43 protein-coding genes, 2 tRNA genes and 3 pseudogenes are annotated in these 54,256 nt (G+C 35.4%); 27 read left to right on the forward strand and 21 right to left on the reverse strand.

Features of this window, described 5'->3' with window-relative positions; translation table 11 throughout:
- Nucleotides 1-924 precede the first annotated feature (924 nt).
- The 7 genes and pseudogenes from OZD70_RS05520 to dapA all read left to right on the forward strand — a co-directional run bounded on the left by OZD70_RS05520 (nt 925) and on the right by dapA (nt 7,789).
- The gene (locus OZD70_RS05520) at nt 925-2,670 is read left to right on the forward strand and encodes a type I secretion system permease/ATPase (RefSeq protein ID WP_275021408.1); all 1,746 of its coding nucleotides are present in this window, start codon (nt 925-927) and stop codon (nt 2,668-2,670) included.
- 307 nt (nt 2,671-2,977) lie between these two features.
- Nucleotides 2,978-4,416: pseudogene (locus tag OZD70_RS05525) on the forward strand (hypothetical protein).
- A 4-nt stretch (nt 4,417-4,420) separates the two neighbouring features.
- Complete coding sequence (locus tag OZD70_RS05530) at nt 4,421-5,029, forward strand: hypothetical protein (protein WP_182184030.1); 609 nt, start codon at nt 4,421-4,423, stop codon at nt 5,027-5,029.
- A 4-nt stretch (nt 5,030-5,033) separates the two neighbouring features.
- Nucleotides 5,034-5,849 (forward strand): hypothetical protein, encoded by an 816-nt coding sequence (locus OZD70_RS05535; RefSeq protein WP_275021412.1) that lies wholly within the window; start codon nt 5,034-5,036, stop codon nt 5,847-5,849.
- 383 nt (nt 5,850-6,232) lie between these two features.
- Nucleotides 6,233-6,306: transfer RNA gene (locus OZD70_RS05540), tRNA-Arg, on the forward strand.
- 67 nt (nt 6,307-6,373) lie between these two features.
- Nucleotides 6,374-6,847, forward strand: a complete 474-nt coding sequence (ssb, locus tag OZD70_RS05545) for a single-stranded DNA-binding protein (RefSeq protein WP_275021414.1) — start codon at nt 6,374-6,376, stop codon at nt 6,845-6,847.
- A gap of 9 nt (nt 6,848-6,856) precedes the next feature.
- Nucleotides 6,857-7,789: a 4-hydroxy-tetrahydrodipicolinate synthase gene (gene dapA / locus OZD70_RS05550; protein WP_275021416.1), complete on the forward strand. Its 933-nt coding sequence runs from the start codon at nt 6,857-6,859 to the stop codon at nt 7,787-7,789.
- Between the two features lie 38 nt (nt 7,790-7,827).
- Here dapA and ligA read toward each other — a convergent pair whose 3' ends face one another.
- Nucleotides 7,828-9,816, reverse strand: a complete 1,989-nt coding sequence (ligA, locus tag OZD70_RS05555; protein ID WP_275021419.1) for an NAD-dependent DNA ligase LigA — start codon at nt 9,814-9,816, stop codon at nt 7,828-7,830.
- Entirely contained in the window at nt 9,809-9,967 is a 159-nt protein-coding gene (locus OZD70_RS05560; RefSeq protein ID WP_182184025.1) for a hypothetical protein, read from the reverse strand. Before OZD70_RS05560 ends, ligA begins: the two co-directional genes overlap by 8 nt.
- A 78-nt stretch (nt 9,968-10,045) precedes the next feature.
- Between OZD70_RS05560 and gltX the strand changes: the two genes are divergently transcribed.
- Nucleotides 10,046-11,368 (forward strand): glutamate--tRNA ligase, encoded by a 1,323-nt coding sequence (gene gltX / locus OZD70_RS05565; protein WP_275021421.1) that lies wholly within the window; start codon nt 10,046-10,048, stop codon nt 11,366-11,368.
- A 168-nt stretch (nt 11,369-11,536) separates the two neighbouring features.
- Complete coding sequence (locus tag OZD70_RS05570) at nt 11,537-12,427, forward strand: Rpn family recombination-promoting nuclease/putative transposase (RefSeq protein WP_275021423.1); 891 nt, start codon at nt 11,537-11,539, stop codon at nt 12,425-12,427.
- On the opposite strand, the gene OZD70_RS05575 is transcribed toward OZD70_RS05570, so the two are convergent.
- From OZD70_RS05575 to OZD70_RS05585, 3 genes are read right to left on the reverse strand one after another with little or no spacing between them, the layout of a single operon-like run.
- The gene (locus tag OZD70_RS05575; protein WP_182184020.1) at nt 12,420-12,815 is read right to left on the reverse strand and encodes a cytochrome c-type biogenesis protein CcmH; all 396 of its coding nucleotides are present in this window, start codon (nt 12,813-12,815) and stop codon (nt 12,420-12,422) included. The genes OZD70_RS05570 and OZD70_RS05575 overlap by 8 nt on opposite strands.
- Nucleotides 12,799-13,839, reverse strand: a complete 1,041-nt coding sequence (locus OZD70_RS05580) for a hypothetical protein (RefSeq protein WP_275021425.1) — start codon at nt 13,837-13,839, stop codon at nt 12,799-12,801. The genes OZD70_RS05575 and OZD70_RS05580 overlap by 17 nt, the downstream gene beginning before the upstream one ends.
- 2 nt (nt 13,840-13,841) lie before the next feature.
- Entirely contained in the window at nt 13,842-14,201 is a 360-nt protein-coding gene (locus tag OZD70_RS05585) for a ferredoxin family 2Fe-2S iron-sulfur cluster binding protein (RefSeq protein ID WP_064125547.1), read from the reverse strand.
- A gap of 141 nt (nt 14,202-14,342) precedes the next feature.
- On the opposite strand from OZD70_RS05585, the gene OZD70_RS05590 reads away from it, so the two are divergent.
- The 4 genes and pseudogenes from OZD70_RS05590 to OZD70_RS06155 all read left to right on the forward strand — a co-directional run.
- Complete coding sequence (locus OZD70_RS05590) at nt 14,343-14,498, forward strand: hypothetical protein (RefSeq protein ID WP_275021427.1); 156 nt, start codon at nt 14,343-14,345, stop codon at nt 14,496-14,498.
- Nucleotides 14,499-15,108: 610 nt separating this feature from the next.
- Nucleotides 15,109-16,662, forward strand: coding sequence for a Mur ligase family protein (locus OZD70_RS05600; protein ID WP_275021429.1), 1,554 nt, complete (start codon nt 15,109-15,111; stop codon nt 16,660-16,662).
- Between the two features lie 6 nt (nt 16,663-16,668).
- Nucleotides 16,669-17,268, forward strand: coding sequence for a COQ9 family protein (locus OZD70_RS05605; protein WP_275021431.1), 600 nt, complete (start codon nt 16,669-16,671; stop codon nt 17,266-17,268).
- 22 nt (nt 17,269-17,290) lie between these two features.
- Nucleotides 17,291-17,599: pseudogene (locus OZD70_RS06155) on the forward strand (hypothetical protein); the annotation flags it as partial.
- Here the strand turns inward: OZD70_RS06155 and rsmD are convergent.
- The 8 genes from rsmD to OZD70_RS05645 form a co-directional block, all read right to left on the reverse strand.
- Nucleotides 17,557-18,105 (reverse strand): 16S rRNA (guanine(966)-N(2))-methyltransferase RsmD, encoded by a 549-nt coding sequence (gene rsmD / locus OZD70_RS05610; protein WP_275021433.1) that lies wholly within the window; start codon nt 18,103-18,105, stop codon nt 17,557-17,559. The pseudogene OZD70_RS06155 and the gene rsmD overlap by 43 nt on opposite strands.
- Nucleotides 18,106-18,221: 116 nt before the next feature.
- Complete coding sequence (locus OZD70_RS05615; RefSeq protein ID WP_275021435.1) at nt 18,222-18,857, reverse strand: WD_0853 family protein; 636 nt, start codon at nt 18,855-18,857, stop codon at nt 18,222-18,224.
- A complete protein-coding gene (locus OZD70_RS05620; protein WP_275021437.1) occupies nt 18,847-22,050 on the reverse strand; it encodes a TrbL/VirB6 family protein in 3,204 nt (1,067 codons plus the stop codon). Before OZD70_RS05620 ends, OZD70_RS05615 begins: the two co-directional genes overlap by 11 nt.
- A gap of 90 nt (nt 22,051-22,140) precedes the next feature.
- Nucleotides 22,141-25,095, reverse strand: coding sequence for a TrbL/VirB6 family protein (locus tag OZD70_RS05625; RefSeq protein WP_275021439.1), 2,955 nt, complete (start codon nt 25,093-25,095; stop codon nt 22,141-22,143).
- On the reverse strand, nt 25,092-27,503 hold the full coding sequence (locus OZD70_RS05630) for a TrbL/VirB6 family protein (protein WP_275021442.1): 2,412 nt from the start codon (nt 27,501-27,503) through the stop codon (nt 25,092-25,094). Before OZD70_RS05630 ends, OZD70_RS05625 begins: the two co-directional genes overlap by 4 nt.
- A gap of 33 nt (nt 27,504-27,536) precedes the next feature.
- Nucleotides 27,537-30,026, reverse strand: a complete 2,490-nt coding sequence (locus tag OZD70_RS05635) for a TrbL/VirB6 family protein (protein WP_275021445.1) — start codon at nt 30,024-30,026, stop codon at nt 27,537-27,539.
- Nucleotides 30,019-32,424, reverse strand: coding sequence for a VirB4 family type IV secretion/conjugal transfer ATPase (locus OZD70_RS05640; protein WP_275021447.1), 2,406 nt, complete (start codon nt 32,422-32,424; stop codon nt 30,019-30,021). The genes OZD70_RS05635 and OZD70_RS05640 overlap by 8 nt, the downstream gene beginning before the upstream one ends.
- Before the next feature lie 9 nt (nt 32,425-32,433).
- Complete coding sequence (locus OZD70_RS05645; RefSeq protein WP_007548615.1) at nt 32,434-32,730, reverse strand: type IV secretion system protein VirB3; 297 nt, start codon at nt 32,728-32,730, stop codon at nt 32,434-32,436.
- Nucleotides 32,731-32,830: 100 nt separating this feature from the next.
- Between OZD70_RS05645 and lysS the strand changes: the two genes are divergently transcribed.
- A complete protein-coding gene (lysS, locus tag OZD70_RS05650) occupies nt 32,831-34,495 on the forward strand; it encodes a lysine--tRNA ligase (protein WP_275021448.1) in 1,665 nt (554 codons plus the stop codon).
- Between the two features lie 33 nt (nt 34,496-34,528).
- Here lysS and OZD70_RS05655 read toward each other — a convergent pair whose 3' ends face one another.
- Nucleotides 34,529-35,125: an RDD family protein gene (locus tag OZD70_RS05655; RefSeq protein WP_182184000.1), complete on the reverse strand. Its 597-nt coding sequence runs from the start codon at nt 35,123-35,125 to the stop codon at nt 34,529-34,531.
- Nucleotides 35,126-35,147: 22 nt separating this feature from the next.
- Nucleotides 35,148-35,230: transfer RNA gene (locus OZD70_RS05660), tRNA-Leu, on the reverse strand.
- A 114-nt stretch (nt 35,231-35,344) separates the two neighbouring features.
- Here OZD70_RS05660 and OZD70_RS05665 point away from each other — a divergent pair.
- The 3 genes from OZD70_RS05665 (at nt 35,345) to OZD70_RS05675 (ending at nt 38,049) form a co-directional block, all read left to right on the forward strand.
- Nucleotides 35,345-36,796 (forward strand): replicative DNA helicase, encoded by a 1,452-nt coding sequence (locus OZD70_RS05665; RefSeq protein WP_275021450.1) that lies wholly within the window; start codon nt 35,345-35,347, stop codon nt 36,794-36,796.
- A 121-nt stretch (nt 36,797-36,917) separates the two neighbouring features.
- A complete protein-coding gene (locus OZD70_RS05670) occupies nt 36,918-37,826 on the forward strand; it encodes a hypothetical protein (RefSeq protein ID WP_275021455.1) in 909 nt (302 codons plus the stop codon).
- Nucleotides 37,804-38,049, forward strand: a complete 246-nt coding sequence (locus OZD70_RS05675; protein WP_275021469.1) for a hypothetical protein — start codon at nt 37,804-37,806, stop codon at nt 38,047-38,049. The genes OZD70_RS05670 and OZD70_RS05675 overlap by 23 nt, the downstream gene beginning before the upstream one ends.
- On the opposite strand, the gene metG is transcribed toward OZD70_RS05675, so the two are convergent.
- The 3 genes from metG to ubiG form a co-directional block, all read right to left on the reverse strand.
- Complete coding sequence (gene metG / locus OZD70_RS05680) at nt 38,023-39,618, reverse strand: methionine--tRNA ligase (RefSeq protein WP_275021471.1); 1,596 nt, start codon at nt 39,616-39,618, stop codon at nt 38,023-38,025. The two genes, OZD70_RS05675 and metG, sit on opposite strands and share 27 nt — an antisense overlap.
- 490 nt (nt 39,619-40,108) lie before the next feature.
- Nucleotides 40,109-40,318, reverse strand: a complete 210-nt coding sequence (locus OZD70_RS05685) for a hypothetical protein (protein WP_275021472.1) — start codon at nt 40,316-40,318, stop codon at nt 40,109-40,111.
- A gap of 74 nt (nt 40,319-40,392) precedes the next feature.
- The gene (ubiG, locus tag OZD70_RS05690) at nt 40,393-41,562 is read right to left on the reverse strand and encodes a bifunctional 2-polyprenyl-6-hydroxyphenol methylase/3-demethylubiquinol 3-O-methyltransferase UbiG (RefSeq protein WP_275021474.1); all 1,170 of its coding nucleotides are present in this window, start codon (nt 41,560-41,562) and stop codon (nt 40,393-40,395) included.
- A gap of 175 nt (nt 41,563-41,737) precedes the next feature.
- On the opposite strand from ubiG, the gene dnaG reads away from it, so the two are divergent.
- From dnaG to OZD70_RS05705, 3 genes are all read left to right on the forward strand, one after another.
- Nucleotides 41,738-43,480, forward strand: a complete 1,743-nt coding sequence (gene dnaG, locus OZD70_RS05695; protein WP_275021476.1) for a DNA primase — start codon at nt 41,738-41,740, stop codon at nt 43,478-43,480.
- A 237-nt stretch (nt 43,481-43,717) separates the two neighbouring features.
- Nucleotides 43,718-44,800: a Fic family protein gene (locus tag OZD70_RS05700; protein WP_275021479.1), complete on the forward strand. Its 1,083-nt coding sequence runs from the start codon at nt 43,718-43,720 to the stop codon at nt 44,798-44,800.
- A gap of 209 nt (nt 44,801-45,009) precedes the next feature.
- Nucleotides 45,010-46,092: an efflux RND transporter periplasmic adaptor subunit gene (locus OZD70_RS05705; protein WP_275021481.1), complete on the forward strand. Its 1,083-nt coding sequence runs from the start codon at nt 45,010-45,012 to the stop codon at nt 46,090-46,092.
- 23 nt (nt 46,093-46,115) lie between these two features.
- Here OZD70_RS05705 and grxD read toward each other — a convergent pair whose 3' ends face one another.
- The 3 genes from grxD to OZD70_RS05720 form a co-directional block, all read right to left on the reverse strand.
- Nucleotides 46,116-46,481, reverse strand: a complete 366-nt coding sequence (gene grxD, locus OZD70_RS05710; RefSeq protein ID WP_275021482.1) for a Grx4 family monothiol glutaredoxin — start codon at nt 46,479-46,481, stop codon at nt 46,116-46,118.
- A 15-nt stretch (nt 46,482-46,496) separates the two neighbouring features.
- Complete coding sequence (locus OZD70_RS05715) at nt 46,497-46,715, reverse strand: BolA/IbaG family iron-sulfur metabolism protein (RefSeq protein ID WP_275021484.1); 219 nt, start codon at nt 46,713-46,715, stop codon at nt 46,497-46,499.
- Nucleotides 46,716-46,793: 78 nt separating this feature from the next.
- On the reverse strand, nt 46,794-48,116 hold the full coding sequence (locus tag OZD70_RS05720; RefSeq protein WP_275021487.1) for a malic enzyme-like NAD(P)-binding protein: 1,323 nt from the start codon (nt 48,114-48,116) through the stop codon (nt 46,794-46,796).
- A 126-nt stretch (nt 48,117-48,242) separates the two neighbouring features.
- Between OZD70_RS05720 and pgsA the strand changes: the two genes are divergently transcribed.
- The 7 genes and pseudogenes from pgsA (at nt 48,243) to OZD70_RS05765 (ending at nt 54,077) form a co-directional block, all read left to right on the forward strand.
- Nucleotides 48,243-48,785 (forward strand): CDP-diacylglycerol--glycerol-3-phosphate 3-phosphatidyltransferase, encoded by a 543-nt coding sequence (pgsA, locus tag OZD70_RS05725; protein ID WP_182183979.1) that lies wholly within the window; start codon nt 48,243-48,245, stop codon nt 48,783-48,785.
- A gap of 100 nt (nt 48,786-48,885) precedes the next feature.
- A pseudogene (locus tag OZD70_RS05730) lies at nt 48,886-49,858 on the forward strand (hypothetical protein).
- 62 nt (nt 49,859-49,920) lie between these two features.
- Nucleotides 49,921-50,628 (forward strand): outer membrane protein assembly factor BamD, encoded by a 708-nt coding sequence (locus OZD70_RS05740; protein ID WP_275021494.1) that lies wholly within the window; start codon nt 49,921-49,923, stop codon nt 50,626-50,628.
- Between the two features lie 59 nt (nt 50,629-50,687).
- The gene (locus OZD70_RS05745; RefSeq protein WP_275021497.1) at nt 50,688-51,428 is read left to right on the forward strand and encodes a YebC/PmpR family DNA-binding transcriptional regulator; all 741 of its coding nucleotides are present in this window, start codon (nt 50,688-50,690) and stop codon (nt 51,426-51,428) included.
- Nucleotides 51,425-52,483, forward strand: coding sequence for a M23 family metallopeptidase (locus OZD70_RS05755; RefSeq protein ID WP_410543797.1), 1,059 nt, complete (start codon nt 51,425-51,427; stop codon nt 52,481-52,483). Before OZD70_RS05745 ends, OZD70_RS05755 begins: the two co-directional genes overlap by 4 nt.
- A 7-nt stretch (nt 52,484-52,490) precedes the next feature.
- Nucleotides 52,491-53,336 (forward strand): SPFH domain-containing protein, encoded by an 846-nt coding sequence (locus OZD70_RS05760; protein WP_275021511.1) that lies wholly within the window; start codon nt 52,491-52,493, stop codon nt 53,334-53,336.
- 39 nt (nt 53,337-53,375) lie between these two features.
- Nucleotides 53,376-54,077: a thiamine diphosphokinase gene (locus OZD70_RS05765; RefSeq protein WP_182183973.1), complete on the forward strand. Its 702-nt coding sequence runs from the start codon at nt 53,376-53,378 to the stop codon at nt 54,075-54,077.
- The last annotated feature ends 179 nt before the right edge of the window (nt 54,078-54,256 follow it).

Raw genomic sequence — 54,256 nt, forward strand, 5'->3', positions numbered from 1 at the left:
CATACCGCGATTCATTCGCGGTATCTCATCCGCTAACAAGAGATCCCGCTGCGGGATGACGGTTGTCGTTTAGCTATAAATATTTAAGAAATTTACCAAATGAAAAAAAAGGCAAGAGAAACCCCGTGTTAGCTAGTTGTCACTCTCCAATCCTGCAAATTGGCGTACTATACTGTCTTAAACGACTTATAAGCGTGTTTCAGCTTATATAGGTAAAAACCCAGAAATGTTGTGAAGACATAAGGTGCACATAGTGCAAAAAATTAAAAATAAGACGCCAACTACGTTGTTTTCTTGCTGTTTAATCTGCACAGATGAAGATAACTGAATACCTTCACTATCATGATAAGGGGGCTGGCGGGGTTTGTCAAGTAAGTTTTTTCGTTTCTGCATGCATCCTCTAAAAAGGACACATTTTAAACTTTTTTGTTGAAATAAAATAGAAACAAAAGTGCTGTTTCTTGTAGTATTTTACTCCTTAACATCCCTTAAGTTGTCGCCATTGTCGGTTCAGGATAGCTGCAAGACCATAGAGTAAAAGTGAGTTTACAACAAATGGTGTCATCCCGCTACGTGTTAGCGGGATCTCTTGTTAGCGCCATGGCGGTATGACGTAGGATTGCTGTCATTCCGCTGCTTGTTAGCGGATGAGATACCGCGGTGGTATGACGGTTTGCGGCTGCATGACGATGGTTTATACCTCGTCATCCCGCCGCTTGTTAGCGGGATCTCTTGTTAGCACCGCGGCGGTATGACGTAGCTCAGCTATAGGCAATGAAGGAAATATTAACTATACTTCTTTGTTTATATTTCCTATTCACATATATTAATATTTTACTTACTTAAAGCAGGCTAACTACCGTTATTAATATTTTTGTAATAAAAATTGTATATGGTGCATATAATCAAATTAAGAGGAAGATTGTGGAAATTACGCCATCAATAAAAAAAGAATTGAAGCAAAGTACTCTATATATTTGTCTAGAAAAATGCAAAAGTGCATTTTGGTTCATCTTTTGGTTTAGTGCGGGAATCAATTTATTAATGTTATTCCTACCACTTTATACCTCTCAAGTGCTTGATCGGGTGATATCAAGCGAAAGTGTGCCAACACTAACTATGCTGACAATTATCACTTTATCTGCATTTGCATGTTCTGCAATGCTTGAAACTTGTCGATATTTAGCCATGGCAAAAATAGGTGATTGGATCGATAAAACTGCAACACCAGATCTGATAGTAAGGTCAATCAGGCTAACGTCAGTGCAGAGCTCAACTTCAAGTGGTGAAGCAATACGAGATCTCGGGGTAATAAAAAATTTCATTACAGGAAATGGTATATTCTCACTGTTTGATACTCCATGGTCGTTAATTTACCTTGTTGTGATTTTCATGATACACACCTCCACGGGGTTTATAGCTATTGCTGGAATTATTATATTAGTCTCTATGGCAATATGGAATGAACTTGCCACTAAACGAATATTACAAGAAACCAACGAAGAAACTATACGGAATATCAATGCTATAGATGTTGCAACAAGAAATGCAGAAGTAGTTGAAGCTATGGGCATGTCAGAATTCATAGTCTCTGATTGGTGTAAACGAAATGATCAGAATCGAGCAATGCAAATTAAAGCACAAAATCGCTCTAATGTAATTACTGGAATCACTAAGTTTTTGCGCTCAACTCTGCAAATATCAGTAATTGGAACAGGTGCATTACTTGCAATTACAGCTCATAAAACTGCTGGTAGCATCATCGCTGCTTCAATTTTAATGGGTAGAGTATTAGCACCATTTGACGCTGCGGTTCATACTTGGAAGTTTTTAAATCAGGCTAGAATGTCATATGGAAGGCTACAAAGACTTATATTAACATCGCCAAAAAGAGAGCAAACGATGGCTCTACCAGAACCTGAAGGAAAATTGGAATTTGATAGAGTATTTTTTACTCCTTATGGAAGCAATAAGCCAACAGTAAAAGGAATATCATTTATTATAGAACCAGGGGACGTAGTAGGTGTGATTGGTGTAAGTGCTTCTGGTAAATCCACTATCGCAAAATTAACTGTTGGTGTATGGAAGCCAATATCTGGTGTAGTCAGACTAGATGGCGCTGATGTATATACTTGGAATCGAGAAAATTTTGGTAATTATGTTGGCTACTTACCTCAAGATATTGAGTTATTTAACACTAGTATCAAAGCTAATATTGCTCGCATGAGACCAGATCCAAATCCTGAAGAAATAATCAAAGCAGCAAAAATTGCAGGAATACATGAACTAATACTAAGCTTACCAAATGGATATGATACAACAATAGGAGGGCCTGGGGGAGTAACGCTCTCTGGCGGCCAAAAACAGCTTCTTGGACTTGCCAGAGCTTTTTATGGGCACACAAAACTTTTAGTACTTGATGAACCAAACGCTAACTTAGATAGCAATGGAGAGGCATGCTTAATTAATGCAATTGGCATTGCAAGAAAGCAAAATACTACTACTGTTATCATCACTCACAAGCTACCGTTATTGTCCGTAGTTGATAAGGTAATCCTCATGTCAGATGGTGTTATTTACGCTATGGGCCCAAAAGATGAGATTTTGAGCAAATTAGTTGCTCCATCATCAAGTACCACAGAAGATGAGCGTTCTTCAGCAAATGGTTAGTTCTAAATTCTGTATCTGAAATAACAACTGTTCCAGTATTACTAGAAATGTTTACCATTAGAAATGATATTACAAGAATAGTAAATATACTAATAACTCCTATTAATTAAAGTTAATCGGCAGATAGTGTATATTTCTAATTAATTTAATCTATTACCTAAATAGCTTAATATTAGTAGTAATTTTGTGAAAAAATTATAATATAAATAATGTTGCTGCGAAAACTTATAACAATATTTCCCTCTAACGTTTAATGAATTTCAATAAATTGCCTTTTTAATTCTAGATAAGTATACGTTTTGTTAATATGTTTAGCTCAAAATCCAAAAGTAAGTTTATGCTTTCTATTGGAGAAGAAGGCATAATGTTACTATATTTTAAAAATAACACTTTAAATAAAAGGTATTTTGTTAAGGGCAAAAACGATAAAGCAGTTTCCGATTTAATTTCATGTCTTTCGTCAGATAAAAAAGCACCTTTATACCTAGTACTTAATCATGCAGATCAAAATTACTTGCTACAGTTTATTACAAGGGCAAACAAGATTAGTGCCTATCTATCAGCAAAAACAAAGATGGAGCATTTTTCTCGTAATAATGACATAAGTTCAGTTTTTTTGGTTGAGAAGCCAAACAAATTCAATCAAAATTGGTGCTATCTTCTTGTTTCATCAAAAGCAAAGCATTTAGTAGAATATTGGTTGAATGTGTTTGTTGAGATAGGCTCCAACTTTAAGGGAATATTAATGTTTCCTATAGAAATAAGTAATATAACAAAAAAGATTCTACATAAAGATCCTAATAATTGGAAAATTATAGTTGCTGCAACTAAAACGGGAGGCTATAGACAAGTGGTTCTTAAAGAGAATAAAATGATATTTACGCGTTTAGTACCATTTACTAATGATAATTTACCAGGAATTATTGCTGGTGGAATATATCAGGAAGTGCAAGATACTATTCGATCCTTAACTAAGTTTGGGTTTGAAAAAAATAACCCTATCGACCTTTGCATCATAGTGTCAGAAGATATTAAAGCTAGTTTATCAGTCATAAATTTTTCAGAGAATAGTGTGAACATATTAACTCCATATGAGTTAGGCAAACTATTAGGAGCAGAACTAGCTATAAGTGAAAAAGATAACTTTTGCGATACCATAATTTTGTTTCATAGCTTTAAGAATAAATTAGCAGCTATTTTTAATACAAAGGAAACTAAAGAATTTTATCTATTCAATTATCTTTATTTAAATTCTCCTCAAATTTTTCTATACTTCGCTTTGGTTTTAGTTGTAATTAACGCCCTTTGTTTGCTAAATTTGTATTCAAACTTCAGTGTCGCTAATAATTTATCCGCAAAGCAGAGCACCTTAAATAACCAATTAACAAAACTTAGCCAAAGCTATAATGTAAAAAAATAGATGAAGTTTATGATTTTATTAATATCAATAATATTTTATCAAAAATAGAATACTCTCCTCTTACACAAGTTAAGTATGTAGAAAAGTTAAAAGTACCAGGTATAGAGCTTCGATCATTTGAATGAAATTATAATGAGGCAAAAGGTTATATTACCACAACTTTAAGGTTTAATTTTCAATCCGGTAAAAATATTTCCTATCAATACGAGAAACTACGAAAAAATTTAAACGATAATTTTCGTACCTATGACATTAATATTTCTAACTTACCTGCTGCTAAAGGGCAAAATCTATCTATTGATGTTGAAATAGGAGAGGCAATGTAGATTAATGACTATCTCTCAATTAAAAAGAAAAGCTACAATTCAGTTTATATCGTATTTGTTATTATCTGTTGGATTAATAGGGTTATTAACATATGTTGTTATCTATAACGAAAAGGTTTATAATAAAAACCAAATTGCGATTGATAAAATACGTTCTATTAATTTACAGATTACTGGAATTCAAAAAAAGGAAGTTGTTCTAAATAAAAACCTAGATTTATGGAAAAAAATTTCCTCTTCAAATTTACACAGTAGCAGATATATTGCAAATTTAAATTTCGAGCTTAGCAGGTTATATAAAAAGTACTATATATTAGAACCTGAAATATCAATTTCTATACCCGAAGAAGTTGAGCTCCACAACAAAAGTGAACGCACAAAAGTAATAAAAAGTGAAGTGGTCCTAAATTTAAGTTCAATCAGCGATAAGCATATTTTTTTATTTCTACAGTCTATTCCAAATCTGCCCGGTTATGTTATGATCAAATCTCTTATTTTAAACAAGCAGAGAAATATTGATGCTGCAACTATGAATCAAATTTTGAATGGTAATATGATAGAGATAGTGAGAGTTAATATAGTCTTTGATTGGTATACTATATTAAGTAGATAAGGTGATGAACATAAAGCTGTTTTTTATTTTTACGCTACTCATTTCCAATGTTAATGCATATTGCAGTTGTGAAGATATCATAGAAAGCATAGAAATTTGTAAGGAGTATTCTTGCCGACAATATATTGGAAATGAAGATTTTATTGAGCATAAAATATTAGGATTAAATAGTGGAAATTTATGCGTATATATAGAAAAACAAGGTGATGATGAAATGGTTTGTCATCATTCTCAGTATGGAATGATGATAGAAAAAAGATATTTTGAAAGTATTCTTAAAGTTGGCAATCAAGAAATCGATGATTTTATTGATATAGCAAATTTGCGTGCAAAAGAGTGTTTCTTTATTAACAATCAAAAACTAAGCTATACAGATCGGGACGATATAATAAGAGAAGCAGTGGAAAGTGACTTTGACGCTTTATCACAATATAGTAACGTAAAAAGCATTTTTTTTGATGAAGAGCCAGTTAATAGAATAGTCAATGAAATGGAAAAGTTCAATTTACGGTCTTCAAGAGCTGCAAAAGAGGAGGTGTCAGATAATTTCAACTGTAAGGTAGTGAGTTTAGAGTCAATTTTATATCTTTCTCCCGATACATGGAAAATATGGGTAAATGGAAAACTGTTTAGAAATACTAAGGACTTAAAGGTGCACTCAGTCACTGAAAATTGTGTGACTTTTGTATGGGCCGTAGATCAAAAAGCAATAAAAAAGCATGCGAATGATTCTCAAAATGTATATCTTGGACAGGGGAGTGTTATGTTTACGCTTTATCCAAAACAAAAATTTGACTTGGATAGCTTATCTATTAAATAATTTAGTACATAGCCAAAGTGACTTAGGTTTACCGACAATTTGAAAAACCGTCATTCCGCTGCTCGTTAGCTGATGAGATACCGTGCACAACTGTACGAACGTTGCAATGTGACACGATGTTGAATAATAAATGATGTCATTCCAGTGCTTGGCACTGGAATCTAGTTCTTATTGTACATTTACTTGGTGTAGAGTTAAGTTTCCTGGATCCAAGTAGTCAAGGCACTGGGATGACATCTTTGTATTTGAGGCAAAACCTGCTATAACATTTAACACACTGCTTTCACAAACGAATGTTCGTACAGTTGTGGAATGAATCGCAGTATGACGGTCCGCTACGTGTTAGCGGGATCTAGAGATACCGCGGGTGGGTAGCTATATATGCGCTTGTAGCTCAGTTGGATAGAGCGTTGCCCTCCGGAGGCAAAGGCCGTGGGTTCGAATCCCTCCAAGCGCACTTCTAATTAAATTTGACAATAGTATTTTCACATAAGATAATAAAGGGATTTATTTAGAGCATAATTATGTCTGGTGGTACCATAAACAAAGTCATACTAGTTGGTAATTTAGGAAAAGATCCTGAAATTAGGACTACACAAAATGGAAAAGAGATGGCAAGTTTTTCAATAGCCACGTCTGAAAGTTGGACTGACAAACTTTCCGGTATGCGCTCTGAAAAGACAGAATGGCATAATATTGTAATTTTTAGTGAAGGATTAGTAAAAATCGTCAAAAATTTTGCACGCAAAGGCAGTAAAGTTTATGTTGAAGGTTCTTTGAGAACTAGAAAATGGACTGACCAAAACGGTAGTGAAAGATACACAACAGAGGTGGTTCTATATAATTTTAATAGCGCTCTTACTCTCTTGGATTCGCGACCAACTTCCGATTACAAGCCAAGTGAATACAAGCAAAATGAAACAGAACAAAAAAATAAGCACGAAAGTTTTGACAACGATATAAAAGATGAACTAATCGACGATGAAATACCATTTTAACAATTTAAATTGAAATCTACATTTTTATGGACTGCTTGTGTTACTCCCTTTAATTACAATGGGGATAGCATAGATTATAGCAGTTTGCAGCGTTTACTTACAATGCAAGCTGAAGCTGAAAATGGTGTAGTGTTGCTAGGTAGCACAGGTGAAAGCCTATCGCTTACTGATTCTGAAAAGCGTACATTAGTTGAATTTGTATGTAAGCTAAAATTAAGTACGAAAATTATAATTGGTGTACCAGGGGTGAGTCTATATCAGACTCTTGAATGGCTTGATTTTTGCAGGGGTATGCCTATTCACGGCTATCTAATGACAACTCCAATTTATGCAAAGCCTGGAATCATGGGGCAGACTTTATGGTTTGAAAAGCTACTTGAAAAAGCACATGTGCCGGCTATGTTTTACAATATTCCATCGAGAGCAGGAGTGAGTCTTCACGCCGAAACTGTACGCAACTTATCCAGCCACGAAAAATTTTGGGCTATCAAAGATTCAAGTGGCACCGTTGATACTTTAGCTCAGTATAAGAAAATTGCTCCAAATATTGAGGTCTTTTGCGGAGATGATAATATGATATCCGATATGGCCCCTTATGGCGTAGCTGGTCTGGTTTCCGTTGCTTCCAATGTTTGGCCACATGCAGCACATGAATATGTTAAGCAATGCCTACTGTCATTCCAGCACGTAACTAGAAAAAAAACAACTCCTCAAATAACAGGAAATGACATAAAAAGTTCAACAGATATCTGGCAACAAGCTTGCAAAGCTCTATTTATTGCCAGCAACCCAATACCCACTAAAGCACTTTTGCATGATATTGGTCTTATAGGACATCAAACTGTCCGCCTACCACTCAGCACAGAAGACTTGCCATCTATTGAAAAATTGAGGCAAGCCAATAAAATGATTCTTGGATGGAAAGAATTGGCTACTCTCTAAATAGTCTTGCAACTTTGATTTAATATACAATCCAAGTGTCATTTGAACACTCCCAAACTTATCACTTTATGCCACTGGTTTTCATCTAAAATTTCTACACCTAATTCCACTGCCTTTTTATATTTGGATCCTGGTTTTTCTCCTGCAATTAGGTAGTCAGTTTTAGCAGAAAGATGTGAGCTGACCTTTGCTCCTAGAGTTTTGGCTCTTACTTTTGCCTCTCCTCTACTCATAGCAAGTAGCTTACCAGTAAACACTATAATTTTATTATTTAAAACAGAGTCACTAGAGTTGGAGCTCACAGGAAGAATTTGAAGACAAACAGTAAGATCATTTAACATTTTGATGTTATGTTCCTTAGAAAAAAATGATTCCAAAGATTCAGCCCCTTTTTTTCCTATGCCGTCTATACCGACTAGCTCAGTATTATCTGATGACAGTTCAATCATCGAATTATACCAATAATCATAAGAAACATAATAATCTGCAAGCAATTCTGCTGCAACTTGGCCAATAAATCTAATACCTAAAGAAAATATAAACCTATCTAGAGTTATTACCCTTCTGCTTTGTATAGAATTTAACAAATTAGCTATAGATTTCTCGCCCCAACCAGACTGTTCTTCCAGATTAAATTCATCCAATTTTTCTTCTAAAGTAAAAATATCATGGATTTGTTTTATCAGACCAAGGTCGTAAAAAAACTCTATCTGCTTGTCACCAAGGCCAACAATGTCAAATGCATCTTTCGATACAAAATGCTTTAGTTTTTCTATTATTTGAGCTTTACAGGCAAATTCCTCAGGACATCTTACTGCCGCCTCTCCCTCAACCTGACGTACTTTACTACCACATTCAGGGCATACTCCAAGAAACACAAATTCAGGTGTATTTGGAAGACGAGAATCTCTGCTTACTTCAATGATCTGGGGAATTACATCTCCTGCCCTCTTGATTGTTACAATATCTCCCTCTCTTATGTCTTTACGTTTTATCTCATCTTGGTTATGCAGACTTGCTCTACTAACTAGCACCCCACCAACATTGACTGGCACTAAATCTGCAACTGGAGTTAAAACCCCTGTTCTGCCCACTTGTATAAATATCTTATTTAACTTTGTTTTTGCATAAACCGCAGAAAACTTGTATGCAAGCGCTGAGCGCGGTGCTTTGTGAGTATTCCCTAGACGATTTTGTAGTACCAAATCATTTACTTTATAGACTATTCCATCAATATCATAATCCAAGTTATAGCGACAATTATAGACCTCGTTATAGAACTTCAGCATTCCATCCAAACTACTCGTTAAGGACTGATGCTCATTTACGCAAAAACCAAGTGCCTCAAGCTTATTTAGTATTTCACTTTGACTTTTCTCTGCTCCACCAATTAAAGAATAAGCAAAATATCTAAGAGGTCTACTTGCTGTAATGTTTGCATCCAATTGCTTTAGAGAACCAGCAGCTGCATTTCGAGGATTGGCAAATTCATCGTTTTCATTTAACTTTAAAAAGTCGCTGTTACTGATGTATATTTCACCTCTTACTTCTAGTCTTCCTTGCACACCTTGCAAAAACTTAGGAAAGCCTTTTATTGTTGCAACATTGTGAGTGACATCTTCCCCTAAAAAACCGTCACCTCGAGTTGCAGCTTTAACAAATCTCCCATCCTCATAAATTGCAGAAAACGACAACCCATCAATTTTTGGCTCACATAATATCTCTATTTTGTCCTCAATTAAAAACCTCTTTATTTTAGACAAAAATTTTTCTACACCCTGTTCATCATAAGCATTCTCAAGAGAAAGCATAGGTTCTTGATGTTCCACCTTAGAAAACCTCTCATCAGGTGGAGCACCAACACTATCTTGTGTTGCATAAATTTCTGGCTCTATTTCAGCTAACTTTTTCTTCAGTTCATCATATTCAGCATCACTTATTTCTGGCTTATTTTTTTGGTGATACAAAACATTATGATAATTTATTTGATCTTGCAGTTTTTCTCTCATCTTTTCTAAGTTAGTCATGATACCAATATAATGCTACATTAGCCTTTGTCGTCAAGCTGTGAATTTTCTTGAATTTATCATATGGTCTTAATCCATTAAATATCAAAGGTGCCACAATGCTATAGCCATACTTATTCTTCTCTTGCTCAATTGTATTAGCAGATCTCACTTGCTTTAGCCGTACATTTATATAAAATTAAAATAAATTAGAGTAAATAAGTTATTATTTTACAATATTGCTATTTAAATGCTAACAAGATTCGCTCCAAGCCCAACTGGCTACCTCCACGTAGGAAACGTACGAACTGCTCTGGTTTGTTGGATGTACACACGCAATCAAAACGGAAAATTTTTACTCCGTTTTGATAATACTGACCTTCAGCGTTCAGATATCAAATATATAAATAATATCATAGAAGACCTAAAATGGATTGGTATCGATTGGGATGCAAGTTTTAAGCAATCAGAGCGCTTTGAGCGCTATAACGAGGTGTTCTTGCAGTTAATAAAAGAAGGGTATATTTATGCATGCTATGAAACAAGAGAAGAGTTAGAAATTAAACGAAAGTTGCAATTAAAACAAGGACTTCCTCCTGTTTATGACAGAAGTGCATTGCTTCTAACTGAGCAAGAGAAAATCCATTATGGGCAAGAAGGACGAAAGCCGCATTTCAGGTTTAAATTGGATAGAAATGAAGTTGTTAAATGGAATGATGAAGTTAAAGGTGAAATAAATATTGCAACCAGTAGCGTCAGTGACCCTATAGTAAAAAGAGAAGATGGAATTTACACATACATGCTACCTTCTGTTATTGATGACGTTGACCTTAATGTAACCCATGTTGTACGTGGGGAAGATCATGTAACTAATACAGCAGTTCAGATCCAAATGATTAAAGCATTAAAAGCGAAAATTCCTATATTTGCTCACCTTTCTCTACTACATTTTGATGATAGCAAGATATCGAAACGGAAAGGCGGGTTGGATATCAAGTCCATAAGAGAAGATGAGACTGAACCAATGGCGCTAGTTAGTTATTTAGTGAAGCTCGGAACATCCAATCCAATTGAAGCTTGCACCTGTATGCAATCTTTGATTGACTCATTTGACATTAAAAAATTTAGCTCAGCATCTGTACAATTCAGCTTGAGTGAAGTATACAAGCTAAATAGCAAAGTGCTGCAACAAATGCCATTTGAAATGGTGCAAGACCGTTTAAATCAAATTGGAGTGGACTCCTCAGAGTTTTGGTATTTTATAAGGAACAATATAGAAAAGTTTTCTGAGGTGGCCAAGTGGTGGAAAATATGCAAATCTGATATAGAGCCTGTGATTCTTGATAAGGAGCTTATAAAAATTGCGTTCAATGCATTGCCTCAAGGCGATTGTAACGAAAACACATCATCAGAGTGGGTAAAAGCTATTCGACAGACAGTGGATATAAAGGCAAAGGACTTATTTATGCAGTTGCGTTCAGCTTTAACAGGAACAGAAACAGGCCCAGAACTTGCTAAATTATTAATTTTTATCGGCAAAGAAAATATCATTGCAAGGTTAAAAGAAAAGTGAAAATCAAAAAATTATATAGTAACCAGACTGCATTCTGTAAAAAATGCGATCTTTCATTTGAGCTTTTTTCAATTTAAAGTAAATACAGAAACTAGCTATCTTCAAAAATATGGTTGAATAATTGTTAATAATAGTGTATAATTATTAATATTTTTAAGCATTTTTGCCATGGCTCTTTCAAAATTTCTCGATCCTCGCAATGATTTGTGTTTCAAAAAAATCTTTGGAACGGAAAAAAATAAGAATATCCTTATTCACTTTTTGAACGATATTTTAGGATTTGCTGAGGCAAGTGCAATACAAGAAGTAGAATTCTTAAGTACTATCATGGATCCCGAAATTGCCTCTGATAAACAAAGTATTGTTGATGTTCTCTGCAAGGATTCTATTGGTAATAGGTTTGTGATTGAGATGCAACTGGCTCGTGATAAAGGTTTTGAGAAACGCGCTCAACTATATGCTGCTAAGGCTTACTCAAGACAATTAGATAAATCTGGCAACTACATTGATTTAAAGAAAGTCTTCTTTATTGCTATTTCCAATTGTAACTTGCTTCCTGAAGAAGTTGGTTATATCTCTACTCATAATATACGTGATATAAAAACCAACGGCCATTACTTAAAAGATTTTCAATTTATCTTTATTGAGTTACCTAAATTTACAAAAAGCAAAGTAGAACAGCTAGAAAGCATAGTAGATCGTTGGCTATTTTTCTTTAAATATGCTGAAGAAACGACAGATGAAGATCTAAAGAAAATTGCAGAAAAGGCACCAATAATAAAGCTAGCATATGATGAGCTAGATAAGTTTCGTTGGAACGAAAAAGATTTAGTAGCTTACGAAGAAAGAATAATGGATCTACGGAAAGAAGAAGCCATTCTTGAATACAGACTTGATCTTGCTAAAGAGAAAGGTATAGAAAAAGGTATAGAGAAAGGAAAAATTGAAGTCGCAAAAGCAATGCTGGCTAATAATGTTGATGTCAACACTATTGTCAAGTGTACTGGCCTTTCTATGAGTGAGATTGAAGAATTAAGTGTGAACGGTTACATTACATAAAAGGTTTAAATATACTGGACATACTGGTATACTTTCGCATTAAAAAACACCCAATAAGCAGAGTTGTAAGTGGAATAAACCACAAAATGTAAGTGCTAGGTGGAGTAGTTATAATTGAATTGCCGTAAGAATTTTTTAACTCTGAGATTATCTCTTCATCTGTGTATCCATCATTGATTTTTTTACGAATTGCTTTTCGCATATCATACGCGATCTGAGATCCAGATTCAGACAATGATTCGCCAGAACATATTGGACACCTTATTATTTCAAATAAACTTGTTGCTCGTTTTTCCATGCTTTTATCTCTGAGTTTATTATCCAGAGTAAAAGCGTTTACGCCTGAGTGAAATATCAATATGAAAAGTAAACTAACTACTGCTCTCATCCTTGGTTAATTGGGTTATTTTACTGAGTTGGTTCATAAAATCAGTGATGGATAACTTTCCAATAAAGCTTGACCCCACATCATCATCGTACTTTATTGAAAATTGAACGCTGTCATCAGTTGTTTTTTCTGATAAGAAAGACATTAATTTTTCAAACGCATCTGAAGTTTTTGAGTTACCAATCATAAACGAGATTAATTCTTTATAGTTTGATATAGCCACGTTGATTTTGTCTTTAAATGAAGACGTAACCAAATTATAATTTTGCACTCCACCATCTGCAGCAAGAGAAAAATTATTACTTTGAATTAAAAATTTCTCTATGTTGAAATTAACTCTGGAAGCTGAGATGTGGTTTACAAATTCGTAATCAAATTTAGTGTCGATACTAAGGTAACTTTCAGGACTTGCAGTATTTTTATACCGATAAGTATAAAAATCAAATCCTAGTTTAGTATTTCCACTTGGTTCTTTATCGAGGTGAAATTGAATGTAATTGCTTTTATCATTCACTTCAGTTATAACACTTTGCTGATTTTCTGAAACATCACATTTTAATCCATGATCTTCGTAACGAAGTGTATCTATATAGTCTATTACGGTACTATTTCTGTTGAATCGCAATGAAGATGGTAAATCATTTAGTCTAACAACAAAGTGGCTGCTATCGTTTGTGTGGCATTTTATATTCTTTTTCTCATCACCATGAACAACAATGTTGACTTCATTGCTTGGTATGTAGATATATACTGATTTATCAAACAATCTATTTTTTATCAATAAAGCATCGGATGAGATGGTTAATTGCTCATTGGAAAATTTTGGGTTTGTCACACGGAAAATTAGGTTAGAAGGAAGTCCACTGAAATCATGTGAAATATCGAACTTTTCGTCGTTAATGTATAGTATTGTTTCAGCTAAAAGATTTTTTACCTTACATGCAGAAAAATACCAAAAACCACTATACGCTACAGGAATAAACAAAAGTAAAGAGATGATAATATAGATAAAAATCTTACGCATAGCTAATTATTCCCCTGTTTATCCAATGATATATTTCTTGTACCCCTTGGTATGGTTACACACAAGCCGTCGATATCTTTTGTGATTTTTATTTGGCACCCAAGTCTTGATGTCTCTGTTAAGCCGAAGGCTAGATCTAACATATCGTTTTCCTCATCAGATATGGGATTATGCGTTTCTACAGCATCATAAAATTCTGGATCAACAATCACGTGGCATGTAGAACAAGCAAGAGAGCCTTCACATGCACCTTCAAGCAGATCTGGATCACTTCTGTGGGCTAAATTAAGCAGAGTTTCTCCCTCTGCAGCTTCATAGCTTTTCTTACTCCCATCAGGTAAAACAAAAGTAACAGATGGCATATTATTCCTATTAAAATCCTTACTAATTTCTCTATATCCTACAGGTAATAACTAATATTTGCAAACTCTTTGCAATTCCAGTGCATATTTCTTGTTATCCAAGTACTTCCTTTAGCATAGATCCCGCTAACAAGCAGCGGGATGACGATTGTTAGGGTCAGCGCCCCTATGATGTCATCCCAGTGCCCAAACACTGGGATCCAAGTTGCTCACAAGCAAACTAGCATAGAAAGTGGTTACAACATTTTTGATGAGATTATATGGAAAACTGGATTCCAGTGTCAAGCACTGGAATGACAAGTTCGCGGCGGCATCCTCGTCGTCCCGCCGCGGTATCTCTTAGCCGCTAACACGTAGCGGTATGATGATTCTTCAAATCGTCAAGGTGTCATCCAAGTAGCCTTCTCTTCCTGTCATCCCAGTGCTTGACACTGGGATCCAGAAGACGTAATTTCAACCAAGTGGCTGCATAATAAAGGCTGGATTCCAGTGCCAAGCACTGGAATGACACCTCTCTTGGGCTCTTTTAGCTATAAATATTTAAGAAATTTACCAAACGAAAAAAAGGCAAAAGAAATCCCGTGTTAGCTAATTGTCACTCCCTAATCCTGCAAATTGGCGTACTATACTGTCTTAAACGACTTATAAGCGCGTTTCAGCTTATGTAGGTAAAAACCCAGAAATGTTGTGAAGACATAAGGTGCACATAGTATAAAAAATTAAAAATAAGACACCAACTACGTTGTTTTCTTGCTGTTTAATCTGCACAGATGAAGATAACTGAATACCTTCATTTTCATGATAAGGGACCTGGCGAGGCTTGTCAAGTAAGGTTTTTCGTTTCTACTGAATGACAGTTGTGATCTATGCAAGAAGTCTGTTGTAGTTTGTACGATATCTTTATAAAATGGTTCGCATAAGTTATCTAGCAGTGCAACTAAACAAATACAAAAATCAAAACGTTGCGGTTTTTGGTCTTGGTAAAACTGGTTTATCCGCCATTAACGCTCTGATAAAGAGTGGTGCAAGAGTATATGCATGGGATGATCATGAAGAGCAAATAGCAAATGCAAAAATGATGTATAAAAAATGTAATTTTATTCATCCCAAGGAATACAATTGGCATGAGATCAGTGCATTGGTTTTAAGCCCTGGGGTGCCAACAGAGCTACATTGGATAGTAAAACTTGCAAGGAGATTTGATTGCAAAATAAAATCAGACATTGAGCTATTTCTTGAAGCTAAAGCTACGAACCAGAAGGTAATAGGCATCACAGGAACAAATGGTAAATCAACCACTACATCACTAATAGGGCACATATTAAAATCTGCAGGGAAAAAAGTAGCTATTGGTGGAAATTTAGGCGTTCCTGTTTTGGATCTAGAAAGAGATGCAGAAATTTATGTAATTGAATTTTCCTCTTTTCAATTGGAGTTGATGAATGAAATTAACGTAGACATTTCAGCACTGCTCAATATTACACCAGATCACATAGATAGGCATGGAAGTATGGAGAACTACATAGCAACTAAATTAAAACTGATAAACGGTAGTGAGGTTGCCGTAATAGGACGTGACAATGAGATTACTGCTGACATATTCAACAAATTTACTGGAAACAAAATTCCAATTTCAGTAACATATTCCCCGATGTCATTCCAGCGCGTGACGCTGGAATCCAGAAAAGAAAAACCATTGCCAACTACTCAGATGACAGAGGGTGGTGCAAGAGATCTAATATCATTGGCAGGTAACAATTTGCTTGATTATAGTGAACAGATTACTGGTATAGATCGAAATTATCTGGATCCCAGTGTCAGCTACTTGGATGACAAAAGGGGCACTGAGATCCAGAAGATCTCGTTAAAACTAGAGAATCATAGCTTATCAGTAAGCGACGTGAAAATAAACCTAATATCTAATGCAGAGAACATAGCAGCCGCATATGCCGTATGTAAGCTACTTGGAGTAGATAGCAACACTATTATCAATGGAATCAAGTCCTTTTCAGGACTGAGGCATAGGAATGAACTGCTTGGCAAAACAAGAAATGTGTTTTTCGTGAACGATAGCAAAGCAACTAATGCAAAGTCGAGCGAAAAGGCGATCTTATCTTATGAAAACATAAATTGGATCGTTGGTGGAAGAAGCAAAAAAGGTGGAATAGAATCATTAAGCAAGCATTTCACGAGAATTAGAAAAGCTTTTCTTATTGGGGAATCAACCGAAGCCTTTGCAAACACTATGGAGAATAAAGTAGATTTTGTAAAATGTTGCAATTTGAAAAACGCACTTAAACTAGCTTTTGAAGAGGCCTTAAATAGCAAAGAAGAAGTAACTATATTACTTTCTCCCGCGTGTGCTTCTTTTGATCAATGGAAAAATTTCGAGGAACGTGGTGAAGCATTTTGTAGAATGTTTGAAAATCTCAGGTACAATCACACATGCTGTTTAGTATAATGTTGCGTGGAACAAGATGAAATAAAGTTAATAATAGATAAGCTAATTAGGCTTATTCCATTTGAAGGGATAAGCGATGAAACCCTATTAAAGGTGTGTACAGACCTTAATCTAGCTAGTAGCTTTTGCAAATTTCAGAATGGAATATATAGCGCTTTGGAGCACATAGCAGAGGACTTAAATAGCTCAATGGAAGCTGAACTAAGAAACTCCAATTTAGAAGACATGAAAGTGCGAGAGCGAGTAAAGTTAGCTATTCAAATACGCCTTTCAAACTACGCTAAGCTACCGAATTATAGAGAACTTTTAAAAAATGTTTTATCATTCTCGGTATCACCAAAAAATACATATTTTTCTAGTAAACTTTCATACAGAACTATTAGCGCGATTTGGTATGGCATTCATGACCAATCAACAGATTTTAACTACTATACAAAAAGAGCAATATTAGCTGGAGTGTACTTAAGTACGATACTTTTTTTTATCAATGATTATTCAGAGGATTTTGCGGATACTTTATCGTTTCTTGATAAACGTATCAACAATGTCATGACATTTCAAAAATTCAAAACTCGCTTAAAAGGAATCATAGGAAATTTCTTATAAGCTATTGATTGTTGGTAGAAAAGTACTTGAACACGATCCTTGAAACACGGAGTGTAAGAACAAAAATATTCATGCTGATCACAAAGAACATTTAGTTTATCATGAAGATAACGGTAGTATAAAAAAGTATGAAGAAAAAGAAAATAAATTTATTGAAGAAGCACGTGAATATTTAATAGACTATGAATTTAATAAAAATTTTGATCTAGAGAAGTACAGAAAAAGTGGTTTCTTTGGAAAATTGACGGAAATAGAACTGGAACTCATCAATGAAAAGTATATGCAAGTTCAAGTTAATAGAGAAAGAAAAATTATTCTTGCTATACCGTAGGTACGTTCCAAGATTATACTGAAGTTTTTATTGCACTCAAAACCTTCATTTTTTCTAATCTCTAGAATTATCAATGCATCATTACTTAACCAGCCTGAGTGAGCTAATCCATCTAAAGTTGATTCAACCAGATTGCTATTGTAAGGCGGGTCTATAAAAACTATGTCGCATTTTGAAATAGGTTGTGGCAATTTGTTAGCACTGCAACAAATTAGCGTGACATTGTCCGTAATTCCAAAATCTTCTGCTGTTTTTTTAGGCAATTGCAAATTGTAATAATCTGAATCCACCATGAATGCATGATTAGCACCGCGAGAAAGCGCTTCAAATGAAAAAGAGCCACTTCCGCAGAATAAATCAAGTACATTCAAGTTATAAATAGGTTTTCTTGAGGAAAGTATACTAAACATTGCTTCTCGGACAAAACTCATAGTTGGCCGTGCAGCTAAATGCTTACCTGTGGCTATTTTCCTTCCGCGATATTTTCCCGCAATAATACGCAGCATACTAAATAACCTCCAAAATAATTAATTATTTATACTATATGATTAATGTCAATATGGCTTTAGCAGTTTAATAGAGAGAAGCTATCGAGTTGCTTGTAAGAAAAACACAAGACTCATCAGTTATTTTTTTTTGATTTGCCTGTTGCATTTATTGCTTGACCAATCTCATCTTGTAAATCACCATAATCATTTCTTTCATCGTGATTCATCCTTTCAATTCTGCTTTCTAACTCTAACTTAATTATAGTATTGATTCTATCTATATCATCGAGGAAATCTTTACATTCTTCATCACTATATTCTTCACCAGATGATTTTTTTTCAATAAATAGACTTTTAAACTTTGTGAGATCAGAATTCTGATCGGTATTCAGTACAACATTTCTCTCTATAAAGCTAAGATCTGATAGTAATAAGCTAACCTCTAATAAATCTTCACTTTTCACGTTTTCAAGGTTTTCAAGGCTTTCTAAAATACTAAACACCTTAAGTTCTTCTTGCACAATTTCTTTATCTTCCTTATCAAATTCGGATAATAACTCATGATTATCTATGAATTTCTCACTCAAAGCTTTATTCAATTTAACGAAGTCGATGTCGTTATCTGGCAATGTATTATCTAATAATAGATCCACTCTTGCTCTGCGCGCATTCAAGATGTCATCATAGTCATTTAACTTTATATTGCCATCATCGTCTTGCTGCAATTTATAATAATCAAGACCTTTGAAATTTTTTTTACTAGTCTTCATTGTTACCCTCATCTCCACTTCTTTCTCTTGGCTCATCTGGTACACCTCTTTTTATTGATTCATTTGGCTGGCTCTCGCCTTGTTTTGGATCTGGCACACTTGATTGATTGTTACTACCCTCATCCTTATCTCTCTCTGGTTCTCTCTTACGTCCAATGGTGTAATCATGAAGCCTTTCAAGGAATTCCCGCCTATATTCTTTCGCCCTATAGAGTAGGTTATGATCATAGCCATGCTTCCAAGTAAACTTCATAGCATCTTCTATCGTATAGCCCAAGTGTGATCCCACGTATCCTTTATAATATTCCAAATATCTGTTAATCCTTCTATGTGCAATATCTTCTTTATCAACTCCAAATGCCCTGTAAATTTTTTCTTCAAGCTTATCAACATCATGTTTAGGCGAAGTTAGAAATTTTGTTGCTTCAATAGTGGCACTTACAAATTTACGTGGCACATTAATAGCATGTTTCAGCACACCTCCAACTCCTGGTATCCTGCCCACTAGATTAGCTGCACCTCCAGCTAATCTGTCTGGTAAATGAGTAGCCCAACTGCCTACAGACTCTAGTTTTCCACCAACAAAATCTTGCCACCAATGTTTTAATTCTCCTGCTAAGCCAGTCAAAGGTGATGCTTGATACATACTAGATATGCTGTAAACGCTGTATCCACCACCGGCAATACTTGAGCCCATTTGTTGTACGAACTCGCGCAGGGAGAACATTAAAAATGAAAGCAAGAATAATACAAAGATTTCCCCTGCATTGATTAAATAACCTCTCTGTATGTCTTGCACCCTTTGGTAATCGCTATTATTTTGATAATCTTGATTTAAGTCAGAGAAATTTTCCAATTTACAGCTTTTATCACTTTCCATCACCTTTTCCACTAAAGACCTTATTTTACTTTTTAGATCTAGTCTTATGATACCATTTCTATAATCATTTATCATCTTTCGATAATTGTTGCATTCGGTTCCATCTTGTATAGATTGACAGTAGTGCTTTGTTATTTCACTATCCATACTACCTATCTTTTTTTCTATATTGTTGATTAACAATAGGATATCAGCCTTTTCTGACGCATGGGATAAACTATTTGTTAAACGCACTAAATCTTTCGCACTACAGCTATTATCTACTACCATATCACTCTCTGCTATATAATGGTCTGCTGGATTATTTTTAGTGCCAGGAATTGGATTAAAGAAAGGGTAATCTATATAACGAAAGCCTTTTTCAATATAATCCGGTGGAAGAGGGATATATCCAGCGCCTCCAGTAAACTTTATTGTACCACCTTCTCTGCTTATCTTTTCTATACCTTCTATGTTCTTATCTACGTTCAGCGGAGAAGCTTCTCCAAGAGTGTAAGGTACGAAAATTTGCCCTGGGGTCCAACTAAAGTACTGCTTATCAACGATACAAAAACCGCCAAACACCCATTTTGGAGCACATAGTCTCACCTCGAACCATTTATTGTAACATACAGTAAAACCTAATTGCCTATAAAAGGTGTTCATTATAATTGCAGCCAGCAATGACAGCAGAGTAAATATCATGATCGATTGCAAGCAAAAACTAATACAGAATTTTATCCATCCATCAAACAGACTTTTCAGCGGTGAAAATAAAATAGAGATCAGGAACAATGGCATGATAGCTATAAGAAAAGCTATACCCATAAAGCCAGAGAGAAATATTATGTAAGCATATAAACATAGCAGAAAATATAAAACGATTCCTATGAGAATTGCCGGTATCATAAGGAGGCTTGCCCACATTTGGTAATGTAAAAACGCTGCAAACTTTTTCCAAACAGAATAAGCAAAAAACTTATTGAACATGTCCTCCATGAAGCTAAACAACTTAGCTTCATCTCCTTGAGCAATACTTCCGTTGTTCATGTTGGGAGCAAAATTAGTAATTATGCTTATCAATTGTTCAAGGCCTTTGATGAATAAAACGAGAAAATGATCATAGAAAAATCTAAAACTTCCAGGAGATATAAGCACTATTACTAGAGTGATTTTCATCATTCTGATGAGCATATCAGGCTTAGTTTCTCGTATCATGCCAAAAAGATAAAGAAGCGATAAAATCATTACAAATAGAACAAGCAAGGAAAGAACAAAATTGTGAAAGCTCGTACTTTTTTCAGCTATATTTTCGAACATAGCTTGTGCAGCTGCAGGGTCGTTACTGTCAAAATGTTTTTCACAATTCTTGTTGATTAATAACACACATTTTAGGTAGTGATAAATATAATCAAAAAATCCAGAGTCACTTGGTTTTCGCACTCCGCTCAAAAATTCAAAAGAGTAGCCACCTATATTATCTAAGTAATGTCTATCTAATATTTTTACATATATTTTCCATCCTTTTTCTAACTTTACCTGATCACAATTCCTTTCCTTTAATCCCGTGTTATTTCTTTTTAAAGTAAAAAGCCCGCTTCCATTTTCTGCTAAGGAATTGTAACCTAGATGCACAGTGGGAGATTCAGGGTTGCGCATAGATTTCAGATTTTCGTTAGGATCTGGTTCCATGGTCTTTTTACCATCTGTATCTGTAAAAGTTCTTCTAAATAAAAGATAAGCACCATGACCGTTGGTAAACCAACATGGAGCACCACGTGATACTGTGTTTGCGCTATCATCTTCATTAATGCACTTGCAATTTACAGTGCAACTTGCATTAGGCTTACTTGAAAATTTTTGTATGCTAGGTTTATAATCATTACAAACTAAGTGAAAGTCAGGTAAGCTGTTGTCACTTTGTTTATCTTCAAATTTGGTTGCATATTTTAGCTGTTCCAAGCCTTGCAAGCTATAACCGCTTTTAGATTCTTTCTTATTGTCATTACTCCAAGACGTCCATGCACCATTAACTCGTACCACTAAGTCATCTCCATTGGTTTCTAATCCAGTATCTTCCCACTTCACCACTTGGTTATGGTGGAAACCATAATTAATTTCTCCAGTTTCAGGATCAATAACTTCTCCATCTTCTGGAATAAACGCATCGTGGTCGCTTGAAAAATGAGCGCTTACTGCAATAGGTTTAGGACCGAAATAGTCAGCAGATATGCACCTTGGAAAAGGCATATCGTTCTTACTACAACCTATGATCAGCACATAAGCTGCAAGAAGTAATACCCTAAACCAACATTTGCCTAAGCGTGATTGCATATCTAAACTTTTTCCAAATATAGAAATAAACTTCTAAAACTTTACTTAAAATATCTTTTTAATTAGTTACTCCATAACATCATTCATATCTTACCCCTCTTCATTTCCTTCCTTGTTTTTAGCTTTATCACTAGGATCACTTCTTATTGTTTCATCAGGATTTTTTTGCTGACCTGATTGTTTTGGTGCTTCAGGTTTAGAGCTCCCCCTCTCCTTTTTATCAGGACCTTTTTGCTTACCTGATTGTTCTGGTATTTCAGATTTAGGGCTCACGGAATTATCCTTCACGTTAACTTCCGTCCGATCTTTACCCACTTGTTGCCTAATGTTCTGTATCATACCTTGCGTCTTATTATCAAGGCCAACAGACGACAGTATAGATTGTGATGCGCTTGTGGCAACTTGACCAACACTGCCAGCAACTCCCCAACCAGAACCGAATATTGCTTGTGCCATAGCTTCTGATGCATCAACGAAAGCTTCCATTGCTTTGGCAATAATGAAGTATATTAGTGCCTGGACTAGATCTATAGGTAATGCTGCAAAGTGCCCGCCAGTTCTTTCTCCGGTACTGAGTGCAACATCAACGCTAGTGCTAGGGCCATATCCAAGAGGTAGTATTGATTTTATGAGACAGAAATCATATGATAAGAAATTGATACTAATTAAACATTGATAGCATGCAGAAAAATTCGTGAGATTGTATAAAACTGAATACATCAATTGGTTTAAGAGGGACAGGGATGAAAATAGAATGACTGGTTGTACTGCAACATGAGCCAGTGTTTTTATCCAGTTATCAAACAAGGACTTAGTCTGTTGAAATAAAATAAACACGATAAACAAAGGTGTTAACGACAATAAAAACGCTACTAAAACAGTAGATATTACATATTTCAATGTAGCGCTAATAATGCATTTTAAGAACATAAAAGTAGCGTAGAGTATTACCAAAAAAGCAATAAAACCAAAAGGACCAGAGAGCATTAATGATAAAAACTTCAGCCATGTTTCTCCTGTGAATAATACTCCCGCTGTTAAGTCTAAGAATGCAAATTTTCTTCCCCCTTCCCCTATATAGCCAGAAAAGCTATCAACTAAATAAGTACTACCATCTACAAAAAGTCTGGATAAAGTTGTACCAAAGAGTTCCCAACTTCTATCGCTAAAGGCAAAAGCTATAAATGCTATCTTGAACATTCTTACAATGAAATCAAATTTACTTAGCTGTATTGTTCCAAGCATATAGCCAACGACAGTAAATATAACGTATAGAGTAAGCAAAGCTCTTACTCCCTGAAGGAGACCTTTTATATATCCTTTATATGAATCTTTAACATTGTCTTTAAATCCTCCTGTTGCAAAATCAAATATCTCGTTTATAGTTGATGAGATAGAATCGTTAATTTTCTTTTTGACAAACAAGTTTATACTGTACTTATTGTTTTGATAATATTTGCCATCTTTGTCTGTGATGTCCTCTCTCTCTACGTTTCTTACATCGATACCAAAATATATCTTCTTAGATTCTTTATCTGTTAAATGACTTCCATTTATTATATAATAGTCCACATTATCCTCTGTTTTTTTATCCAAGTTCTCTACTTTTTTGAAATCATTAGTCTCTGGTGCAGATGGATCCTCTTGCGAGTTATCACCCAAGTACATATACAACTTTTTACCACTATCAAAGTTACATGACCTAGTTACTTTAACGTGGTACCCGCCCCTATTACGGTAATAATAGCCATGGTCTGCAATAGCAAGCATCACACTGCTATCGGGAGTTACCTTGTCATTTACTGGATAATCCTCATTCAACTTCAAAGAAAAATCCTCAAAATTATCGCTAATTTGTGAACACACATTACCCTGTCTTGCACCTATTTCATTATCTGGAAAACATTGAATACCTTTAGCAGTATCTTGGTCATCAAGATCACCAATTTTTGCAACAAGAGCCTCAGCCCAAGAGTTATCATCTTCAGTAAAACTACCTGCTTTGACATTTTCTTCCACTTTCTTTAAATAAGAATACATATCACATTTGTCGTTTTTATTATCATATTTTTCGTATCTTATAGAAGAGACACAGTTCTGTTTTCTTGCTTGACCTAAATTATAGTTCCATATACCCTCTTTGCTGTAACATATATTTTGATAGTAACAGTTAAGCTCATAAGAGCTGTACTTTTTTCTCTCATCAGGACTACAGTTTTTTCCATCACATAACTCGTTCAATCCTATTTTAGCGCGGCGTAAATCGAGTAGCGAACCATTGATCCATGGACTTTCGTTTTTAACATAATCTTTATTAAAATGCACCTTATTATCGTATGGAGTGTAGCCGTTGCCAACTAACACTCTCCTTTTTTCCATGTTTTCTTTGCTAAGCTGCGGAAATTCTACTGTAGTCCTTTTACTATTATCTCCACAATAAAACGTTCCTCCATTGAGCATGTCTTCTATCGTAGCTTTTTTATCTCCTGTTTCAGTGCTATAACAATTGTTATCAAAGCTGGTACCTTTTCCTCCTGGATTGTTATAATCAATTTTCATATCTCTGGAAACTAAGCTAAAGCTTAACTTGTCGCCAGGATTTACTTTAATTCCAGTGTCTACATAACGTCTCTTACTATAATAGGATTGATCATTTCCGAACCTTTTGCCTTTACACACTTCTTGTTCGTCAAGACCGAAATTGTCAGCTAACTTGTCATTATTAATGTCTCTAGCTCCCTCGTAATCTGGTTCTGAGTTATCCACACAAAACACAGCTGGCACAAGTACTTTCCTTGGATTTTTGTCTTCTTTAAAAGGGCAGAAATTTACTGATCCATCGAGGGTGAATTTGATTTCTTCATCCTTGCTAATTATCTGACCAGAATCAACCCAATGAATTTTAACTTTTTCATCTGCTTTATGAACTGGAACATCCACATTAACGCTGATATTTCTGCTCTGCAACCCAGGTTCGACACAATCCATGTTACAAGCAGTGATTGCGAAACATAGTATCAATAATAGTGATCTTTTACTTATCATTGTGGGCCTCCTGTAGGTATCTTAGGTCCTTGAGGTCCTTGAGCCCTTTGCGGTATTTGAGGTCTTGATGCATCTGACTGTTGAGAAGAACCCCCTCCTCCATGTCTTCTTTGAACGCTTTGTTCATCTAACCCTACTATTCCCAGCAAGCTTTGTTGATATTGTTTTCCAGGTTCGCTTGCCACATAAACACCAAACAATGAGTCAGATACTGCAGAAGAGGCTTTAACTAAAGCCTTCATAGCGTGCCCCAAAATAACAAAAGCCATCATAGCGGTAATATTAGGTGTATATTTGGAAGCATAACCATAGAAGATACAAGGGTTAAAAATCTTTAGGTTAATACTAAGTATACACGTAGAGCAGACTTCAAAATCAAATACTGAATATATGATATAATCCATAACTTGACTTATCAGTGATATAAAAATTAAAAGCACTACTGGATGAATCGCAAATCTTGCTAAATTTTTAACCCAATTGTGAAACATATGCCTAGTACGTGTAAATAGGAGGCAAATAATAAAGATAGGCGCTAAAGATAGCAATAACGCAACTATCACTATAGATGTAATAAAAGAAAATAAGGCATTAAAAATGGATAAGCTCACTGTGATTAAACCCCAAATCACCAAGCAAAAAGATACAATGCCCAAAGGGCCAGAAAATATAAGAGATACTATTAACAATACTGAATGCGATGACAAGAACCTATTGAGCGGCAAATCAAGAAACTCAAAAACATTTGAAGTAGTGCCTCTGAAATTTGCTATTTCTATTAACTGTTTTGGGGTGTTAATAAAAATAGAAAATGCATTGTTATAAAAAAAATTCCAACTGTTGTCCTGCAGCAGCTGGGTAATAACTCCTATCTTTACGCATATAATTAGAAACTCATATATAGAAATATGAGTTAAACCAAAAAAGTAGTAAAGGGTATATAAGGTTATGTATAATACTAACAGCGATATTATCGTAGATCTAATGGTGTTTGTTCTGCTTGATTTTATAAAACTTTCATAAAGAGACTTTACAGGACTAATATCAGAGTGAATCGCGTTGGGGTCTTTATAGCTGGAACCAAAAAATGCAGTTTTTACTTTTTCGTCAAAAAAATTATAGATTGCACTAAAAGTTCTTGTAGGTAGCTCTTTAGTTGTGAGGTTAATGCTAAACTGACCTTCATTTTTATAATCGCAGCCATGGTCTCTTATTCCGTAATATATGGTGCCTGTTTTGTCTTTTAACTTTTCTTTTATGCTTTCCATATATTGGATGTCATGAACTTTGCTGATATCCACAGATATATCTCCCTGGGTTTCATCAGGGTTATGCTCAGGGAATTTATCAGAAACGTGTATATATAAGTTGTTTTCTAGACTATGGTTCTTTGTTACTCTTATGTTGAACCCGCCTTTGTCATTTGTATTGTAGCAGCTTTTGTCATTTCTGCTACATAGACTAAAAGTTAAACTTGGTATTTGATGGTCATTCTCCATCTTATGATCACAACTAGTACATAAACCACCACTTGAAATGTGTTCAAGAGTTTCATTATCCATACCAACTTTTAGAAATGTAATGTCAGTTTTTACCTGCTTTTTTTTCAGTATGTTACTAATAGCGTTAACATCATCAGACCGGGATATCTCACCCTCTATACTATTGTATTCAATATACACGCAATCTTTGTTTCCACTGCCAGAAGAAAATTTACATATACGTTTACAGAGTAAATTTAAAATGCGCGTATCTATCTTACTTGCACTGCTCTCTGAAAGCTTGCTGCAATCTATATTTTCTCCTTGTTTCATAGAGTGAATAATATTTTCAATTTCCTTTTTTCTTTCATCTTGATCTAACTTCGAAAACCAGTACTCTCTTCCACTCAACCATTGCGCATCGCCTATTATATATTTATTAGGACATATCCCATCCTTGCCACCTTGGCATTTCTCTTGATTTAAAACATGTGCAAAATGTTCCGTTTCTTGCTCGCTACACTTTTCGTCGATTTTCACATACCTGATTTTTGTCTCACTCTCTTTATCTTTACACACTTTACTTCCAACAACACTAAAGCTTATCGTATCGCCAGCTTCAAGTGCAAATGGTAATGTAACGTCATTTCTCCCAGGCCCAATTGCAAAATCTGTATACTGCTTAGGACAAAAATTAACCTTACTAGGCACTATATTAATCTCTGTTACGCTTCTTATCCCATCTGAGATGTAAACACCGGAATCAATCCACTTCTGCTCTGTTGACACTATATCTAGTTTTTCACGCAAACCTGATAAATTTTCTGGCTTAATACAGTTATCCTCCCCGCATCCAGACAATAAAAAAAGCACCACAAAACTTATGCACAATTTACCCAAGTTTTGGTTACTTAAACGTTTAAGCATCTGTTACTTACCTTAACTAGCATCACCACCACCTTAGTTAATCTTTTCGCTGGAACCTTTACCACTATTTCCACCTCCTCCACCAGTACCTCTTGCCTTCTTGACAGCCGCAGCAGCAGCTTGACCAACACCTCCAGCAGCAGCTTTGGCAGCAGATAAAGCTTTGCCCACCATTTGTCCAGGTGTATGACCTGATCCAAGTGCTGATCTATAGTTACCAGCAAGTTCGGCAGCCATACCAGGAAGAATAGTTAAAAAGTGGTAAAATAAAAACAGTACTAAACATAACTTCAGTAATTCTCCAAGTATAGAATTACTAAATTCAACATACTTAAAATCAACCAGACCAAGTAGCGCAGCCTTCTCCCATTTCCACTCTTGCAGCATGCATGCTAAAGTATTTGGATTGCTAGCACATTCTCCTTTTTTCAGCTTAAACCATTGTTTCTTGCTACTACCTGAGGCCCTTAATTTGTCCTCATATTCCTTGTCTTGCTCAAAACTCAGACCCCTGTAAAAGATTTTGTCACATGCTATAAACATAAAAGATAGAAACGCAAAAAGGATAACCGGGTATAAGCTATAGGTGATTAATTCTTTTACCCAGCCATCAAAATATCCTTTGGTGTGTTGAAATAAAACCATAGGAATGAACAAAGGTGATAAGATGACGATTACACTTAAAGCAACTAGAGATAAAATAAATACATAGCACAGCCACAAAATAACCATCATCATCAAAACGGCCATAAATATACAGACAATGGCTACTAAAATTTGTCCACCAGCGAAAATAATACCGATTATCGAACCTGCAACTAACAAGACAGGAGCAGCACCAAGCAAGATTGCTAACGTTACAACACTTCCAGTACCAATTTTGCCACCAATCCCTTCTAAAGGTGCTCCTAAATAGAATAGAATCCTACAATCAAGCCTGTCCCAAGGAGCGAGATAACTGTAAGATACCTTCTTTCTTGCACGATCGTATTCATAATCCTCTGCTTTGTAGTTACATATACCTTTACTTTCAGATGAAGCTTTCAGCACTATTTCTGACAAACCATTTGAGAGACGAGTTAATTCTCCATAGTAATGAGACATGGTACTGCCTGTTGTAAAATAAATCACTAAAGCGAATTTAATAATCAACATGTACATCTCTTGTGGACTGCGAACTCCACCAGACATAGCTTTTATAGAAAACAGTATTAAAGCCAAAACTAGGACAGCAGTTACGGTGTTTTTTAGCTTTTTCTGTGCTACAGATAAGAAACTGCCCTTGTTATGTCCATTTTGATCGTTAAGTGGGCTGCCACTTGAATCAATACCTGCAACTAAATTATCTAACGATTCCTTAATGCATTGCACTATCATAGAAGTGATGGGAAGAGGAGCTAATGATTTACTCCCTGCCTGATTGTAGCAAGCTTCAGAGACATACGAGCTAAAACAGCCTTTATTGTTGTAACCTACAAAAATTTTTCCTTCTTTTTCTTTGTTTCTGATAGTAGTTTTATAGTTATCATCATTGCCAATAGGAATGTCTTCCTTCCCTGTATCATCCTTGTTTTTGAATATCATCACAGATTCTTCACACATAGGAGCAAGCGGGTCAGGTAGTAATTCCGTGCATCCCATATCAACCCCTTGCGGCCAAGGAGTCATTTCGATACCAAGCATTCTCACACTTGCCAGCTCCACACACAACCTGCCCATTTTTCTCACTGCTTTGAATGTAGCTCCATGTATGGTTTCGCTTTGCCCAGCTTTAAGAACTTCACATTTCAGTTCACCATCAACTTTTGGCGACCATGACCCATCTACGTATCCAGTGTCCTTCTCTCTAACATCAAAGTCTATATCACTAAAAAGATTACCAAACGTTAAGGGGTTTCGATGACATACTTCTATATATTCACTGTATTGCACTCCATTTTTGGGCCAAAAATAATTCCTATATTCGTTATTCATAGTATCTGAGTTGTTAGAGTCTAAAATCTCTTTTTCTGTTTGTTTTCCATCTTTTCCTGATTTTCCTTGTAATGCAGAAAAATATTCGTCTTCTTTTTGATAATTTTTATCTGTGTGGACACTATAACCTGTATCTTTTAATTTAAAGTTTTTATATTTTCCATCATGGTCACGTGCAACTGGGTGTCTAACAAAACTATGCTCACAAACAACAAGCCCCCCTATTGCTTTCCAGACTCCAACAACTGCAGCTATCATACCAACAATAACAAAAGCAGTAAATAAACCAGCAGAAGAGACGATCAAAATAACGCCAGTCCATACTGCACCAATAGCAATTGCTATCCCAGCGATTGCTGCACCTGTCTTAAACGCTCCACAGTCAGGATTAGAGGCACGACTGAAACTGCCAGTAGAATTAAATCCGCTAACAAATTCTGTCTTGTCAGTACCACTTACTCCATCTGCAAGCACTGGATATGAGAGTAAAAAGTCTATATTTAGTAAAAATATCGCAATTAATAGCAATGACAGCTTAGTCTTAAACATTTTTTACCTTCTGATAAAATATAGGCAACCATACTTTTGGGTTGTCCCCAACTTCATTTAATATATCGTGTAACAATAGAACACTTTCTGCACGTCCGGATAATACGTTGATTATATCATCCAGGTCTTTTAAGTCTATTCTAGCTACTACAGCATTAACTCCTTGTTTCACCAAAAAGAATCTAGTGCTTGGATCTGTGTGCTTGATTAATATATATTCACGTTCAGTTAACATAAAAACATCCCGATAGACACTAGTAGCTTTCAGATTTGGTAAAAAAATCTGTGTCGCTGTTTGTTGTACAAGCGTATCGCTAATAGCACTTTTACTTGCATCCTCAACACTCTGAGTAGCAAAAATCACAAAAGCATTTAGTTTTCTCAGTACCTTCAACCAGTCTTTTATCTTGGGTGCAAAAACTGGATTATCTATTAATGCCCATGCCTCATCAAGAACGATAATGGATGGAGTGCCATCAAGAGATATACTAATCCTATGAAATAAATAAATCAATACTGGTCCAAGGGCAACAGGATCTTTGAGCAAGCTAGCCATCTCAAAACCAAATACTCTTGCTCGTGAAAAATCTAGCAAATCTTCTTTATTGTCAAATATTGCAGCATGAGAACCATTATCATGCCACATAGATATTGCTCCAGCTAGAGTATCAGGACCTGCAAGCCCTAAAAACGGTACAAGGTTTCTCAAGAATCTGTCTTCTTTTCTTAATTTAAAATTTCCTTCAATTGCATCATTAATTCGTGCAATATCTTCTGAAGTAAATTTATCATTATATACCGAAATTAAAGACTTTATCCACTCCATTAAAAATGTTCTATTATCAGAGGTGTCATCAAGTTGCAAAGGATTAAAATTTGTTTTAGTTCTTGGTTCTATTACAGTATAGATACCACCAAGTGCTCTTAAGAAAATCTCTGCACCGCGATCTTTGTCAAAAAAGAATACCCTTGGAGAAAACTTCATCGCTTGGGCACACAAGAAATTCATTAAAACAGTTTTACCAGCACCAGTTGGGCCAATTATCATAGTGTGTCCAACATCCCTTATATGAAAGTTGAAAAAAAATGGAGTACCAGATGTCGTGTCAAAAACTGTAACAGCATCTCCCCAGTGGTTATTGAATTTATTGCCAGTAGGATAATTATGTTGAGATGCAAATCCAGCCAAATTAAGACTACTTATTGTAGCTTTTCTCACTATATAATCGAAATTACCAGGAATTTGCGCCCAAAATGCTGGTTCAAGGTTAACTCTCTCACGGACAGGATAAACACCGCAATTAGAAAGCTCTGATTCTACCAACGACAGAGCGTTATCCAATGATTTAGGACTTTTTTCTATACATAAAATAGTCAGGTGATGTTGACCAAAGGCAATCTTACCACTCATTGCGTCATCAAGCGCTTGAGAAATTTCTGCTATTTGAGAAATAGCTTTATCTGCAGACTGTATCATTCGATTTTGCTGTATCTGCATTTTTCCAATCGCCATTTGCCTGTTTATAAATTGAAAAGATTGCGTAATTATAAACTCGTAAGGAAGTTGTAAAAACGAATCAAGCATTCCTGCAGAAGTATGATTTCCATATTCTTTGATACTAATTATTCCAGCATATTTACTCCCATTATGAGTCACAACCTGTATTATCTTACGGCCAAAGAATAACCTATGTACTGGTAAGTATCTTGATATTTCAGTTCTTAGCGGAAAAAGCGTATTTGTAACGAAGCCACAATTTACAATTCTAGATAGAAACTCCATTACTTCACAGAACAAACCATCTGGAGTTTCTTTTACTCCAAGGATTTTAGGCGAATAATTCCTAAGGCTTGTCACTACACGATTTGTCGTTTCCTCTAAATCTTCATACGTGGCACGCATATCACTTTCCCAAGCATGTTTTGAAGTTACATGTCCGAATTTTTTTAGTAGATATGACAAAAATTCTACTCCTTTTGTGTCTGCTCTACGGATAATCGTAATGTATAGGTCATTAATAAATGATTGCCTTGTTGCGTGTTTTTCTCTCCATTTTAGATTTACGTGATTAGCGAAAAAATTCGGCAAACCTTGACTTGCAAATTCATCAGAAAAAATATTTTTTTTACGTCTGATAGTATGAAAATACAAACTAAATGCAGGAGATGAAATGCTTCTGAGCATCTGATTCCTGATATTATTTTGTATTACTAAATCCTCGTCATCGGCGGTTTCAAATGCAAAGCCACTTAATTTTATAACCTTAACCAACCAATTTTCTTTTGTCATCAAGGTTGTGCTATTCCAATAGCAAGAATAAGGAATAAATTCAGCAGCGTGAACTTCCCTGTTCAGAGTAGGTTTACTCTTTGATTGAATAGTCCTAAACCTCAGCATCACACAACATTAAGCAATATCATAAGAATTGGCTCCATGATAAAAACGATTTAAACATTTCGAGCACTTTCCTAGTTTTACCATAAATAATTCAATAAACAACGGTTCTTTTGCAGAAGCTATATAGCCAAGTCCATGTATACCTGGTAACATTAAGAGAATCACTCTCAAATCATTTGAATTAATGAAAATTAGCATGCAAATCAGGACGTTTAATATTGCAAACATATAACTCACGCCAAAGAGCATTGCAGGCCTTGTAAGACCTTTAAATAATTGATCTGTTTGTATACTACCTGTGGACATATCTTTAACCTTCTAATAATAACTAATACTATATCATTATATTAAAAATCCATTGAAACTAGTAGCACTTTAAGTTAAGATACATTATTTAACCCAGATAATGACAAGTTGGCCATTTCAAGAAGCAGAAAAAATATTGCAAGAGTTTCCTAATAAAAAAGAAATAATATTTGAAACTGGTTATGGACCCTCTGGTTTACCCCACATAGGAACCTTTGGAGAGGTTTTCCGCACTACAGTTGTTGTAAATGCATTAAAAAAAATAGCTCCTGGTATAAAAACCAAAATCATTGCAGTTTCAGATGATATGGATGGTTTGCGAAAAATACCAGATAATGTGCCAAATCAAGAGATGCTAAGGGAGCACTTAAATAAACCATTGACTATGATACCCGATCCATTTGGCACTCATGAGAGTTATGGTCATCACATGAATTCGTTGTTGTGTAAATTTCTTGATTTGTTTGAATTTGAATACGAATTTAGGAGTGCAACAGAGTGTTATAAATCTGGCGTTTACGATGAAAAACTTTTACTCCTGCTGAAAGATTATGATAAAGTGATGGACGTAATGCTTCCATCATTTCGGAAAGAAAGGCAGCAGACTTACAGTCCATTCTTGCCGGTATGCCCAAAAACTTCCCAAGTTTTACAAGTTCCAGTAATTGAAACAAATACAGATAAAGGAACAATCACGTATGAAGACCCAAACGGGGAAAAAATAGAAGTTCCAGTGAAAAAAGGAAAATGTAAACTGCAATGGAAACCTGATTGGGGAATGAGGTGGGCCGCATTTGGAGTAAATTATGAAGCTCACGGAAAAGATTTAACTCCATCTGCTGTGCTTTCAAGTCAAATATGTGAAATACTTGGAAAAAAGCCACCACTTCTGTTTTGCTACGAGCTTTTCCTTGATAAAGGAGGAAAGAAAATATCAAAATCAAGAGGAAATGGCATTTCAATTGAAGAGTGGTTAACTTACGCACCAACAGAGAGCTTAGCATTGTACATTTTTCAGAGCCCTAAAAAAGCTAAACGTTTATATTTTGATGTGATACCAAAATCAACTGATGAGTATCTAGAGTTTGTTAAGCGTTATAATGAGAACAACGGGGAAAACACAAATAGTAAATTTAATACAGAACCTGGTTATGATGAGAAATTTTTAGGAGAAGCGCAGGTGAGCACCGCAGAATACTCGAATGTATTTGAGGAGCGCAAGCAAGCTTTAACGACAAAATTGCCATCAGAAGCAAACCCTGCCTGGCATATCCACCAGGGCAATGTTCCCAATATAGAAACTTCAGGCATAAATTTCTCACTACTTTTAAACCTAGCAGCGGCTTGTAATGCTGAAAACAAAGAGATCCTATGGGGTTTTATATCCTCTTATGCACCGAACGTCACACCAGAAAATAATAAAATGCTTGATAGACTTTCAGACTTTGCAGTAAAGTATTACCACGATTTTATCAAACCAACAAAATCATATAAAACTCCAAATGCAAAAGAGAGAGAAGCGTTACTAGATTTGAAGGACACTTTACATTCTCTATCTACAACTGTTACTGCTGAAGAAATTCAATCTCAGATATTTTCTATTGGAAAAAAATATGATTATACCAACTTACGTGACTGGTTTCAGCTATTATATGAAATGTTACTTGGCCAAAAAACCGGTCCAAGAATGGGATCTTTCATAAAGCTTTATGGAATAGATAATACGATTTCTCTCATAGAAAGCGCTACTAAATGTATACTTTAGAGTTTACCTTCTTTCATTTGAGCTCTTTAGTTTTTAGCTCTGCCTTCTAAGGCTTTTACTCGTGACAACCACTGTGCCTGCGATCTTGTCGTGCCAAGTTTGACAGCGTTTGTTGAAATTTGACCATAAAAAGCCCAAGAATAATGGTGCAGCTGACAATATAAAGGAAAAAAATCTCTTTGTTGCTTGTCTCAAAGTTATCTTTTCAAAAGTTTGTGCATTTACAACTCTGAGCCCAAGTAGTAGTTTTCCGGGTGTAGCAGTAAACCTTACCCACATATATGTTACATAGCAAAAGAGCATAATGAATTGGACTATTTGATTTAGGATTTGTAATTTTATAAGTCTACTCTGCGTTGTCTTTTCTTCTGCAGACAGTGGCGCTTGCATTTGGTATTTTGCAGCAATTTGACTTAATATTTTGCTATCCTCTGAGTTCATAAAGAGCTGATTTAAGGCTTGGCTGCAAAACTGCAAGAACAAAACGATAATAATCAAATCAAGCAATACTGATATATAGCGCCTAAGTCCTGTTACATAACATATCCCATTTTCATCTTTCTTTACCTTTTGAATAACATTTATAGAAGAAAAAATAGAAAATAGACGATTAAAAAATTTATGTAACATATATACTTTCCAATATTTAACGTGCCCCTGGCCGGACTTGAACCAGCATGCTTTTGCAAGCAACAGATTTTGAGTCTGCCGTGTCTACCATTCCACCACAGGGGCATTAAGTTTTAATGCTATAGGCAACAAGGAATTAGTCAAAATTTTTTGCCTTTACATCTTTCAAATGAGGACTAAATATTCTACAATAATCAACAGTTATTCTCAAAACTTAAAATGAATGAATTAGCTAGTCTCCTCAGTTCAAGAAGTGTAGATAAGGAAATATGTAAATTACCGCATAATTTAGAAGCCGAGCAAATGCTTATTGGCGCAATGATTCGTGATAATAGAATCTGTGATGCAGTTGAAGATACAATCACGGCAGAGAATTTCTATGATCCATTACATCAGAGTATCTTTACGCAAATATCCAAAACCAGGAAACACGGTATAGTTGCCAATGAACTAAGCCTCAAAATGTTTTTTGAGAACGACCAAGCGTTTACCGAGTGTGGTGGGATAGAGTACTTAACAAAGCTTGCAGCAAAGGCAAGTATTGCACTTGATATCTATAGTTTGACTAGAATAATCCGTGATACTTACTTAAGGAGATGTTTAATTAAGCTCGGGCAAGAAATAGTTGGTGATAGCTACAACTACGATATTGAAAATCCTGCACAGGCGCAAATTGAACAAGCAATGACAAAATTATTCAACTTAGCAGTAAAAAAACAAGGTGAGAAAACATATATAAAACTTGCAAGTTCAATTAAAGACGTAGTTGAGAAGATCAGCATACTGAAAAACAATCCAGAAGCGCTGGGCGTTACAACCGGACTTCAAGATCTAAATCAGCTTCTTGGTGGCCTACAAAAATCTGATTTATTAATTTTAGCTGCAAGGCCTTCTATGGGTAAAACAGCACTGGCGCTAAACATCGCACTTAATGCTTGTAAAATGTTGCAAAAAAGAGCAGATAAACAACACTATGTAGCGTTTTTCTCACTTGAAATGTCAGCAGAACAATTAACCGCAAGGCTGATCACTATAGATTCAGGGATTAGTTATTATAAGGCATTAACCGGGAGAATTAGCGATTTTGAATTGCACGAATTCATCAATGCTAGTACAGAATTATCTGAACTGCCTTTCATCATAGATGACACCCCTGCGCTATCAATTAGTGCCCTTCGCACCAGAATACGCTTGTTGTATCAATTATATAATGTAGAAGTGGTATTCATTGATTATTTGCAGCTAATCAGAGGAACAACAAAAAGAAGTAATGAAAATAGAGTACAAGAAATCTCGGAAGTGACGCAGGGTTTGAAAGCAATTGCAAAAGAGCTGAATATTCCCATTGTTGCACTATCTCAGCTCTCTCGTTCTGTTGAGCAGAGGGATGATAAAAAACCACAACTTTCTGATTTACGTGATTCAGGAAGCATAGAGCAAGACGCAGATATAGTGATGTTCCTCTATAGAGAAGAATACTATGAATTAAGAAAGCAGCCAAATGAAGGAAGCAATAAACATCGGGAATGGCAAGAGAAAATGGAAAAAATTAGAAACATTGCAGAGCTCGTTATTGCAAAGCAGAGAAATGGGCCAATTGGCAGTGTGAAGCTATATTTTGACTCTAACAGAGGTGCATTTAAAGATTACACGGAAAGGCATAGTTTGTAGCTTGGCAGCAATCTTTTTGTTCCCAATTTCGTTGGTTATTTTTTTATGTGAAGGTAGCTTGACAATTTCTTAAAAATCCTTTTATAACGGTATTATATTTTATAATACATAAGGAATAATCATGATAAGTAAAGGCAATGTACCCTATTATATGGCTGGAACTCTGGCTGCTTTCACTTTATTAGCATCTGGAGTGTTTGCTGCAGCTCCTTATGTTGGTTTCTTAGCTCCAGTTGCAGCATTAAGTATTGGCCTGCCATTTATTATTGGTTGTGCTGTACTCTCTGCTGTAGCCATTGCACTTTCAGCTGTAGCAATTAGCAAAAACAATACTATTTCTCAACAAGGAAAGCTTGAAAGTTGTATAGCTCAAAGGAAGCAGGAAGAAGAAAATGCAAGGGCAGGGTTGAAGGCTAAGGGTTTACTTCCTAACGCTTCATATAAAAGTGTTGAAAGTTGTGTAGCTCAAAGGAAGCAGGAAGAAGAAAATGCAAGGGCAGGGTTGAAGGCCAAGGGTTTACTTCCTAACGCTTCATATAAAAGTGTTGAAAGTTGTGTAGCTCAAAGGAAGCGGGAAGTAGAAAATGCAAGGGCAGGGTTGAAGGCTAAGGGTGTACTTCCTAACGTTCCATATAAAAATGTTGAGGCTTTTAGCCCAAAAAGTCAGCCAACTAAAGAAGGAAATGGTCAAAGCTGGGCTGCATGGGCTTGGCAAAACAAGTCTAAGATAGGAGTAGGAGCAGTAGGAGGAGTAGCATGGTTAGCATATGTTGCTGCAAATGGTGGACTTGGTGTTGCTGACAGCTCGTCTAGTATAGTAAGCAATCCTGTTGATAGCACAGAAAGTGGTGGATTTTGTGTTGCTGACAGCTCGTCTAGTATAGCAAGCAATCTTGTTGATAGCACAGAAGATGGTACCTCATTATATGCACTAGCCTCAACTATAATAAGCATTATCTTTATAAGTTATGGGCTTGATGTGGATTTCACAGGACCTATAAGAGATCATGGATGGGGATATTATCACTAATCTGTTTTCTGGAAAAGGTAATAGTGCTGAGAGTAGTAAAACTGTTGGATCTAATCAAATGAATATACCAGCAAAAGAGGCTACATGTCTTGATAGTACATCTTTCCCTAGAGTAGATAATGGTATAAACACATTAAAACAACCAGATACTCTTGTTGATTCTGTTAAGTTGAAAAAACTAACAGAAGATCACCCTTCAATCTATAGTGCTGCTAAGCATTAACTTTTGAAAAACCGGCGTAGGTTTAGGCAATGTTATGCCTGAACTTACGCATGCGTCGCACAGAGATTTTAAATCTCGTTGTTCTTTTGAAATTTGCAATTGATCAAGTATCATTTCTGCTGACTTGGGAACAATTGGCTGCAATAAAATGCCTATTATTCTTATATATTCCAGTAATTTGTAGATTACTAAATTCATGCGTTCTCTATCAGTTTTGCTTAATATCCAGGGTGCACTTTTGTCTATATAAGCATTGGCTTCAGAAGAGATGTTGATAATTAGAAGTATAATCTGGTTGAACTCATACTTTGATAGATGATTCATCACCTGATCGAGTATAGCTTTGCAACCTGGAAGACTTTCTTCATCTTTAAGTAGGCTTTGATCGATTGTTGGTACAATTCCAGAACATTGCTTGTGTAAAAATGAAATTGTTCTTTGTACTAAATTGCCTATATTGTTTGCAAGTTCTGAGTTTATGCGGCTGATCATGTCTTTCTTACTGAAATTTCCATCTTGGCCAAAACTTGCTTCCCGAAGGAGAAAATAGCGTAGTTGATCAACACCAAACTCTTGAGCGAGGCCAATTGGATCTATGACATTACCAAGGGACTTGGATATTTTTTCTCCTTCGTTTAGCCACCAACCATGAACTGCAATTTGTTTTGGCAGTGGCAAATCTGCTGAAAGGAGAATTGCTGGCCAATATACGGCATGAAAACGCAATATGTCTTTACCAATTACATGAACATTGAAGGAGTTATCAGCTGATGTCATTCCAGCGCGTGACGCTGGAATCTGCGTTTTGGATTCTGCCCAAAATCTTTTATATTCCTCACCCTCGGTACTAGGGAAACCTATTGATGTAAGATAATTGGTTAATGCATCTATCCAGACATAGATTACGTGTTTGTCATTACCTGGTACTTTTATTCCCCAGTTAAAACTAGTGCGAGAGATTGAAAGGTCAGTGAGTCCCGATTTTACAAACGACATCACTTCATTTTTTCTGCTCTCAGGAAAGATAAAATTTGGTTGACCTTCATATAGCTCAAGTAATTTGTTTTGCCAGTTTGATAAGCGAAAAAAGTAGCTCTCTTCTTTTATCCACTGAACTTCTGCGCCTGTTGGTGCTTTGCCATCTATCAGCTCTGACTCCTGATAAAATGCTTCATCACGCACTGAATACCAACCCGAATAGGAATCCAAATATATTTGTCCTCTCTCTTCAAGTCTATTCCATAAAGCTATAACTGCTTTTTTGTGACGTTCCTCCGTAGTGCGAATAAAATCGTCATACTCAAAATTCATGAACTTAGCCAATTCTTTAAATGAAACGCTCACTTCATCTGTAAATTCTTTTGGCTGCATTTCCTTTGCTTTAGCTGCTTTTTCGATTTTTTGTCCATGTTCATCTGTACCGGTAGTAAATTTGACTTTTTTTCCAGCTAGTTTCATGAACCTTGCCACCACATCACAGATGAGAGAAGTATATGCATGCCCGATATGCGGCTTATCGTTTATGTAATATATTGGCGTGGTGATGTAAAAGTTCTCGAATTGTTCCATTATGCAGTGCTTAAAGCTTTATCGTATCTGTGCTAGTAATAAAAATCAATGTGTAGTACACTATGTATAACTATACAAACGTTTGTTTTAGAAAGCAATCCGTACAGCAGATGGTGTCATCCAAGTAGCTGACAACATAGAAACGAAAAAACTTACTTGACAAGCCTCGCCAGCCCCCTTATTATGAAACTGAAGGTATTCAGTTATCTTCATCTGTGCAGATTAAACAGCAAGAAAACAACGTAATTGGCGTCTTATTTTTAATTTTTTGCACTATGTGCACCTTATGTCTTCACAATATTTCTAGGTTTTTACCTACACAAGCTGAAACGCGCTTATAAGTCGTTTAAGACAGTATAGTACACCAATTTGCAGGATTAGAGAGTGACAACTAGCTAACACGGGATTTCTTTTGCCTTTTTTTTCATTTGGTAAATTTCTTAATGTTTATAGCTAAACGACAACCGTCATCCCGCAGCGGGATCTCTTGTTAGCGGATGAGATACCGCGAATGAATCGCGGTATGACGTAGGGCTACAGGTGTCATTCCAGTGCTTGGCACTGGAATCCAGCCTTTATTATGCAGCCACTTGTTGAAATTACGTCTTCTGGGTCCCAGTGTCAAGCACTGGGATGACAGGAAGAGAAGGCTACTTGGATGACACCGTCTTGGATGGAAACCAGTGTCAGCTACTTTCATGACACCATTCTTTTTTCTGGATCCAAGTAGTCAAGCTACTCGGATGACAAGAAGAGGGTGATATTAGAACCGTCTCAAACTACAATGTTTCCACAAAGTATATAATTAACACCCACACCTTTAGTTAGATTCCACTCACGCTTTATTACGTTGTACTCCATGCCAGCCATGTTTTGCAGCGTTACATTATTTTCTCTTAAGTGATTTGCAATTTCTGACGGCTTGAGAAATTTATTCCAGTTATGCGTACCTTTTGGCAGCCAATTTAATATGTACTCTGCACCAATTATTGCAAGGCAGAAGGATTTGATAGTTCTATTTATTGTGGATATAAAGATTAACCCCTCCGGTTTTAGCAGCTCTATTGCTTTCTTCATGAAAAGCTCTAAATTATCCACATGTTCAACTACTTCCATCAACAGAACCACGTCGTACTTCTTGTCATTGCTTAGCTCTTCAATGCTGGTGTGCATATATTCTACATTAAGCCCTACTTTTTTCGCATGTGACTGTGCCACTTTGATGTTTTCTTCACATACATCTATTCCTATAACGTTAATGCCAACGCGTGCCATTGACTCTGACAAAATGCCACCACCGCATCCAACATCAAGCAATGATAATTCTTTTAAATCGCATTTTTTTAACTCTTTTATTTTCTTAATAATGTAAGATACTCTAATAGGATTCATCATGTGCAATGGCTTAAATTTGCCATTCTCATTCCACCATTCACCTGCCATTTTAGCGAATTTTGATATTTCATCTTCGTTATAAGTTTTTGTTTTTTTTTTCTTAGAGGTTATATTGCTGAGTTTATTAAGGCGTTTTTTATGTCTGCTTTCTTTTGAAAATTCTGTTTCGAGGAATTGTTTGACTATGTCTTTTGCTAATCCACTCGCAGTAAATCCTGCACCAAGACACAGTACATTTGCGTTGCCATGCTCGCGAGCTAATTTTGCGATCTCAACACTGTTACATAAAGCAGCGTAGATTCCTTCAAAACGATTTGCCACGGTACTCATGCCCAAACCTGTACCACAAATTAATATCCCATAATTTGCTTTTTTGCTTGTTATATCTTCTACAACTTTAACAGCGTAATCTGGGTAATCTACACACTTTTGCTTAGCAGTGCAACCTTGATCTATCGCTGTGTAACCCAGGGTTTCCAAGTAGGATTTTATTTCTGATTTTAATTCATAACCAGCATGATCTGAGGCAATTGATATTATATCTGACATATAAAAAATTGATCTTGCATAACTTAAGGATATTTATATGGGTAATTTATTTTGATCTTTCTGTCAAGCCGTTTTAATACTCCTGATCTTTCGGGAGTCCTAAAGCTTGAAATAAATTTCGAGTCAGATGTGTATAAATTCTATATAATTTTTATCCTACTACTAATTCAATAAGATGGATCACATAGATATTATAAAATCAAAATTATTATTATCTGACATAGTAGGTAAAAAAGTCAGGCTAATAAAAAGAGGAAATAGTTTTGTTGGGCTCTGTCCATTTCACAACGAAAAAACTCCATCTTTTTCGGTGAGCAATACTAAGGGGTTATATTACTGTTTTGGTTGCTTGGCTAGTGGTGATGCATTTGAATTTATTTCACAAACTGAAGGACTAAGCTTTAAAGAAGCATTGGAAAGATTAGCATCGGTTACAGGTGTTGAACTGCCCAAAAGTCTTAGTATTACAAAAGGGGACAATAAACTATTTTTAGCGCTTGATTTAGCTGCAAATTGGTTTGCACAAAAAAATCAGGGCGTTGTAGATTATTTAAAGCAGCGCAAGATTTTACCTGAAATCATAGATAAATTTAAGATAGGTTATGCACCAAGCTCTGGTTTGAAAGAGTATTTAAACTCTTCAGGTATTGAAGACAAAATTTTAATTGATATTGGATTAGTAAACAAAAATTTTCATGATTATTTTTATGACCGGCTGATATTTCCTATACAGAGCATTACAGGAAGAGTTATTGGTTTTGGCGGACGTGCGCTGAGTTCTGAGCAACAGCCGAAATATTTAAATAGCCCAGAGAGTCAGCTCTTCAAGAAGAGGGAGAATTTATACGGATTAAACTTTGCTTTAAGCGAAATACGTAAAAAACAGCACATATTTGTTGTTGAAGGATATATGGACGCTATAGCGCTACATCAAGCGGGAATTAGTAATGCAGTTGCTCCGCTTGGTACCGCAATTTCTGCAGAACAGATAAAAAATCTATGGAGATTTGCTAAAGAAATCTCCATCTGTATGGATGGAGATAGTGCTGGACGTCATGCTGCTACCCGAGTTGCAGAACTTGCTCTGCCAATATTAGAGCCTGGGTATACATTGAAGTTTGTGACTTTACCGAGTAATAAAGATCCATACGATATATGTAACGAACTGGCATACAAGAAAGAAGACGTGTTGACTGCTCTTGACCATTCAACAAAACTGCATTCTGAATATTTATGGCATCACATAATCGATAGCAACTTGCAAAATTATGAAAAACTTGCTCCGGAAAAATATTCAATTCTTGAGCACAAGTTCATGGAATATGTAAATGCTATTAGCAACAGCAGTATTAGAAGGTATTACAGAGATTATTTTTATAATAAGGCCAGTGAACTGAGAAGAAGCTTTAAAAAGCTGATTTTTAATAGCAAAGCAACAAAAGGTGAGTATTTTCATAACAAATCTCCAGAGCTAATTGAGGCAGAGCAAAATCAGGCTATAATTCTACGTATAGTAATAGAATTTCCAGAGATCTTACACCATCCTATATTTTTTGAGCAATTTTCTCATTTTGAATTTACTAATGAGATGAAAAGATTACAACAGCGTATAATTGATGTAATAAGTAACAAAAGCAAACTTGGTAAAGAGGCTTTGTTACAAGAATTGAAACAGTTTGACGTTATAAAGTATGTATTTGAAAAAACTAGTGTACTAAACAGTCAATTAAGCGAGAGAAAGTCTGCAGAAATTGTGTGGAATAATATAGTGTTACTAAAAGAATTAAATGCATTACGAAAAGAAAGAACCGAAGCGAGGCTGAGCGGTAATCTTGACTTAGAAGAAAGGTTGATAGAACAAATAGAGCAAATAGAAAGTAGTATACAAGAAATGCAAATGGAGTTTATTGAAAAGTAGATATCGTCTCGTTAGTCAACAAGAAAATTACAAAATAAGACAATATTTTACATAAGATTGAAATTTTTAACTAATTAAGCCTTCCTCCAACAGCTTTGCCCTGTAGTTTTTGATATGGTTAGGATCACTTGAAAATATATAATTTTTGTAGTTAGCTCTGCTATGCATATAAAGCTTACTATTGACTTTTATCACATTATCTCACATTATATCACATAATATGCATGTGAGAAGAATATGAACTGGAAGAATCTTCGTCTTAGTACACGTCTCAACCTAGAAGGGCCTGTAATTGAGCAAGTGTACGAGTTAATTACTGCAGTTGATAGTGTTAAAAATAGCTGGCAGATAACGAAAAAACTACTACCACAAACAATTGAAAGATTAACTCATTCAGTTATTGTTACATCTTCTGGCGCTTCTAACCGTATTGAAGGAAATCGTCTAACCGATAAAGAAGTTGAGGATCTATATAAAAACCTACGTGTCAAAAAATTTAAAAATAGAGATGAGCAAGAAATTGCTGGCTACTTAGAAATGCTTAAACTAATATTTCATGATTATACGGATATTCCAATTAGTGAGTCATCAATATTGCACATTAACAACCAGATGCTACTTTATAGTGAAAAAGATTTGTATCATAGAGGAAAATACAAAGCAAGTTCTAATAGAGTTGAGGCAAAAGATCAGAATGGAAAAGTTGTTGGTATAATTTTTGATCCCACACCACCTTACCTTGTTAGAAAGGAAGTACAAGAGCTTATTGACTGGTATCACTGGTCCTTAAATAATAAATTTAAGCATCCTCTTATTATTGTTGCTAACTTTGTTTTTGAGTATCTGGCAATACACCCTTTTCAAGATGGGAATGGCAGAACTAGTAGATTGATGACTAATTTAATGCTGTTGCAGCAGGGTTATGATTTTGTATCTATTGTATCACATGAAAAGATAATTGAAACTAACAAACTTGATTACTATTTAGCGCTTAATAAAACACAAAGTAGCTGGAAAAGTGGCAAAGAAGATATTTCCCCATGGTTAATATCTTTTCTTAATGTGCTCAAAACGCAAGCAAATGAGACACATTATATTCTTGAGAGGGAGAATACTGAATATTTATTATCAAGAAAACAATTATTCTTCTGGGAGTGGGCACTTAGCCTTGCAGATAAAGAATTTAGTAGAAAAGATGCTATAGAAGCTCTAGGGTTTCCTCCAAGAACAGTAGAGGCAATTACAAAGAAACTGCTAGGGATGAAATACTTACAGCGTCTTGGAGAAGGCAAAGCCACTAGATATAAAGTTATTATTTAAAAGTTTTAGTATGTTTTTCGAGATTTTTTTAAATCCAGTTTTATGCACAACTTTATTTGCAATTTTACATTTTTATTCGATTAAAAATTGCATTTTTGCAATAAAAAACTTACTTATTGTAGGAAAATCTTGTGTTTGTTCTCATATAAAATTATTTATGGAGTGACAATGATGCATGTATTATACTTATATTTTTGATTCGAAAATTTATGCAGTTGTTTCTAACAAAATTAGTTAACAAATTCTATTGTTTAAAGATGAGAAATAAAGTAATCATCATTTCCAGTATTGCTTTTATTCTACTGTTTTTTAGCAGCAGTGCATTTTTAAAAAAAGATCAGGCGGTTCATAGTGATAATGCAACTAGTAGCTTTTCAGTAAAAACTCAAGAATGTGCGCCGCAAAACCGCACTATATATTTAAATTTTTCTGGTACAGTAAATCCCTTACATAGGGCTAGCCTTGTCTCAAAAATAAGTGGTAAGATTATTGCTATTTATTTACCTGATGGTGAAAAGGTAAAAAGAGATGATGTAGTATTAAAGATAGAAGATTATGACAGGATTGAACAAGCTCAGAAAGCCAAAGCTTTATTAAAGCAGCGTGAAATTGAGTATGATTCCTCTCACAAACTGAATAAAAAAGGCTATGGAGCACAAATACAAGTAGAAGCAGCTTTTACTGCGTTACAAAGTGCAAAAGCTGACCTAAAAAGGCTAGAATTGGATTTAGAAAATACTGCAGTTACATCTCCTATAGATGGTTATATTGATAAAATCAATGCAAACGAAGGGGATTTTGTTAATGCTGGGCAAAAAATAGCTGACGTGGTTAATTTCGATCAAATTCTTGTAGTGTTATATATTTCGGAAAATGAAGTAAATAAAATAGAGCTAGGCAGCACAGCTCAAATTAATTTGCTGGACGGAAAAGAATTGGCAGGTGAAGTAAGTTTTATTAGTAAAATTGCTGAGCCTAAAACTGGATCTTATAGGGTAGAAGTGAAGGTAACTAATAATAAAATGATATCCTTGCAGGGACTAACTGCCAACGTAAGGCTACCTTCAGGTGAAAGATTTACATATAAAGTTCCTTCTTCAGCCCTGAGCTTAAGTGACGAGGGTGCTCTTGGAATAAAGATTGTTGACGACAATAATCATGTAATATTTGTACCAATAGAAATTGTTGATCATGAGAGCGATGGGGTTTGGATAGTAGCAAATGACGAAGGTAAACCCATAAAGTTAATAGTATTGGGCCACCTATTTGTTAAGCCTGGTGATAAGGTTTAAGACATAAGATCCTTTTTCATAGCTTATACTACGTTATCCAGCGTCTGGGCACTGGTTTCTTGGTACTTATTCCGCAATAATTTTTTTTCCTTCAATAAATTTTGCAATTCGCCTTTTTCGTACATCTCGCGAGTGATGTCGCAACCACCGATAAACTCTTCCTTTATATATAATTGTGGAATTGTTGGCCAATCAGAAAACTTTTTTATAGATTCACGTATTTCATCATTCTCCAACACGTTAATATACTTAAACTTCACGTTCAATTTTTTTAGGATTGACACGACGAGTCCAGAGAATCCGCATTGAGGAAAATCAGAAGTGCCTTTCATGTATAACACCACATCATTTTCCGCTATATCTTTTTTTATTTGTTCAAAACTGCTCATAAATTTACCTTATTTTTAAGTATTAGTTTCCAGTTGCAAGGCGTGTATAGACTGACCTTCCAGAGCTTTATATACCATTTTATGCTGTTCTATTTTTGTCTTTCCAAGAAAGCACTTGGAGGTTATTTTTAAATGATAATGATCATCATCTCCAGCAAGGTCATGAACCTTTATATCAGCGTCAGGGAACGATTGTTTGATGACCCTTTCTAATTCGTGAATTGCAATAGTCATTGACTTGCTTTAAATTACAATACTTTCATTATAAATCTAAAACGACTGGGTGCAATTGAATTATTGATTATATGGTTACTAATATTGTGAAGACAGTAGATTCAGTGTATTAAGAACACCAGCAAGACGAGATTTTAATTGATTTTTATATTTACTCCAATCTTGTATTGCCTTTCTTGCGACACCTGAATCAACTGCGGCTTTTGCAACAGCAGGAGATACTATAGAAATTAATCTTGGGTCAAACGGAGTCGGTATTATGTATTCATGGCCGTAGCTCATTTTACGACTGCCATAGGCTGCAGATATCTCGTCAGACACTGGCTCACGGGCAAGCTTTGCTATTGCATCTGCAGCTGCAATTTTCATCTCATTATTTATTGTTGTTGCATGTACATCAAGCGCTCCTCTGAATATATAAGGAAATCCCATTACGTTGTTGACTTGATTGTTGTAATCTGACCTGCCAGTTGCGATTATTGCATCTGGCCTCACAGATTTTGCAAACTCAGGCCTTACTTCTGGATCGGGGTTGGCGAGAGCGAAAATAATCGGGTCTTTGCCCATACTCTTTAACATCTCTTCATTTAACACATCTTTTGCAGATAATCCGATGAATACATCAGCGCCTTTTATTGTATCAAGTAGAAAACGTTCGGAAGTATCAATTGCATATTTTTCCTTCCACTCATTCATGTCCTCGTTTCTACCTTTGTATATTACTCCTTGCTTATCACACAGCACTATATTTTTAGCGCCCATGGACTTTAGTATTTCTAAACATGCAATACCGGCTGCTCCAGCACCATTCATAATGATCTTAACGTACTCTAATTTCTTTCCGACAATATCAAGAGCATTTTCTATACCAGCTGCAACAACCACTGCAGTTCCATGCTGGTCATCATGGAACACTGGAATATCCATCAGTTCATTCAGACGTTTCTCTATTATAAAACAATCGGGAGATCTTATATCCTCTAAATTTATCCCCCCCCAACTTGGCCCAAGGTACCTTACTGCATTGATAAAATCTTCTATATTTTCTGTACCAACTTCTATATCAACTGCATCAATATCAGCAAAACGCTTAAATAAAACAGCTTTGCCTTCCATAACGGGTTTTGAAGCAAGAGGCCCGATATTACCAAGCCCAAGCACTGCAGTGCCATTTGAAATGACAGCTACAAAATTGCTTTTTGCCGTATAATCATAAACAACCTCAGAATTTTTAGCTATTTCAAGGCACGGAGCTGCAACGCCAGGAGAATAAGCAAGTGACAAATCATACTGGGTAGATAAAGGTTTTGTTGGCATGATTGAAATTTTACCAGGGTTACCACCTCTACTGTGATACTTAAGTGCCTCTTGTCTTGTGGTATTATCTAAATCATCGTTCATTCTTATATTTTAAGCTTGTAATTTTTAAGTATATGGAGTTTTTATAAATGTTCAATTGTAAACTATTAGCTTGTGAACTCTGTTATACTTCTGTATAAGTTTACCTATTACGTAAGATGATATTACATGCTTAAGAAAAACGTGCCTAATTTGCTTACAATTTCTCGTGCACTTGCAATACCAGCAATAATATTAAGTTTTTATATAGAAAATAAATATGCAGGCCTGATAACAATATCAATCTTTGTGTTTGCATGCATTACGGATTTTTTTGATGGTTACTTGGCGCGTGCGTGGAAAGTCCAATCAAAGTTTGGCAAGCTATTTGATCCAATTGCTGATAAATTAATAGTGGTTTCAACGATAATTATGCTAGTTTATAAGCAGAAGATAAATGATTTTACAATAGTACCATCGATTATCATCATCTGTAGGGAAATATTAGTTCCGGGTTTACGGGAGTTCCTTATAGCTATAAATGTTAGTCTACCTGTAAGCAAAGCTGGAAAAATTAAAACATTTTTGCAGATGGTTGCTGTAGTAGCGCTAATAATGCACGATTATGATATGATTCAATATATAGGTGTGATTTGTTTATGGGTTGCAGCTATTATAACTATGTGGTCAGGCTATAATTATGTTCTAGCCGGCATCAAACAGATTGACTGAATTTCTTGAGAAACAGTTAATATATAAAAGTGGTTAATATTTTCATAATATTGACTGAATAGTTAAAATCCTGTATAATGTATTAGTTAATAGGATTTATATGACTAATAACCTTAATGAAGATTTTTTTCGAGATTTTTGGCTAACAGTTGATGAAGAAGCTAAAAAAGAAAGGCTAGAACAAGAGTCATTAACACTAAAAGAAGAAGCGGAAAAAAAGAAGAAACTCGAACAGGAGTTATTAATGCTAAAAGTAGGAGAAGCAGAAAAAAAGAAGAAGCTAGAACAAGAGCTATTAACACTAAAAAAAAGAGAGCTACATAGAAAATATGTATCATTGGCGACAATGATTCCATTTGCATTGTTGATGGCAATTGAACTGGAAAAAACATGTAGCGATCAGGTATTACTCGGCCTTATAAGCAGCGCATTAGGTCATACTATATTACCCTTTACAACTTTATATCTTATTTGCACGCTATATTTAATTTATAATAATAGAAAAATAGCACAAAAAGAACGAGAGTTGGAGAATATTGAAAATGGGGAAATAATAGAAAAAGAAAGGAGAGACATTCCTTATACAGTTGATGATTACTTTAACTATGCTGATGCTGCTTTAGTTACATTAGTTATTGTGGCTAGCATAGTAAGTCAAGCGTTAGAGCAAGGAATAATAGGAGATGTAGCTTTTTCGCTTTCTAGTCTATTTTACTTTGTAGCAAGCGCTATTTTTTGCTATCGTGAGTACAAAAAAAGCAAGGCTTTGATGAGAAATCTGAAAAAAAGACAAGCAATATGTCTGCAGCTAAGTTAATGCTTGCTGGTTCTTCTATATTATTAATAAGAAGGATAATGTTAATAGCACTATCATCATCTTTACATCCTGCTGTTGGGCCTACTTTAGGCTTGGTAGGTATGATCTTTTAATAGCAGGAAGTGTACTAATTGCACGTCCTTATAGTAGAAAGCTAGAGAATATAGAAGTGAGCGGAAAAGGTGTTTCAATAGGTGCTGGTGTGGGTAATATAGGAGATGGCGGCTCAAACACAGAAGGGCCGGCTATTGCCTAGTAGAAATTTATTTATTTAAGTAATATTTAGGTCTATACTTTATTTTGATCGAAAAAAATCTTATGTATAAGACTTTAATCGCGTGCTTTATTTTTCTAATTTGCTCCTTTACACAATCGTATGCGAATGATCTTGAAAAAACTGAAACTGAACTATATGAAGAAGCAGTTGAACTTTTTGACCAGAAAAAATATAAACAAGCTATTAGGGCATTTCAAAAGATAGAAGATTTGTACCCTTTCTCTTATTGGGCAAGGAAAGCAAAATTATTATCTGGTATGTCTCATTATAACATGGGTAACTATAGCAGTGCTGCAAGTGATATGGATGATTATATATATGTTTATTCAAATGGTGAAGATTTACCATATGTATACTACTTAAGAGTATTATCTTATTACATGCAAATTAATAAAGTGCAACTTGGACAGCAAACTGCATATAAAACTTTAGAGCTAGCTACAGAGTACATTAATCTCTTTTCAGGCAGCGAATATGTAAACGAGATGAAGGAAAAAGCAAAGCTAATCACAGAGCATATATCAACAAAAGAGTATTCTATCGGTAAATTTTACCTGAGGCGTGGTGAATATTTAGCAGCAATTAAGCGTTTCCAGAATATAGCAAGCTATAAGGATTCTAAATATTTTTCTAAGTCTATTAACTATTTAATAGCAGCTCATTCAGCTCTTGGCCTTGACTTAGAAGCTGAACAGTATGAAAGTATGTTATTAGCAGAAAACCTGCAAGATGCCAAGCCGGAGGCTTGAAAATTTGCTTTAGTTTTTTCTATGCTTTGATATATAATTAGGTTTTTAACTATTTGAATATGGCTGGTCATTCACAATTTTCAAATATAAAACATCGGAAAGGCGCTCAGGATGCAAAGCGCTCTCAAAAATTTACGAAGCTGATTAGAGAAATAACAGTTGCTGCAAAGCAAGGGCTGCCCGATCCCGAACTCAACCCGCGCCTTCGCTCTGCTATATTTGCTGCACGCAAGGAAAATCTACCAAAAGATAAAATAGAAACAGCAATAAAAAATGCAACTGGTAATGTTGCTGGAAAAAATTACGAAGAAATCCAATATGAAGGTCATGGGCCTTCTGGCACTGCACTTATTGTCCATGCCTTGACTAACAACCGCAACCGTACTGCTTCTGAGGTGCGTTATATCTTTTCTCGTAAAGGTGGAAACTTAGGAGAAACAGGAAGTGTTAGTTACCTTTTCGATCATGTAGGCTTAATCGTCTATAAAGCAGAGGGTGTGAATTTTGATGATTTATTTAATTATGGGATCAAGTTAGAAGTATTGAATGTTGAGGAAAATGACAAAGAAGGATTACACGTTATAACTTGTGAAATAAAAGATTTTTGTAAAGTACGCGATGCCTTTTATGCAAAATTCGGAGAACCAGAACTTGCTCGTCTTTCGTGGCAACCAAAGGATCTAGTTGAAATTAGCAATAAAGAGTTGATCGATAAATTATCCACATTGGTTGAAGAATTAGAAGATAATGATGATGTACAGTATGTTGAAGGTAATTTTACTTTTGTTGATAAGCTATGAGGCTAGTAATATTTGTATTGCTTTGTATTTTACCAGCATATGCTACTGAAACATCAACAGATCTTGCAGTGTCGTTCCAGTGTGTAGGGTGTCATCCCAGTGCCCAGACACTGGGATCCAGAAAAATTGATTGCAAACAGCGCACTATACAACATTTTCGATCAGAAAGCTGGATTCCAGCGTCAAGCGCTGGAATGACAGGAGAGAATTTTGAGGTGACAGAAAGCAACCATGATAGAAGATTATTATTCATATCCAGCACCATAAAATCTTCTTTTTTTGCCACGGGAATTGAGCAAGGGTTGGGGCCAAATACAGTGGTAAAATTGATCAACATATATAAAGATTTTGGTGTTGATTTTAAAAAAGACATTGTGCCGAAGAGTAAATTGGAGGTTCTTTTTGAGAGATCGCTCGGTAATCAGAAGACTGAAGAAAAGATTTTATATGCTTCACTGACAATAAACAAGAAAGCTATTAGTTTATATCATTATAAATCGCAAGACGGCGAAGAAAAGTATTTTAATAAAGAAGGAATAAGCTTAAAAAATGACGAAATTTTTGCAAATCCTTTGAATGGAGATTATCGTATATCCTCGAAATTTGGTAATAGAAAGCATCCTGTTCGCGGTAAAATTGCTTTTCACAAAGGAGTGGACTATGCAGCTAAGCTTGGCACTTCCATATACGCTGCTGCAGAGGGTGTGGTAGAATATATAGGAAAGAATGGTGGCTATGGAAATTATATCAAAATAAAACACAAAAATGAATATTCAACCTGTTATGCGCATATAAGTAGATTTAGTGGCGATATAAAGTTAGGCTCTAAAGTAAAGCAGGGGCAGGTCATCGCCTATGTTGGTAGCACTGGTGTTGCAACAGGCCCTCATTTACATTACGAAGTTATATATAACGGCAAACACATCGATCCGCTTACGATAGCGCATAAAACTGAAGTAAAATTGCCTGATCATGAATTAAGAGAGTTTAAACTATTTGTAAATAAGATAAATAAAACGATCAACAGAGAGGGTTCAAGTGAAAAAGAAGTTTAAAGACAATATGGATAAGAATACGATAAACGATAGGAATTTAAGTCAACTCCGGTTTTTTCCTGTACTAATAGCGCTAGGATTAATTTTATCGCTGCTTTTTTTGGCATATGACAGCACAATTGCGCTTGGAGTTGCTGCTGTTTCAATTTTGACTTTTCTTCAAGGATTTTTTATTAATGACCCTAATGAAGCAAGAGTGATAGAGTTTTTTGGTCATTATATTGGAACTTATTTTAAGTCTGGAATATGTATAACGCTTCCCTTTTCAAGCAAATATATAGTTTTCCTAAAATTTCAGAATATTAACACAGAAAAAATAAAAGTGAATGATGCAAATGGAAGTCCAATAGAGATTTCTACAGTAATTGTTTGGAGAGTGAGCAGTCCTGCAAAGGCGTATTATAATGTTAACAACTATCACGAATTTGTTTTTGTACAAAGTGACTCGGTAATTAGAGAATTGGCGAACAATTATCCGTATGATAGCGAAAGCGATGAGGAATCTTTACGTAAAAATTCTGATAAAATTTCAGATGAATTGCGGTCAATGTTACAACAAAGATTAGATATTGCAGGAATTGAGATTACAGAAGCAAGAATATCGCATTTGGCGTATTCGTCCGAGATTGCACAAGCAATGTTAAGGCGTCAACAAGCACATGCTATCACTTCGGCAAGAAGGCATATAGTGCAAAATGCAATAGGAATTGTCGAAGAAGTAATAGCTCATTTTGAAAAAAACAAAAGCTTACAATTAGATGGCAAGCAAAAGGTTCAATTGATAAATAATTTGTTGGTTGCCCTAATCTCTGAGCAAGATGCACAACCAACGATTAGTTTGGATAATAATTAGTATAACTGCTAATATCGGTTATTCAAAAATGTTATTACGATGCAAAAGCTGCGTGAAGCATTTCATAATCATGTACTACATTGTGGCATACAACAACAATATCGTTCTATTGTTGTGCTAAATGGGGAAATACCTGATTCATCATTTTTTAAACGAGATATACCTATTATTGCTGTAGATGGAGGAGCAAACAAGCTTCTATCAATTGGTGTACAACCTGATCTTGTAATAGGAGATTTGGATAGCGTAAATCTGGATTTACGTGCTAATTTGAATACGATATATCTACCTGATCAAGATTATTGCGACTTTTCTAAAGCAATGGCTCACTTAAAGACAGTAAAGTTATTGCCATCAATAGTAACGGGTATTACTGGAGGAGCAATTGATCATATACTACAAAATATTAACGTTTTTCTAAGTACAGGTAGTATCTTTTACACACCTTCACCTCCCATGGTAGGTTACACTTTACAAAAAGGTATTGCCCATTTTTTTTCTTTGCCAAAAAATACTAAAATATCTTTACTTGGTATACCGAGAGCTCAAATATCAACAAAAGGGTTAAAATGGGAACTGCATCTTAGCAACCTTGCTTTTCCAGGAAAGAATTCTTGCTTTAATCGAAGTTTAGGCAATAAGTTATCTATAGAAGTACACAGTGGTATATGTCTAGCAATGGTATATTTAGAAGCAGTAGATGATGCTGCAAGACATCATGTGCGTCAAGTTAAGAAGTAAATAGACTTCTTGCATAACCCAAACTAAGTAGAAAAAAGGTATCATCCAAGTAGCTGACACTGGTTTCTTTATGACGTGTCATTCCAGTTTCAGCTACTTGAATGACAGCAGTCCTATGTCATACCGCCGCGGTATCTCTTAGCCGCTAACACGTAGCGGTATGATGATTCTTCAAATCG

This window comes from Wolbachia endosymbiont of Drosophila tsacasi (assembly GCF_028982115.1).
GTDB lineage: Bacteria > Pseudomonadota > Alphaproteobacteria > Rickettsiales > Anaplasmataceae > Wolbachia > Wolbachia pipientis_B.

Coding starts and splice junctions, on each gene's coding strand:
- OZD70_RS05530 (WP_182184030.1), top strand. CDS start 4,421: ATGACTATCTCTCAATTAAAAAGAAAAGCTACAATTCAGTTTATATCG.
- OZD70_RS05535 (WP_275021412.1), top strand. CDS start 5,034: ATGAACATAAAGCTGTTTTTTATTTTTACGCTACTCATTTCCAATGTT.
- ssb (WP_275021414.1), top strand. CDS start 6,374: ATGTCTGGTGGTACCATAAACAAAGTCATACTAGTTGGTAATTTAGGA.
- ligA (WP_275021419.1), bottom strand. CDS start 9,816: ATGACTAACTTAGAAAAGATGAGAGAAAAACTGCAAGATCAAATAAAT.
- gltX (WP_275021421.1), top strand. CDS start 10,046: ATGCTAACAAGATTCGCTCCAAGCCCAACTGGCTACCTCCACGTAGGA.
- OZD70_RS05570 (WP_275021423.1), top strand. CDS start 11,537: ATGGCTCTTTCAAAATTTCTCGATCCTCGCAATGATTTGTGTTTCAAA.
- OZD70_RS05575 (WP_182184020.1), bottom strand. CDS start 12,815: ATGAGAGCAGTAGTTAGTTTACTTTTCATATTGATATTTCACTCAGGC.
- OZD70_RS05580 (WP_275021425.1), bottom strand. CDS start 13,839: ATGCGTAAGATTTTTATCTATATTATCATCTCTTTACTTTTGTTTATT.
- OZD70_RS05585 (WP_064125547.1), bottom strand. CDS start 14,201: ATGCCATCTGTTACTTTTGTTTTACCTGATGGGAGTAAGAAAAGCTAT.
- OZD70_RS05590 (WP_275021427.1), top strand. CDS start 14,343: ATGACGATTGTTAGGGTCAGCGCCCCTATGATGTCATCCCAGTGCCCA.
- OZD70_RS05600 (WP_275021429.1), top strand. CDS start 15,109: ATGGTTCGCATAAGTTATCTAGCAGTGCAACTAAACAAATACAAAAAT.
- rsmD (WP_275021433.1), bottom strand. CDS start 18,105: ATGCTGCGTATTATTGCGGGAAAATATCGCGGAAGGAAAATAGCCACA.
- OZD70_RS05615 (WP_275021435.1), bottom strand. CDS start 18,857: ATGAAGACTAGTAAAAAAAATTTCAAAGGTCTTGATTATTATAAATTG.
- OZD70_RS05620 (WP_275021437.1), bottom strand. CDS start 22,050: ATGCAATCACGCTTAGGCAAATGTTGGTTTAGGGTATTACTTCTTGCA.
- OZD70_RS05625 (WP_275021439.1), bottom strand. CDS start 25,095: ATGATAAGTAAAAGATCACTATTATTGATACTATGTTTCGCAATCACT.
- OZD70_RS05630 (WP_275021442.1), bottom strand. CDS start 27,503: ATGCTTAAACGTTTAAGTAACCAAAACTTGGGTAAATTGTGCATAAGT.
- OZD70_RS05635 (WP_275021445.1), bottom strand. CDS start 30,026: ATGTTTAAGACTAAGCTGTCATTGCTATTAATTGCGATATTTTTACTA.
- OZD70_RS05640 (WP_275021447.1), bottom strand. CDS start 32,424: ATGCTGAGGTTTAGGACTATTCAATCAAAGAGTAAACCTACTCTGAAC.
- OZD70_RS05645 (WP_007548615.1), bottom strand. CDS start 32,730: ATGTCCACAGGTAGTATACAAACAGATCAATTATTTAAAGGTCTTACA.
- lysS (WP_275021448.1), top strand. CDS start 32,831: ATGACAAGTTGGCCATTTCAAGAAGCAGAAAAAATATTGCAAGAGTTT.
- OZD70_RS05655 (WP_182184000.1), bottom strand. CDS start 35,125: ATGTTACATAAATTTTTTAATCGTCTATTTTCTATTTTTTCTTCTATA.
- OZD70_RS05665 (WP_275021450.1), top strand. CDS start 35,345: ATGAATGAATTAGCTAGTCTCCTCAGTTCAAGAAGTGTAGATAAGGAA.
- OZD70_RS05670 (WP_275021455.1), top strand. CDS start 36,918: ATGATAAGTAAAGGCAATGTACCCTATTATATGGCTGGAACTCTGGCT.
- OZD70_RS05675 (WP_275021469.1), top strand. CDS start 37,804: ATGGATGGGGATATTATCACTAATCTGTTTTCTGGAAAAGGTAATAGT.
- metG (WP_275021471.1), bottom strand. CDS start 39,618: ATGGAACAATTCGAGAACTTTTACATCACCACGCCAATATATTACATA.
- OZD70_RS05685 (WP_275021472.1), bottom strand. CDS start 40,318: ATGAAAGTAGCTGACACTGGTTTCCATCCAAGACGGTGTCATCCAAGT.
- ubiG (WP_275021474.1), bottom strand. CDS start 41,562: ATGTCAGATATAATATCAATTGCCTCAGATCATGCTGGTTATGAATTA.
- dnaG (WP_275021476.1), top strand. CDS start 41,738: ATGGATCACATAGATATTATAAAATCAAAATTATTATTATCTGACATA.
- OZD70_RS05700 (WP_275021479.1), top strand. CDS start 43,718: ATGAACTGGAAGAATCTTCGTCTTAGTACACGTCTCAACCTAGAAGGG.
- OZD70_RS05705 (WP_275021481.1), top strand. CDS start 45,010: ATGCAGTTGTTTCTAACAAAATTAGTTAACAAATTCTATTGTTTAAAG.
- grxD (WP_275021482.1), bottom strand. CDS start 46,481: ATGAGCAGTTTTGAACAAATAAAAAAAGATATAGCGGAAAATGATGTG.
- OZD70_RS05715 (WP_275021484.1), bottom strand. CDS start 46,715: ATGACTATTGCAATTCACGAATTAGAAAGGGTCATCAAACAATCGTTC.
- OZD70_RS05720 (WP_275021487.1), bottom strand. CDS start 48,116: ATGAACGATGATTTAGATAATACCACAAGACAAGAGGCACTTAAGTAT.
- pgsA (WP_182183979.1), top strand. CDS start 48,243: ATGCTTAAGAAAAACGTGCCTAATTTGCTTACAATTTCTCGTGCACTT.
- OZD70_RS05740 (WP_275021494.1), top strand. CDS start 49,921: ATGTATAAGACTTTAATCGCGTGCTTTATTTTTCTAATTTGCTCCTTT.
- OZD70_RS05745 (WP_275021497.1), top strand. CDS start 50,688: ATGGCTGGTCATTCACAATTTTCAAATATAAAACATCGGAAAGGCGCT.
- OZD70_RS05755 (WP_410543797.1), top strand. CDS start 51,425: ATGAGGCTAGTAATATTTGTATTGCTTTGTATTTTACCAGCATATGCT.
- OZD70_RS05760 (WP_275021511.1), top strand. CDS start 52,491: ATGGATAAGAATACGATAAACGATAGGAATTTAAGTCAACTCCGGTTT.
- OZD70_RS05765 (WP_182183973.1), top strand. CDS start 53,376: ATGCAAAAGCTGCGTGAAGCATTTCATAATCATGTACTACATTGTGGC.